Source organism: Melissospora conviva (genome assembly GCF_049523535.1).
Taxonomy (GTDB): Bacteria; Actinomycetota; Actinomycetes; order Mycobacteriales; family Micromonosporaceae; genus Melissospora; species Melissospora conviva.
On record NZ_JBLLDT010000003.1, the window covers coordinates 294,862 to 350,522 of the forward strand.

Sequence of the window (55,661 nt, forward strand, 5' to 3'; positions counted from 1 at the left end):
GGTAGCCCTTACGCTCCAGCTCCTTCAGCTGGTAGGCGACGCTGGAGGGGGAGACGAGCCCGACCGCCTCGCCGATCTCCCGCACGCTCGGCGGGTAGCCGTACTGCTGCACCCAGTCCCGGATGAACTCCAGGATCCGGCGCTGCCGGGCGGTGAGGTCGGTGACGGTCGGCGGGTCGGGGAAGCTGCTCACCACCGGGGTGACGGCGCGCAGGGTCGCCGAGCCGGCACGGCGGGGGGTGCGGCGTTTGCCGGCGGCGGGGGTCACCTGGCTGGCCTTGGCCGGCTCGTGCTGCCGGCTCGTCCGGTCGTTGGTCGACACGTCCGTCCTCCCTGGTCGGCTGCGAGCCCGGTGGCCCGGGTTGCGGCGTGCGTCGTGCGTCATTACGCGGTTGTCAACGCCGTACGCGTCGCGTTCACGCGCGCGGCACTGTCAAGAACCGTATAGGTGGGATGCGTCTTTTTCAAACATCTGTACGACGGTGTGCGGCGTGTCGCTTGACCGGGCGCTCATCCGTACACCTGTACTATTCTCATGTTACGTCGGTGCTCCGCCGACTGCGCTCTGTCGCCGCCGGCGCGGGCGAGTGTCGCGATGTTCTCACCTGACGCGCCGGCGCCGTTTCGACTTGACCGCGACCCGTGGGCGGCCTACCGTCGACCCCTAGATGTAGTAGTGACAAGGGTGTAAGTCGACCACAGGTTGGGGCGCAGCCCTCCAAGAACAACTTCGGCCCGGATTCAGCGCACTGCCGTCAACCGGTGGTGACGCCGGCTTCGGCATGCCCGCCAGACGGGCGCCGGCCTGACGTGAGGAGAAACGGCGATGCGGTGTCCGTACTGCCGCCACCCGGATTCGCGGGTGGTCGACTCGCGGGAGGCCGATGACGGTCAGCTCATCCGGCGGCGCCGGTCCTGCCCCGAATGCGGCAAGCGGTTCACCACGCACGAGGAGGCCGTCCTCGCGGTGGTCAAGCGCAGCGGGGTGACCGAACCCTTCAGCCGCACCAAGATCATTGGCGGGGTCCGCAAGGCCTGCCAGGGGCGGCCGGTGGACGAGGACTCCATCGCCCTGCTCGCGCAGCGGGTGGAGGAGACCGTCCGGGCCAAGGGCGCGGCCGAGCTCCCCAGCCACGATGTGGGGCTGGCGATCCTGGGCCCGCTGCGCGAACTCGACGAGGTGGCATACCTCCGTTTCGCCAGCGTCTACCGATCGTTCGACTCGCTGGCGGACTTCGAACGCGAGATCGAGGAACTGCGGGCCGCGGCCCGTGACCGGCAGCGGCCGGCGGCGCAGGAGCCTTCGGGCGCCCAGCCCGCCGACGGCCGCAGCGGTTGATCCACGACCGCCGGGCGCAGCGGCAGCGCCGCGACGCCGGCGGGTGCAGCGCCGGACGGTGAGCAGCCGGACCGGCCGTACGACCTGAGTTTTTGTTCTGAAATGTGTTGGATGCGCGGCGGGTGGCGCGCGCGGCGAGGGGGATGAAATGGCGGATGGCCTGACAGCGAGCAAGGGCCGTTCCCGGTCGGTGCAGACCGGGATCAAGGTCGAGCGGGTCTGGACCACCGAGGGGGTGCACCCCTACGACGAGGTGACCTGGGAGCGCCGGGACGTCGTGATGACGAACTGGCGGGACGGCTCGATCAACTTCGAGCAGCGCGGCGTGGAGTTCCCGGAGTCCTGGAGCGTCAACGCGGCGAACATCGTCACCACCAAGTACTTCCGCGGCGCCGTCGGCACCGACGATCGCGAGTGGTCGCTCAAGCAGCTCATCGACCGGGTGGTCAGCACCTACCGCGCCGCCGGCGAGCAGCACGGCTACTTCGCCGGCACCAAGGACGCCGACGTCTTCGCCGATGAGCTGACCTGGATGCTGCTGCACCAGGTGTTCAGCTTCAACTCCCCGGTCTGGTTCAACGTCGGCACCCCGTCGCCTCAGCAGGTCAGCGCCTGCTTCATCCTCTCGGTCGACGACTCGATGGACTCCATCCTGGACTGGTACAAGGAGGAGGGGCTGATCTTCAAGGGCGGCTCCGGCTCCGGCGTCAACCTCTCCCGCATCCGCTCCTCCCGTGAGCTGCTCTCCTCCGGCGGCAACGCCTCCGGCCCGGTCAGCTTCATGCGCGGCGCGGACGCCTCCGCCGGCACCATCAAGTCCGGCGGCGCCACCCGGCGCGCGGCGAAGATGGTCATCCTCGACGTCGACCACCCGGACATCCAGGAGTTCGTGGTCACCAAGGCGCGCGAGGAGGACAAGATCCGCGCCCTGCGCGACGCCGGGTTCGACATGGACCTGGGCGGCGCCGACATCGTCAGCGTCCAGTACCAGAACGCCAACAACTCGGTCCGCGTCTCCGACGAGTTCATGAGCGCGGTGGAGAACGGCGGCGGCTTCGACCTGCGCGGCCGCCTCGACGGCTCGGTGATCGAGACCGTCGACGCCAAGAACCTGTTCCGCACCATCGCCCAGGCTGCCTGGGAGTGCGCCGACCCCGGCCTGCAGTACGACGACACCATCAACGACTGGCACACCTGCCCGGAGACCGGCCGCATCACCGCCTCCAACCCGTGCTCGGAGTACCTGCACCTGGACAACTCCTCCTGCAACCTCGCCTCGCTGAACCTGATGAAGTTCCTGCGGGCCGACGGCGGCTTCGAGGTGGAGAAGTTCGTCAAGTCGGTGGAGTTCGTCATCACCGCGATGGACATCTCCATCTGCTTCGCCGACTTCCCGACCGAGCGCATCGGCGAGACCACCCGCGCCTACCGCCAGCTCGGCATCGGGTACGCCAACCTCGGCGCCCTGCTGATGGCCTCGGGCCTGCCGTACGACTCGGTCGAGGGCCGCTCGCTCGCCGCGGGCATCACCTCGCTGATGACCGGTACGGCGTACCGCCGCTCGGCCGAGCTGGCCGGAGTGGTCGGCGCGTACGAGGGTTACGCCCGCAACGCCGAGCCGCACAAGCGGGTCATGCGCAAGCACGCCGCCGCCAACGACGAGATCAAGCCGGTCACCCCGGTCGCCACCGCGATCGTGCGCGAGGCCACCCAGCAGTGGACCCTCGGCAACAAGATCGGTGAGAAGAACGGCTGGCGCAACTCGCAGGCCGCCGTGCTCGCCCCGACCGGCACCATCGGCCTGATGATGGACTGCGACACCACCGGCGTGGAGCCGGACCTGGCGCTGGTCAAGTTCAAGAAGCTCGTCGGGGGCGGCTCGATGCAGATCGTCAACCAGACGGTCCCGCGCGCGCTGCGCAGCCTCGGCTACCCCGAGGAGCAGGTCGAGGCGATCATCGAGTTCATCGCCGAGAACGGCCACGTCGTGGACGCCCCGGGTCTCAAGCCCGAGCACTACCCCGTCTTCGACTGCGCCATGGGCGAGCGCTCCATCGCGCCGATGGGGCACGTGCGGATGATGGCGGCCGTGCAGCCGTTCATCTCCGGCGCCATCTCCAAGACGGTCAACATGCCGGAGCAGGCGACCGTCGAGGACGTCGAGAAGATCTACTTCGAGGGCTGGAAGCTCGGCCTCAAGGCGCTGGCGATCTACCGCGACAACTGCAAGGTCGGCCAGCCCCTCTCGGTGGCGAAGAAGCCCGAGGCCAAGGCCGTCGTGCAGGCCGAGCCGGAGAAGGTCGTTGAGAAGGTTGTCGAGTACCGCCCGGTGCGCAAGCGCCTGCCGAAGAAGCGCCAGTCGCAGACCGTCTCGTTCTCCGTCGGCGGGGCCGAGGGTTACCTCATCGCCTCGTCGCACGCCGACGACGGCCTCGGCGAGGTCTTCCTCAAGATGAGCAAGCAGGGCTCCACCCTGGCCGGGGTGATGGACGCCTTCTCGGTGGCCATCTCCATCGGCCTGCAGTACGGCGTGCCGCTGGAGACGTACGTCTCGAAGTTCACGAACATGCGCTTCGAGCCGGCCGGTATGACCGACGACCCGGACGTGCGGATGGCCGCCTCGGTCATGGACTACGTCTTCCGTCGTCTGGCGCTGGACTTCCTACCGTACGAGCGCCGGGCCGAACTGGGAATCTTCACCGCACAGGAGCGGGCGGCGCAGCTGCGCGCCGAGGCGGAAGCGGAGAACGGCGTGGACCTCGCCGAGATGGCCGCCTCCGCCCCGGTCCCGACCCGCACGGAGCAGGCGGCTGCGGCCGCTGCCCCGGCCGCGGTGGAGAAGCCGGCCAGCCAGGTCGGCTCCTCCACCGAGCTGCTGGAGGCCGTGCTGGGCAAGGCGGCCGACGCGCCGCTCTGCTTCACCTGCGGCACCAAGATGCGCCCGGCCGGCAGCTGCTACGTCTGCGAGGGCTGCGGCTCCACCAGCGGCTGCAGCTAGAAAGCACCACCGTTGCATCCGATGCAACTGGGCCAGGCGGGAAGTAAGCGCTGAAGGGCCTGCTCAAGAGGCGGCCGCGAGTCATTCGCGGCCGCCTCTTGCTGCATCCGGCAATGAGCTGTCGAGCCTCGGCGGTGGCGGCGGGCGTCAGCGCCGCAGCGGGTGGCGGCAGCCTCTGACCGTCCACAAAGTATTGTCTTTCATGATCGACATCGGCCTCGGAACCTGGTCTCCGTCCCTGGTGCGGAGAAAACGACGATTGACCAGGCCAGGGAGTCCGGCTGCCAGCGGGCGGTGGTCGAGCAGACGTCCGCTGGAGCACGCGTGTTCATGGGAGAAATGGAAACTCAGGGTGAGCAAAGCCTCGTCGCAGCCGGTCAACATGGCCGGCAAGACCGTGCTGGTCACTGGCGCGAGCTCCGGCATCGGGATGGCCGCCGCGGTCCGTTTGGCCTCCATGGGGGCCCGGGTCCTGCCCGTAGGGCGGTCCCTGTCCCGGACCGCTGAGGTGTCCGGGATCGTCGGCAGCGAACCCCTGGTGGCCGACTTCGCCTCGCTGGCACAGGTCGAGCACCTCGCCGACCGGGTGCTGGCGAGCTGCGATCAACTGGACGTCCTGGTGCTCAACGCGGGTGCCGCCTTTCCCCGGCGGGAGCTGACCGAGGACGGGTATGAGGCCACCTTCCAGGTCAACCACCTGGCCCCGTTCCTGCTCGCCATGCGGCTTCGAGAGCTGCTGGAAAGCACGGCTCGGACCAGCCCGGTGCGCGTCATCGTGACCTCTGCCCTCGGCCACAAGGTGGCCCGGCTGCGGATGGATGACCTGGAGTGGGAGAAGCGACCCTGGCTTGCCGGCTGGTTTCAGTACAACACCACCAAACTGATGAACCTGCTCTTCACCCGGGAGCTGGCGCGACGGTGGCCCGTGGGCATCGAGCCCAACTGCTTCCACCCCGGCGTGGTCGACACCCGATTCGGGATGCGGTCCCGCGCATGGCGGGCATCGCACGCCCTGCTTCGCGGATGGAAACTGCGACCCGAGCAGGGTGCCGCCCCGCTGGTGCACCTGGCCGCACATGCCGAGGTGGCCGGGATGAGAGGCGCGTACTTCAGCCAGATGGAGGCCAACGCCAAGGTGCACCCGCTCGCTGACGACCTCCGGGTCGCCGCGGACCTCTGGGAGCATTCCGCGAAGCTGCTCGGGGTGCCGGCCGGGCACGGCGAGGTGCGGTAAGCCCTGGCAGCTGACGACGCTCTGCTCCCTGCACCCGGAGTCAAGTGATCATCTTCGTGGTCACATGTGCGGCCCCCGCAGCCACGGCGCCAGGATCGGCAGGACGATGTCTGCCTGCATGGCGCGCATGTGGTCTGGGCCGTCGACCAGCACCACCTGCCAGCCTCCCGCGGTGAGCTCGTCGCGGTGTGCGGTGAACGCGTCGGCGATGCGTACCTGCACGTCACCCCATTTCGGGCCGTAGCTGATGGTGTCGTCGGCACCGGCGAAGGCGAGCCGCGGAACCGACAGGCGGCCGAGCGCACCGCGTTCGTCGAAGTCCTGCAGGGACTCGTAAAGCGTGACGTACTGCTGGGTGAAGTCCGGTGACTGGGTGACTTCGATGCTGTCCCAGTCACCGGCGGTGACCTCCGGGGGTGCGGTCTGCCGCTGATGGTTGGCCACGGCCATCCGGTGCGTGGCCCGGGTGACGGCGAGCATCTCCTGATACGGGCCGCCGAGCGGCGGGAACCCGCCCATGGCGAGGGCGCTCAGCCGGTCGGTACGGATGGCGAACTGGAGACCGGCGAGTGCCAGCCAGGAGTAGCCGTAGTAGGCGAAGCGGGCGGCGCCGGCGGCGTCGGCGACGGCGAGCAGGTCGGCGGCGGCGCCGGCGGCCGTGAGCGTGCCGGGCTTGGGGTGCTGGGCGAGGTGCCGCTCGTAGTCCGCGGCGATCACCCGGAACCCGGCGTCGGCGAGCCCGGTGGCGAGCGTGTGCCCGAGGTGAGGGTCGGCGCCCCAGGCGCGCATCTGCTCGGCAGTCGCGTCGTCGGACCTGGCCAGGCTCACGGGCAGGAGGACGGCGGACCCTCACCGACGGTCTGTACCTCGATCGTGGTGCCGTCGTGCAGGCGCGCGATCCGCATGCCGTCCCCCTTCGCGACTCGATAGCCAAAACAACTTACACTGTAAGCACTATGGAGACGGGTAGCAATGACCGCATCGACGCGCACGTCCGCCGCCTCTGGCGGCATCGCGGCACCACGCTGCCGGTGCCGCGGCGTGGGCCGCGCCAGCAGCTGAGCCTGGACACGCTCCTGGACGCGGCGGTCACGCTCGCCGACGGCGAAGGACTGGCGGCCGTGTCCACCCGCAGCCTCGCCGCCGAGCTGGGGGTGAGCGCGATGGGCCTCTACCCGTACGTCGGCTCCAAGGAGCAGCTGGTCGCGCTGATGGCCGACCATGCGTACGCCGCGCCGGAGCGCCGCATCGTCGCTGACGAGGAACCCGGCCCGGCCTCTGACGTCGCTCCGGGTATCGATGCCGGGTGCCGGCTTCGGGCGGCGCTGGAGGAGTGGGTGACCGATCTCTTCGACCTCTACGTCGCGCATCCCTGGCTGACTGAGATCAGCTGGGCCACGGCCTCCGGGGGCCCGAACGAACAGGACTGGCTCGAACGACTCCTGTCGATCCTGGATGAAGGTGGCACGCCGGTCGTCGCCCGAGCCGCCGTGGTCACCACCCTCTACGCCGTCGTCCGCTCCACCGCGCAGACCGCCGCCGCGTACGGCGGCTTGGACGCCGACACCGCGTCGCAGTGGCTGAACCAGACCGCGGCCACCCGGCGGCTCATCGGCGACTTCGACGCCCGGTACCCCCGGTCGGTGGCGCTGGAGCAGCCGGCGGCAGGTCAGTGGCGCGACCTGCCGCGGGCCTCCCTCCGGCAGGTGGTCGCGCTCATCTGCGCCGGGATGCAAGCGGAGAGCGAGACAACCGCCGACAACCTGACCGCCGAAGGATGAAGTGCCAAGGACGCCGCTGAGCGGTTTCCGGCGAGCACCAAGATGCGCCCGGCCGGCAGCTGCTACGTCTGCGAGGGCTGCGGCTCCACCAGCGGCTGCAGGTGACGATCGGAATCGCATCGGTCGCGGTCGTTCGCCTGACCGGATGATTTGCAGAGCAGAAGGGGAGTCGGCCGTTGGGCCGGCTCCCCTTCTGGGTCCTGCTGACCAGACCGTGGCGGGCCCAGTTCGCTACCGTTCGATGCAGAACTCGTTGCCCTCCGGATCGCGCATGGTCACCCAGCCGCGACCCTCGGGACCGCGGTGGTCCTCGTGGATGGTGGCGCCGAGGCCGAGTGCCCGCTCGACTTCCTCGTCACGGGACCGCCCGTCGGGCTTCCAGTCGAGGTGGACCCGGTTCTTTCCCGGGCGCGGTTCGGGGACGCGGATGAAGAGCAGACCCGGCACCGGGTCCGGCGCTTCGACGAGCACCTCGTCGTCGCCGGGCTGATCGAGTTCCGATACCGGCCAGCCGATCAGCCGGCTCCAGAACGTGGCCAGCTCGTACGGGTCCGCGCAGTCGACAGTCACGTGACGCAGTCTCATCGGCAGCACCGTAGGCCGTAATCAGGACGCCATCAAACGCATTTCACATCAGGCCATCAGCGGCTGTCGCCGGCAGGGATGAGGAGCAGCGCGCGAACCCCGTGGTTGCGGAGTGGGCCGGTACTAGGTGAGGCCTGGTACCAAGCAGTTCGGACCCGGGAGCACCCGCCTTCAGGAGTTCCGTACCCGGCTGAGGCCGTGGGACGATGCCACCGTCGTTGCTGACCTTGACGAGCGATTGGGTGCGTTGACCGCATGACCGTCCAGACCTCTTCCCCGCGGCGAATCCGCGCTGTCTACTTCGACGTGGGCGAGACGCTGATCAACGAGTCCACCGAGTACGGCACCTGGGCGGACTGGCTCGGCGTTCCCCGGCACACGTTCTCTGCAGTGTTCGGGCAGGTCATCGCGCAGGGGCGGGACTACCGCGAGGTCTTCCAGCACTTTCAGCCTGGATTCGACCTCGCACTGGAACGGCAGCGCCGGGCAGAAGCCGGATTGGCGGAGCACTTCAACGGCCGCGACCTCTACCCTGATGTCCGGGACTGCCTCGCCGCGCTGAAGGCCGACGGCTATTTTGTCGGTGTGGCGGGTAACCAGACCGCTCGCGCCGGCCGGCTGCTACATGAGCTGAACCTGGGTGTGGACCTGATTGCGACGTCGGACGACTGGGGCGCGGAGAAGCCGACCCCTGTGTTCTTCGTCAAGCTGGTCGAGTCGGCGGGGTGCTCGCCGGAGGAGATCGCATACGTGGGCGACCGCCTCGACAACGACATTCTCCCCGCGCTGGCCGCCGGCCTGACGACCGTGTTCATCCGGCGTGGGCCGTGGGGTTACTTCTACGCCACTCGTCCGGAGGTAGAACGAGCGCACGTCCGTATCGACAACCTTCGGGAGCTTCCGGGGAGGCTGCGAGCCTTTCAGCTTCAGTGACTCCCGGTGGACCTCGTGGCGCTTCGCCCGATCGACAACTCGGCGGGGCATTCGCCCGTATCGGGGTGGTACCGCCGGCACGCATCGAGGCCGTTGGTCCTGCCGCCTGGCGGTGTCATCACCAACTGAACTGGATGCGCCGTGCTGCCGGTCAGTAGCGGGTGCCGACCGGTTTCGGGGCGTTGTCCAGCTCCGTCAGGTCCGCCTTGGTCAGGTCGAGGTCGGCGGCGCCGATGTTGTCGACCAGGTGGCGCAGGCGGCGCGTACCGGGGATGGGGATGACGTGGGGTCCCTGGGCCAGCGTCCAGGCGATCGCGACCTGGGCGGGGGTGGCGCCATGCCGGTCGGCGACGGCGCGGACCGCGTCGACGATGCGGGCGTTGGCGGCGCGGGCCTCCGGGGTGAAGCGGGGGTTGCCGGCGCGCAGGTCGGTGGACTCCAGTTCGGTGGTCGCGTCGATGGCGCCGGTGAGGAATCCCCTGCCCAGCGGTGAGAAGGGCACGAACGCCGCGCCGTTGGCCGCGCACCAGCCGACCACGTCACCGGATTCGGGCGCCCCGCCGATCGACATGGTGGTCACCACCGGCTCACTGCCGGCCGCCCCGCTGGAATGGCCGAGCGCGTCGCGGGTCCAGAGCGAGAGCTCCGACTGTACGGCGGTCACCGGGTGCACGGCCGCGGCGGCGGTGCACTGGGCGACGGTCACCTCCGACAGTCCCAGGTAGCGGACCTTGCCGGCCTGCACCGCCTCGGCCATCGCGCCCCACGACTCCACCAGCGGCACCTGGTCGTCGATCCGGTGCAGGTACCACAGGTCGATGTGGTCGGTGCCGAGCCGCTTCAGTGAGGCGTCGATCGCGGCCCGCAGGTGCTCGGGCGAGCCGTTCCGGGCGATCGCCCGGGTCTGCATGTCCGTCACCACGAGGCCCGCCTTGGTGGCGAGGAAGATCTCGTCACGCCGGCCGGCGAGCGCCTCGCCGAGCAGGATCTCGTTGTGCCCGGCCCCGTAGACGTCGGAGGTGTCCAGGAAGGTGACGCCTGCGTCCACCGCCTGCCGCAGCACCTCGGCCGACTCGGCGTCGTCGCGGGAACTCTGCGCGTACGCCCAGCTCATGCCCATGCAGCCGAGGCCGACCGCCCCGACCTGGTGTCCCGTCGTCCCGACCTCGCGTGTACGCATGTTCCCGTCCGTCCTCGGTGATTCGTGATGACCTACGCCGGTGGCGTGCTCGCCGTTGCCGGTCTACTGCGCGATCCCGCCGCAGGCCTGCTGCCCGGTCCCGGTGCAGCGGTCCTACTGCGGGGCGCGGGCGACCCGGGCGAGCTGGCGGGCCTGCGCGACCAGCCGGCCTGTGCTGTCCCAGATGCGGCAGTCCTCGTCGACCCAGCCGTCCCTGACCTCGCCGCCCCGGGTCTCCACCAGGCACCAGCCGGGGGCGGGCAGGTCGCGGACCAGCACCTGGATCTGTACGGTCGGCGCCCAGCCCATGCGGCCGAGCGCGAATCCGGTCGGGGGCAGCACGTCGGCGAAGAGGACCAGCGCGAGCGGGTCGGGATCCCGGCCGTCGGCGAAGCGCACCCAGGCGCGGTGCACCGGCTCGTCGGCGGGCTTGCCGAAGACCCAGCCGGCCGTCACCGGATCCAGCCGCGTCTCCACCTGCCGCATCAGGCCGGGGAAGGGAACACCCGGCATGCTCCGCGCCCCCTCCTCGGTGAGGGGGAGGCACTTCTCGACCGGGGTGGCATCGGGCCGCGAGCCGGCGGCCTCGACGGCGGTCAGGGTGGCGGTGGTGACCTGCGCGCTGATGAGCGTTCCGGTGGAGTCGGCGAGGCCGACAGTGGCGTGGGCGGTGGTCCGTCCCGGCGGCGCCGTGCTCACGTGCAGGGTGGCCCGGTCCGCGCGGGCGGGCCGCAGAAAGCCGGCGGCGAGCGCCACCGGATGCTCGTGCGGGGAGTCGAGCACGGCGGCCCGGCCGACGACCGAGAGCAGATAGCCGCCGTTGAGGATGCCGGTGCCGAGGTCCCAGTCGGGCGCCAGATCGGCGCGCCACACCCCGTCGCCGTCACGGCTGACCCCGGTGGCCGTGTCGAAAGCAGAGCCCGGGGACTCGGCGCGAGCGCCGGCGGGCGCCGGTGACTCGGCGGCCGGGACGGAGCCGGGTACGGCGGATCTCGTCATGCTCTCGACGCTATCCGCCCGCGCCGCGATGATCAATGAGTCTGGTGGACCGCACCGGACCCGGCGTGACCGGCGACGCGGGGCCGGCCTCCGCGACGGCCGAGGTCCGGCGCGCCGCCTAGACTCGCGGCGATGTCACGCCCTCGCCTGCCCCTGGCTGCCCGGCCGCTGGAGTGCCCGCACCCGTCCCGGCTGGCGCCGGGGCATCCGCACCGGGAAGAGATCCTGGCCCTGCACGCGGCGGCGCTCGCCACCGGCCGGCCCGCCTACCGGGACCCGGCCACCGGCTACCAGGTGCTCACCGCCGCCTTCCTCGCCGGCCGCCCCTGTTGCGGTCACGGCTGCCGGCACTGCCCGTACGTCGACGACTGAACCGGATAGAGGGCCGCCGAGGCCCTCGCGCAGCCGTCAGCCGATGAGCAGTGAGGCTGCGACGACCCACATGATGACCGCGACGGCGCCGTCGAGCGCCCGCCAGGCGGCCGGGCGGCGCAGCACTCCCGCAAGTCGCTGTGCGGTGAAGCCCAGCGCGGTGAACCAGACCGCGCTGGCGATCATCGCGCCGGCCCCGAAGATCCAGACGTGCGCCTGGCGTTGGGCGATGCTGCCGATCAGCAGCACCGTGTCCAGATAGACGTGCGGGTTGAGGTAGGTCAGCGCCAGGCAGGTGAGGACCGCCGCGCGCAGGCTGGTCGCCGGCCGGTCGGTGGGGAGCAGGGCGCCGTCCGGGCGCAGCGCCCGCCGGGCCGCCATCGCCCCGTACCCGAGCAGGAAAGCGGCCCCGCCCCAGGTGGCGGCGGTCAGCAGGAGCGGCCGGTCGGTCACCAGGGCGCCAAGCCCGCCGATCCCGGCGGCGATCAGCAGCGCGTCGGAGACCGCGCAGATCACCACCAGCGGTACGACGTGCTCGCGGCGCAGCCCCTGCCGTAGCAGGAACGCGTTCTGCGCGCCGATGGCGACGATCAGGGTGAGCGACACCGAGAAGCCGGTGAGGCCGGAAGTGACCATTGCTGACTGCATGCGGTCGACGCTACGGTCCTGCCGACCATCACTCCAGCTAATGTTTCTGCATGCTGATTAGGAAAGCTTCATAGTGCTGGACTCGGTGCAGCTGGAGACCTTCGCCGCGGTGATCCGGGCCGGCAGCTTCGAGGGCGCGGCGGCCGCACTACGGGTCACTCCCTCGGCGGTCAGCCAGCGGATCAAGGCGCTGGAGCAGTCCGTCGGCCAGGTGCTGATCCGTCGCGGCAAGCCCTGCCGGGCGACCGTCGCCGCCGAACCGCTGCTGCGGCTGGCCGGTCAGATCGCCCTGCTGGAGCAGGAGGCACTGCACGCCGCCCGCGGCGGTCCGGCCGCCGGACGTACCCGGGTGGCGGTGGTGGTCAACTCCGACTCGCTGGCGACCTGGTTCCTGCCGGCGCTGACCCGGCTGCCGGCGGAGTTCGCGCTCGACTTCGACCTGCACGAGGAGGACCAGGACCACACCGCCGACCTGCTGCGCGACGGCACGGTGATGGCGGCGGTGACCGCCCAGCACGAAGCGGTCCGCGGTTGCCGGGTCGAGCGGCTCGGCGTGATGCGCTACCTCGCGGTCGCCGCACCCGCTTTTGCCCGCCGGTACTTCCCGGCCGGCTTCCCGGCAGACGCCTTCGCCGTCGCGCCGATGCTGGCCTTCAACCGCAAGGACAGCCTGCAGCACCGCTTCGTCCGTACGCTCACCCGGCGGCAGCCGACCGGCCCGCTGCACTACGTCCCGTCGGTGGCCGGCTTCAACGAAGCGATCCGGCTGGGCCTGGCCTGGGGTCTGCTGCCCGAGTCGCACGCGCACGCCGAACTCGACGCGGGACGCTGCGTGCAACCCGCCCCCGGCGCGTTCCTGGACGTGCCGCTCTACTGGCAGCACTGGCGGGTCGACTCGACCGTGCTGGCGGCCCTGACCGTCGCGGTGCGTGAAACCGCCGGCGAGGCGCTGCGCCCGGCGGCGTGACCCGAGGCGGCCCCCGCCGCTGCCCCGCCGGGGATGTTCGTCGCCGATTGTCCGGTACCGCCGCCAGTTCGGCCGACTTTCGCCCGGGCCGGGGAAGCCGTACGGTGTCCGACGGGCTGCCGACCGGCGGCCCGGACTTGGGGGTGAATGTGCGGGCGCGGCTGTTGTTGGCAGCGGCGGCACTCGTGTCGCTGAGCGGGTGCGGTGCCGAACGGGACGCGCAGCCACCGGTCGACGGGAGCGGCGCCAACGCCCCGGAGATCATTGTTCCCGCGGCCTCGGCCGGGGGCGCCTGCCGCTGGCTGGACTTCGACGTCATCGAGCAGGCCACCGGGACGCGCTTCACCATCGCCGCCGCGCAGGAACAGCGCCGGACCAGCACCTGCGTGGTACGTACCGCGGACGCGACCCACCCCGACCTGGCGTTCTCGGTCACCCGGGCCGGCCTCGACGTGGAGACGTTCCAGGCCGACATCGTGCCCGCGGGGGCCGGTGCGGTGAAGGGGCTCGGCCAGGCCGGATACAAGCTGGTCCGCGACGGCGACCGGCGGCAGGGCGCCACCAGCGAGGTCGGCTGGCTCGACGCCAAGGGGCAGCTGCGCACCCTGCGCTACACCCTGCCGGTCGAGGCGACCGCCCAGGTGGCGAAGCAGCACACCGCCGGGCTGATCACCCTCGCCCAGCAGGTGGAAACCGCCACCGGCTGACCCGCCCCCGCGAGGGAGAGGGGCGGCTCAGCCGGCGACGAAGACCGGTGGCTCAGCTGGCGACGAAGACCCGCGAGGCGACCTCGCGGGGCAGCCGGACCGCGCCGCCGTCCCGGTTGATCGTCACGCCGTCGCGCTCCTGGGAGACGGTGACCGTCGCACCCGGATCCACCCCGGCGGCGTGCAGCTGCCGCAGCACCTCCGAGTCGGTCTGCACGCTCTCGCAGATGCGCCGCACCACGACAGCGCCGGAGATCCCGGGGAAGGCGAGGTTGCGCTCACCGTCGCCGGCGTGCGGTTCGGGATCGGTGCTGCCGAAGGCGGCCAACCCCGGAATCGGGTTGCCGTACGGCGACCGGCTGGGGCGGTTGAGCAGCTCGTAGACCTTTTTCTCCACGGCGTCGCTCATCACGTGCTCCCACCGGCAGGCCTCCTCGTGGGCCTCCTCGTAGGGCATGCCGATGACATTGACCAGCAGAAGCTCGGCCAGGCGGTGCTTGCGCATCACCGACACCGCGTGCTCCCGGCCCGTCTCGGTCAGCGTCAGGTGACGGTCGCCCTCCACGGTGAGCAGGCCGTCGCGCTCCATTCGCGCCACCGTCTGACTCACGGTCGGCCCGCTCTGTTGCAGACGCTCGGCGATCCGGGCACGCAACGGTGGGACCCCCTCCTCTTCCAGTTCGAGGATGGTCCGCAGGTACATCTCGGTGGTGTCGACCAGATCTTTCTTTTCGTGCTTCACGGCTGGTGGCCTCCCGCTGGGAAGTTTACCCTGCCCTACCCCCGAGATCCGTCAGCCGCGAGCCGTCCAGGGGCGCAGGACCCTGGACGGTGCCGGGGGCCGATGGTATTGACTGGCCGCATGTCCGCCTCCCCTGCGCTTCTCGTCGAACCCGCCGCGCTCGCCGCCGAGATCGCGGCAGCCGACCCGCCCACACTGCTCGACGTACGGTGGCGCCTCGCCGGACCGCCCGGACGCGAGGACTATGACGACGGTCACCTGCCGGGCGCGGTCTTCGTGGACCTCGACGCCGACCTCTGTGGCCCGCCCGGTGCGGGCGGGCGGCACCCGCTGCCCGACCCGGCGGCGCTTCAGCAGGTGCTGCGCGCCGCCGGGGTGCGCGCCGGGCATCCGGTCGTCGTCTACGACGGCGGTGACTCGATGGCGGCGGCCCGCGCCTGGTGGACGCTGCGATGGGCCGGGCACCAGCAGGTACGCGTGCTGCACGGCGGCTACCCGGCCTGGGTGGCGCAGCACCTGCCGGTGGTCACCGGCACGCCGTGCCCTGTCCCCGGTGACATCACCGTCGCACCCGGCGGACTGCCGGTGCTCGACGCGGACGCGGCCGCCGAGCTGGTCGCCGCCGGTGGCACCCTGCTCGACGTGCGCGCCGCCGCCCGCTACCGGGGCGAGACCGAACCCGTCGACCCGGTCGCCGGTCACATCCCCGGGGCCCGCAACGTCCCCGCCGCCCGCTACGCCGGGCCCGACGGACGGTTCGCCGCCCCGCCGGCGCTGCGGCAGATCTTCGACGAAGCCCCCACCGGTACGCCCGTCGGCGCGTACTGCGGTTCGGGGGTGACCGCCGCGCAGGCGGTGCTCGCCCTGCACCTGGCCGGACGCGCCGACGCCGCCCTCTACGTCGGCTCCTGGAGCGACTGGATCACCGATCCGGCCCGCCCGGTCGCCACCGGCGAGGAGACGTCCACCGGCTGAACCGTGCAGCCCGGCATCGGCGTACGCGTGCGACGATGACGCCATGGTCGCGGAGACGATGGTGGTGTGGGACGAGTCACTGCTCGGCTACGACCTCGGCGAGCATCCGCTTGACCCGGTGCGCGTCGAGTTGACCATGGCGCTCGCCCGTGAACTGGGCGTGCTGAACCGCCCCGGCGTACGGCTGGTGGTGCCGCCGCCGGCCGACGACGCGGCGCTGACCCGGGTGCACCGCGCCGACTACCTCGACGCGGTGCGCGCCGCCCCGTACGACCCGTTCTTCAGTGGCTACGGCATCGGCACCGCCGACAATCCCGCCTTCGAGCGGATGCACGAGGCGAGCGCCCTGATCGCCGGCGCCACCCTGACCGCCGCGGAGGCCGTCTGGCGGGGGGAGGTGCGCCGGGCCGTCAACATCGCCGGCGGGCTGCACCACGCGATGCCCGGGCGGGCCGCCGGGTTCTGCGTCTACAACGATCCGGCGGTGGCGATCGCCCGGCTGCTGGACCTCGGGGCCGAGCGGGTCGCCTACGTCGACATCGACGTGCACCACGGCGACGGCGTCCAGGAGATCTTCTACGACGATCCGCGGGTGCTGACGGTCAGCATCCACGAGACCCCGCTGGCGCTCTTCCCGGGCACCGGCTTCCCGGATGAGACCGGCGGACCCGGCGCGCCCGGCAGCGCGGTGAACCTGCCCCTGCCGCCCGGTGTCGAGGACTCGGCCTGGCTGCGCGCCTTCCACGCCGTCGTCCCCTCGGTGCTGCGCGCCTTCCGGCCGCAGATCCTGATCACCCAGTGCGGCGCCGACAGTCACCGCAGCGACCCGCTGGCCGATCTGCGGCTGAGCGTCGACGGCCAGCGCGCCGCCCACATCGCGCTGCGCGACCTGGCCGAGGAGCTCTGCGACGGGCGCTGGGTCGCCACCGGCGGTGGCGGGTACGCCCTCGTCGAGGTGGTGCCGCGGGCCTGGACGCACCTGCTGGCCACCGTCACCGGGCAGCCGCTGGACCCGGCGACGGCGACGCCGAACGCCTGGCGCAAGCTGGCGCGCAAGCGCCGCCCCGGTGACGAGGTGCCGCTGCGGATGACCGACGGGTGTGATGTGGCCTACCGGCCCTGGCAACCGGAGGGAGAACCGGGCAGCGTGGACAGGGCGGTCCTGGCGACCCGAATGGCGGCCTTCCCGCTCTTCGGCCTCGATCCGCACGATCCGCGCGACTGAGGCAGGCCGGAGGCGATAGCGGTGAAGACGATGGATGCCCCGATCGATGTGCTGCTCACCGACGGCACGACCGTCCAGCTGCGACCGATCTGCCCCGAGGACGCCGACGCGATCCTCGCCATGCACTCGCGCTTCTCCGAACGCACCCGCTATCTGCGCTACTTCTCGCCGTACCCGCGGATCCCCGCCCGGGACCTGCGGCGCTTCGTCAACGTCGACCACCGCGACCGGGAGGCGTTCGTGGTGCTGTCGGGGGAGCGGATCGTGGCGGTCGGCCGCTACGACCGGCTCGGGCCGGACGCCCCCGACGCCGAGGTGGCGTTCGTGGTGGAGGATTCGTTCCAGGGACGCGGGATCGGCCCGGTGCTGCTGGAGTACCTCGCCGAGGCGGGCCGACAGGTCGGGCTGACCCGGTTCGTGGCCGAGGTGCTGCCCGCCAACGGGGCGATGCTGCGGGTCTTCGCCGACTTCGGCTACCACGTCGAGCGCCAGTACGCCGACGGCGTGGTGCACCTGACCTTCCCGATCGCTCCCACCGAGCAGACCCTGCAGGTGCAGCACGGCCGTGAGCTGCGCACCGAGGCGCGTTCCATCGCCCGGCTGCTCACCCCGCGGGGCGTGGTCGTCTACGGCGCGAGCGCCAGCGGCCAGGGCGTCGGGGCGGCGCTGCTGGCGCACCTGCGTGACGGCGGCTACACCGGGGCGATCGTGCCGGTGCACCCGAGCGCCGAGACCGTCGCCGGACTGCCCGCCTACCGGCACGCCGCCGACGCCGGTGTCCCCGTCGACCTGGCGGTGGTGGCGGTGGCCACCGACGCCGTACCCGGAGTGCTGGCCGACGCCGCCGCGGCCGGGGCGTACGGCCTGGTGGTGATCAGCGCCGGCTTCGCCGAGGCCGGACCGGCCGGTGTGGAAGCCCAGCGCGACCTGGTGCGCCGGGCGCACGCCGCCGGGATGCGGGTGGTCGGGCCGAACTGCCTGGGTATCGCCAACACCGACGAGCGGTTCCGGCTCAACGCCACCCTCGCGCCGCGGCTGCCCGCGGCCGGCCGGGTCGGCTTCTTCAGCCAGTCCGGTGCGTTCGGCGTGGCGCTGCTGGCCGAGGCCGACCGGCGCGGCCTGGGGCTGTCCAGCTTCGTCTCGGCCGGCAACCGGGCCGACGTCTCCGGCAACGACCTGATCCAGTACTGGCAGGAGGATCCGGGCACCGACGTGATCCTGCTGCACCTGGAGACCTTCGGGAACCCGCGCAAGTTCGCCCGGCTTGCCCGGCGCATCGGCCGCAGCAAACCGGTGGTGGCGCTCGCCTCACCGGCGCGTCCGCCCGGCGTCGGCGACTCCCCGGGGCCGGACGCGGCGGCCGTGACCGCCCTCTTCGCCCGCTCCGGCGTGATCCGGGTCGACACCGTCCAGGAGCTCTTCGACGTCGGTGTGCTCCTTGCCAACCAGCCGCTGCCCACCGGACGACGGGTGGGGATCGTCGGCAACTCCACGGCGCTGGCCGGGCTGGCCGCCACCGCCTGCCGGGCGCAGGGGCTGGAGGTCGCCGCCGGCTACCCGGTGGAGGTCGGGCCGCAGGCCGGCGCGGACGAGTTCGCCGACGTGCTCGCCGACGCCGCCGTCGACGACCGGGTGGACGCCCTGGTCGTCACCTTCGCGCCGCCGCTGCCCGGTCAGCTCAGCGGCACCGACGCCGACTTCACCGCCGCGGTCGCCAGCGTCGCGCTGGCGGGGGAGAAGCCGACCGTGGCGACGTTCCTCGTCGGCGACCTGCCGGCGGCGGTGCCGTCGTACCCGACGGTCGAGGAGGCGGTGCGGGCACTGGCCCGGGTCAGCGAGTACGCCGACTGGCTGCGCCAGCCCGCCGGCGTCTTCCCCGAACTGCCCGGGGTGGACACCGCCGCCGCCGGCGCGCTGCTCGACTCCGGCGCTCCGGACGCCACCCGCCGGCTGCTCGCCGCGTACGGCATCGAGGTCGCCGAGTCGATGCCGGTCACCTCGGCAGAGGAGGCGGTCGCCACCGCCGCCCGCCTGGGCTACCCGGTCGCCCTCAAGTCCGCCGGCGCCGGACTGCGGCACCGCCTCGACCTGGGCGCCGTACGGCTGGACCTGCAGGACGCGCACGCGGTGCGGCAGGCGTACCGGGAGATGGCAGCGCTCTTCGGGGCGGAGACGCTCGTGCAGCACATGGTGCCGCCGGGGGTCTCCTGTGTGGTCGAGCTGGTGGAGGATCCCGCGTTCGGGCCGGTCGTCGGCTTCGGACTGGGCGGGGTCGCCACCGAACTGCTCGGTGACCGGGCCTGGCGGGCGGCGCCGTTGACCGACCGGGACGCGATCGCGTTGGTCGACGAGCCGCGGGCGGCGCCGCTGCTGCGCGGCTACCGGGGTGCGCAGGCGGTGGACCGGGAGGCGCTGGCCGATCTGCTGCTGCGGGTGGGACGGCTCGCCGACGAGCAGCCCCGGGTGCGGGCGCTCACCCTCAATCCGGTGCTGGCCCGTCCCGACGGGCTGTCGGTGCTGCACGCCGTCGTGCACGTCGGCGCCCCCGGCAACCGGCCGGACAAGGGCCCCCGACACCTGTGACGGCCCCGCCGGCAGGGTGCCGGATCGGGGCCGTCGGATGTGCTCTCGTCAGGTCAGCCGGCCTGCGCCACCGACGCGTACGCCGCCAGCCGCTCGACCCGGTCCGGCTCCCGCAGCTTCAGCAGGGTCACCTTCTCGATCTGGCGGATCCGCTCCCGGGAGAGGCCGAACTCCTGGCCCACCTCGTCGAGGGTGCGCTGCCGGCCGTCGTCGAGGCCGAAGCGCAGCCGGATGACCTGCTGCTCGCGCTCGGAGAGGGTCGCCAGCACGATCCGCACCTCGTTGCGCAGCCGGCCCTGTCCCGGGTCCTCCGTGGAGAGACCCGGGCCTGCGGCGACGAAGTCACCCAGGGCGCTCTCGCCGTCCTCGCCGACGGTCTGGTCCAGGCTGACCGGCTCCCGGTCGTAGGAGATCAGCTCGATGATCTGGTACTCCGGCACGCCCAGTTCGGCGGCGACCTCGGCGACGTTCGGCTCGCGGCCGAGCCGGACGCTGAGCTCACGCCGGGCCCGGACCATCCGGTTGACCTGCTCCACCATGTGCACCGGGATGCGGATGGTGCGGGCCTGGTCGGCCATGGCGCGGGTGATGGCCTGGCGGATCCACCAGGTGGCGTACGTGGAGAACTTGTAGCCCTTGGCGTAGTCGAACTTCTCGACCGCGCGGATGAGACCGAGGTTGCCCTCCTGGATCAGGTCCAGGAACGCCATGCCGCGACCGGTGTAGCGCTTGGCGATGCTCACCACCAGCCGCAGGTTCGCCTCCAGCAGGTGGTCCTTGGCGGCGCGCCCCTCGGCGACGACCGTCTCCAGGTCGCGGCGGAACTCGGCCGAGACCGGCACGCAGGTGGCGAGCTTCTCCTCGGCGAAGAGGCCGGCCTCGACCCGCTTGGCGAGGTCGACCTCCTGGGCGGCGGTCAGAAGTTTGGTACGGCCGATGCCGTTGAGGTACGCCCGCACGAGGTCGGCGCTGACCCCGCGCTCGTCGGTGGCGTCGAGGTCGACGGGGGTGGTCACGGCGTCGTGCGCCGTAGCCGTTGCCTGCACCCGCTGCTCGCTCATCTTGAGAACCATCTGTGCCTCCCCGCGTCAAACTTCCGGCGCTACGCCGGCGGCTCGTGGCGTCGGCGTGAGGACAAGTGTGGCGAGGAGGGCGTGAAACGGGAGTGAGGTGACGGCAATCCGGTATCCGATCCTGGTGTCTTCTCCCCGACACCGGGTATGCGGCCTGCTCTTGTGCCCGGTGACCGCCCGCCCTGTCCCGGTGGGACGGATCCACTTCGGGCGGTGGAGGTCGTCAGATGGTCCGAAAGAGCCTGCTGGACGTGACCGGCCGGCACATCGCCGCCCTGGAGACCGTGCTGGATCAGGCGCGGTGCCGCCCCGGCGAGGAGCTGCACGGCCGGGTGCTGGTCACCGCCGGGGAGGAGCCGGTCGCCGCCGACGGCGTACGGATGGCGCTGGTCGCCTGCGTCGCGGTCATCGACGGCGGCGGCGAGTACGGCACCGGCCAGGAATTCCACCGCACGCAGGTGGCCGGCGCGACCCGGCTCGACCCGGGGCAGCGCCGCGAACTGCCGTTCCGGTACCCGGTGCCCTGGCAGAGCCCGCTGACCCGGCTCTACGACCAGCCGCTGGTCGGGCTCTCGGTCGGCCTGCACACCGAACTCGCCGTCGACTGGGCGCCGGACCCGGGGGAGCTGGACCCGGTGCAGGTGGCGCCGACGCCCGCACAGGAGCAGATCCTGGCGGCGCTCGCCCGGCTCGGTTTCCGGCCGGTCGGCGCCCAGATCCAGCGCGGCCACCTCTACGGGGTAGGCCAGCAGGTGCCCTTCCACCAGGTGCTGGAGTTCGCGGCGCCGCCGGGCTGGGCCGGCCGGCTGGACCGCTTCGAGCTGGTTTTCCTCGCCGACGAGAGGCAGTCCCAGGTGCTGCTGGAGGTCGACAAGCCGGGCGGTTTCCTCGGCCTCGGCAGGACCGCGTACGAGCGCCTGACCGTCGCCAACGACGATGCGGGCGAGACCGACTGCGCGGACCGGATCGAGGCGTGGCTGCGCCGCGCCGTGCCCGCCTAGCACGGCGGGCCGCGCGGTGCCCGTCTGAAGCGCGGCGGGCCGCGCGGTGCCCGCCTAGAGCTCCAGGAGCATCGTACGGGGGCCGACGTTGACGCTCTCGACGAGCATCTGCGCCCGGAACCGGCCGGTCTGCACCGGCGCGCCCCGTTCCCGCAGCGCCTCGACGAACTCGGTGACCAGCGGCTCCGCGACCGCCGCCGGCGCGGCTGCCGTCCAGGACGGCCGCCGTCCCTTGCGGGCGTCGCCGTAGAGGGTGAACTGGCTGACCACCAGCACCGCCGCGCCGGTCTGGGCCGCCGAGCGCTCATCGTCGAGAATGCGCAGCTCGTGCACCTTGCGCGCCATCGTCCGCGCGGTCTCTGAGCTGTCGTCGTGGGTCACGCCGAGCAGCACCAGCAGCCCTTCGCCGATCGCGCCCACCACCTCGCCGTCGACCGTGACACTGGCCCGGCTGACCGTCTGCACCACCGCCCGCATCGCGTCAGCCCGCCACCGGCTCGACAAAGCCCCGCTCGACCAGGTGCGCCACGATCGGACCGGCCGCCTGCGCCAGCTCGGCGGGCGCCGCCCCGTGCGCCATCGCCAGCAGTTCGAGCTGCTCACCCAGGGGTAGCTGCCCGTTCGCGCCGCCGACCAGCGCCAGCAGCAGCGGATCGACCTCCTCGCTCCAGCGCAGCCCGCCGGTGGTGGCCAGCACCTGCCGGCCGACCTCCCAGCCGTCGGCGCCCAGGCTCGCCTCCTGCTCCAGCCGCAGCCCGTCGACAGCGCGGTACCGGGCGGCCAGCAGCGCGTCGAGGTCGCGTTCGTGCAGCCAGTCCTGCCGGTCGAACCAGGCGGTGACCTGCGCGCCGAGCGGCGCCTCCACCTGCTGGCGCAGCTCCTCCACGCGTACCACCGGGTCGTCGTGGCCGCCGCGGCGCAGGCTCACCAGGCCGAAGCCGATCGACTCCACCCGCTGCGCGTCGAACCAGTCCAGCCAGGCGGCGATCCGCTCCGGATCGACGGCCTCCCCGGCATCGGACATCCACAGGTCGATGTACGACCGCGGGTCGGCGACCTCCCGCTGGATCACCCAGGCGTCCAGACCGGTGCCGGCGAACCAGCCGGCCACCCGGTCGGCCCAGTCCTCGCCGGCGACGTGCAGCCAGTTCGCCAGATACTGCATCGTGCCGCCCTCGGTGAGCAGCCCCGGCGCGGCGGCGGCGAGTTCGGCGCCGACGGCGTCGCCGGCCCGGCCCGAGTCGCGGTAGACGTGGGTGGTGGTGCCCGGCCCGACGACGAAGGGCGGGTTGCTCACCACCAGGTCGAAGCGGCGCCCGGCGACCGGGGCGGTCAGGTCGCCGCGGAGCAGCTCCCAGTCCTGCCCGTTGAGGGCGGCGTTGGTGGCCGCGAAGCGCAGTGCCCGCGCCGAGAGGTCGGTGGCGGTGACCCGCGCCGCGTGCGTCGACAGGTGCAGCGCCTGCACGCCGCAGCCGGTGCCGAGGTCCAGTGCGGTGCCGACCGGCCGGCGTACCGTCGCCCCGATCAGGGTGTTGGTGGCCCCGCCGATGCCCAGCACGTGCTCGGCCCGCAGCGGCTGCCCCGGACGGGCGCCCAGCGGCACGTCGGCCAGGACCCACCACCGGTCGCCGTACGCCTCCAGGTCCACCCCGGCGCGCAACCCGTCGTCGACGCGTTCGACCAGGCCGGCGGCGAGCGCCTCGTCCAGGCTCAGCGGCGCGAGAGCCGAGGCCACCGCCGACTCCGGTTCGACCTGTTCGCAGACGTACAGGCGGATGAGGGTGTCCAGGGCGTCGCGCTCGCCGGTCACGCGCAGCGCCGCCCGGAAGTCGTTGCGGGCGACCGCGGCGGTGATCTCCGGGCCGAGCCGGGCGGCGATCCCGGCGGCCGTGTAGCCGGCGCCGGTCAGGGCGGCGCGGAGCCGGTCGACACCGGCAGGGCTGAGCAGCATCTCGGGTTGGTCCACGCCTGCCATCCTGCCTGCCGCCGAGCCTCCGCCTGCTACCGACCGTCGTCCACCGGCTTGGCCGGCCCCGGACCGCCGGCCGCCGCCGCGGTGCCACCGCCGCCGGGAGAAGCCGCCGGGTATGGCACCGGCCCGCCCTGCGGCCCCGGCCACGGCCCGCCCGCATCCTGCGCACCCGGCCACGCCTGACCCGGGTACGGCACCGCCTGGCCGGGGTAGGGGACGGCCTGGCCGGGGTACGGCGCCGGCTGCCCGGGATACGGGACTGTCTGGCCCGGGTACGGACTGCGCGGAGCCGGCCAGATGCCCGGGTGGCCCGGGTACGGGGCGGCCACCGGCATGACCGGGGCGGGAACCTCGGGGCTGAGGTTCGGCAGGCCCCGGCGGCGCGCCAGCCGGTCCAGGACCAGCGCGTACCCGGTGATCACCACGATGTCGACCACCGCGAGCTGCCAGGGGGCGTTCGCCATCGTCTCGTCGGAGTCGAGGGTGCCGTAGGCGGCGGCGAGGCCGACGCCGACCAGGTTGTTCACCACGTGCAGGGCGACGGCGGCCTCCAGTCCGCCGGTCCGCAGCGCGAGCCAGCCGCAACCCACCCCCATCGCGGTGAGCGAGAGGAAACCGGGCAGTCCGCCCCAGCCGTGTGCGATGGCGAAGAGCGGGGCCTGCACGGCGATGCCGATCCAGGGCGAGCGCACGTACGCGCCCACCAGCTGCGCCAGCCAGCCGCGGAAGGCGTACTCCTCGGCGGCGGCCTGGAACGGCACCACCGCCAGCCCGACCAGCAGCGCCCACGCCACCGCGGTCCAGTCCGGACCGGGGGCGACCAGGCCCGCGTCCCCGGCGCCACCGGTGAGGGCGACGAGCACCTCGCTGCCGACGATCAGCAACAGTACGGCCGGCACGGCCACCAGCAGGCAGAGACCGAGCCAGCGCCAGCGCACCCGCCCCTGCACGGAGGAGAGGGTGCCGGCGGGCCGGCGCTGCACCCAGCGGGCCGCCAGCATCGTCACCGGCAGGAGCAGGGCGATCAGCGCCATGTCCAGCGCGAGACCGCCCAGGGCGCCGAAGTCCCGCAGCCCGTCCTCGTCGACCGGCAGGCCGATCAGCCCACCCGCCACGTCCGTGACACCGACCATCGCGCAGATGGCGAAGAAGGCGACGGCGATCACGAAGAGGGTGCCGAGCGGCGGACGCCACCAGCGGTGGGCGGCGGTGCGGGCGAGCCGGTGGTACGGGGTTCCGGCCGGCGGGGAGATCATCACCGGCCCAATCCTAGGACCGCGCCGGCAAACCCGGCGGCGATGACCTGCGGTGCAGCGAGCGGGGTCGCTGGATCCGGCGGGAGCGGGGACGGCAGGATGGAACGCATGACGCTCTCCCTGCCGATCGACGACGAGGCCAACGCCCTGCTCAACGCCAGCCCGCTGGCGCTGCTGATCGGGATGGTCCTCGATCAGCAGATTCCCCTGGAGCGGGCCTTCGCGGCGCCGTACGACCTGGCGCAGCGGCTGGGGCACGAGCCGGACGCGTACGAGCTGGCGAGCTTCGACCCGGACGAGCTGACCGAGATCTTCGGCCGCAAGCCGGCGCTGCACCGCTTCCCGAAGGCGATGGCGGCCCGGGTGCAGGAGGTCTGCCGGGTGCTGGTCGAGCGCTACGACGGGGACGCGGCGCGGCTCTGGTCGGAGGCGGCCGACGGCCGGGAACTGCTCAAGCGGGTCGCCGACCTGCCCGGCTTCGGCAAGCAGAAGTCGCAGATCTTCGTGGCGCTGCTCGGCAAGCGCTACGGCGTGCAGCCCGACGGCTGGCGCGAGGCCGCCGGCGGCTACGGCGAGGCGGACAGCCACCGGTCGGTCGCCGACATCGTCGACGGCGAGTCGCTGCGCCGGGTACGCGAGTACAAGACCGCGATGAAGGCCCAGGCGAAGGCCGCCAAGGGCTGAGTACGCGGCGTGTGCCGGTGAGTCCGGTCTGCTACCGCCGGGGCTGCGGCGAGTGGGAGGATGGGCAGGCAGCCTGAGGAGGCCTCGTGAAGCGTCCGGCCTATGAACCGATACTGATCACCGACGCCCGGCGCAGTCAGCACGACGAACTGCACGGCCGGATGGTGCGGTACGTGGTGATGATGGGCATCCGCACGGTCTGCCTGGTCGTCGGCGCGATCCTGGTCACCGTCGACGCCCCGCTGCTCTGGCTCTGGCTGCCGCTCTGCGCCGTCGGCGCGATCCTGCTGCCCTGGCTGGCGGTGCTGCTCGCCAACGACGGGCCGCCGAAGGAAGAGAACCGGCTGCGCGTCAAGCTCGGCATCGGCCGCCGTAAGCTCGCCGCGCAGCCGCCGCCACGCACCCTCGCCACCGAGGAGGAGCCCCGGGTCATCGACCTGGAGCCGTAGCCCGCACGGGGCGGTCGTCACCGGACCGGCCGGCCGCCTGTCACCGTTACCGCCTCCGCGCCGTAGCGGATGCCCGCCGCCAGCGCCGTCGCCGGATCGGCGCCGCGCACCCAGGCCGCCAGCAACCCGGCGGCGAACGCGTCGCCGGCCCCGGTCGTGTCGAGGGCGCGGACCTCCGCGGCGGGCAGCGACACCGGCGGGGTGTCCCGTCCGGCGAGGACCGCCCCGGCGGCGCCCAGCTTGACCACCGCGTACCGGGCGGTGGCGGTCAGTGCGCGGGCCTGGTCGGCCCCGGGCGCCGCGGCCACCAGCGCCGCCGCCTCGTCGCCGTTGGCCAGCAGCAGGTCGACGCCGCGTACCCAGCTCAGGAAGGCCGCCGGGCCGACAGCCCGCAGCGGCGCCGCGGAGGCCGCGTCGACGCTGGTGGTGAGGCCCCGCTCGCGGGCGGACGCCAGCGCCGCCAGGCCGGCGGGGCGTGAGACCGGATCCAGCAGCGTGTACGCCGACAGGTGCAGATGCCGTGCCCCCGGCGCAGCGGCCAGCGCCGCTGTCACGTCCGCGCCGGTCAGCAGCAGGTTCGCCCCCCGCTCGGTGACCATGGTGCGTTCGGCGGCGGTGGTCAGCACGATCACCGTGCCGGTCGGCGCGGCCGGGTCCTGGCGGATCGCACAGTCGACGCCGGCCCGGCGCAGCTCCTCGATGCGGGCGGTGGCATCCGGATCCGTGCCGACCACTCCGACGAGCGTCACCGGCGTCGCGGCGGCGGCGATCCAGGCGGCGGTGTTCGCGGCCTGTCCGCCGCCGGTGACGCGGATCCGGGCCGGGGTGTCCGAGCCGGTGGCCAGCGGCGTGTGCAGCGTCGCCACCACGTCGGTGATGACGTCCCCGACGACGACGATCCGCGGCGCCTCGGAGCCCGGCGCGGCGGTCACGGAGTGGTACGCGCGGCGGCTGCCACCGCGATCTGCGCCGCCAGGCCGGCGTTGCGCAGGATGATGCGCACGTTCACCGCGAGGCTCGCGCCCTCGGTGGCCGAGTGGAAGTGGCCGAGCAGGAACGGCGTCACCGCCTTGCCGGTGATCCCGTCGCGGGCCAGCATCGCCAGGCCGTCGGCGAGGGTGCGGTCGTGCAGCTGCGGGTCGAGCTGCTCCTCCACCGGGAGCGGGTTGGCCACGAGCAGCGCACCGCGGTGCAGCGCATGGTCGTCGCGGGCCGCCATCACCGCCGCCACCTGGGCAGGCGAGTCCACCGACCAGTCCAGGTCGAAGCCGCCGTCGGTGATGAAGAAGCCGGGGAAGCGCCGGGTGCGGTAGCCGACCAGGCTCACCCCGAGGGTCTCCAGCCGCTCCAGGGTCGCGCCCACGTCGAGGATCGACTTGACCCCGGCGCAGACGACGGTGATCGGCGTACGCGCCAGCGTCACCAGGTCGGCGGACTCGTCGAAGGTCTGGGCCGCCTCCCGGTGCACGCCACCGAGCCCGCCGGTGGCGAAGACGTCGATCCCGGCCGCGGCGGCGACAGCGCTGGTGGCGGCGACGGTGGTGGCGCCGTCGACACCGGCCGCGGCAGCCGGGGCCAGGTCGCGCACCGAGAGCTTGGCGGCGGAGTCACTGCCGGCCAGCCGGACCAGCTGCGCGTCGTCGAGACCGACCCGCAGCTCGCCGCCGATCATGCCGATGGTCGCCGGTACGGCGCCCGCCTCGCGTACTGTCTGCTCGATCTCCCGGGCGACCCGCAGGTTGTCCGGCCGGGGCAGGCCGTGCGAGATGATCGTGCTTTCCAGGGCGACAACCGGACGGCCCTCGCTCAGCGCGGCGGAAACTTCGTCATTGAAGTGGATTCGGTAATCGGTCACGACCGCTACCGTACGTCGGGCTGCGGGTGTGACCTCTGGTGGACCGCCCCGAGGAGACCTGCCAGACTTGACGCCGTTGGAGGTGCAACCGTGAGCACAGAGATTCTCGAGCGTCCGGAACTGAAGGACGCCGACACCGGGCCGGAGATGTTCCACTACGTCAAAAAGGAGAAGATCGCCGAAAGTGCCGTCATGGGCACCTTCGTCGTGGCGCTCTGTGGCGAGACCTTCCCGGTCACCAAGGCGGCCAAGCCGGGTTCCCCGGTCTGCCCGAAATGCAAGGAGATCTACGACTCGATGTGACCGCCGGGCGCGGCCCGGCCGCGCCCGCGCGCGTACCCTGCGCCGGTGAGCACCTCCACCGCGCTGCTGATCGCCGACCTGACCGGAGTGGCCGTCTTCGCCGCTTCCGGCGCGTCGGCCGCGGTGGCGAAGCGGCTCGACCTCTTCGGAGTGGTCTTCGTCGGCTTCCTCGCCGCCCTCGGCGGTGGGATCTTCCGGGATCTGGTGATCGACGAGCCGGTGCCGCTCGCCTTCGCCGACTGGCGCTACGCCGCCACCGCGATCCTGACCGCCACCGTGGTCTTCTGGTTCCATCCCCATTTCGCGCGGCTGCGCACCACAGTGCTGGTCCTCGACGCGGCCGGGCTCGGCCTCTTCGCCGTTGCCGGCACCCTCAAGGCGCTCGACGCCGACGTCTCCGCCCTCGGCGCGGTCATGATCGGCATGCTCACCGGCATCGGCGGAGGTCTCGCCCGCGACCTGCTCACCGGGGAGATCCCGGTGGTGCTGCTGCGCGAGATCTACGCCCTCGCCGCGCTGCTCGGCGCCACCGCGGTGGTGCTGCTCGATCTGATCGACGCCACCGGGGCGGTGCCGCTCGGTGGCGCGGTGCTGCTCGTCTTCGTGGTCCGGGTGCTGGCGCTGCGTCGTCGCTGGTCGGCGCCGGTAGCCGCGGACCGGCCGTCGCGGCTGGTGCGTTCCGGACGTTCGTGACCGGGCCGGTGGTGCACTCGGGTCGTTCGTGACCCGGGCCGGTTCTGCGCCCGGGTCGTTCGTGACCCGCCCAACCCCCGGCGGTGTTGCCGGGCCGACCCGCGGCCGCCTGGTTATGCTGGGGCCGCCTTCGCGAGCGCCGAGTGTCGCGGGGGCGTTTTCGTGCACGGCCGAGAGGAGCGATACGCGTGGGTGTCCGGTTGCCGGCGATCGACACCTTCCCGCCGCTGCGGGGCTGGCAGCGCAAGGCGCTCTTCGAGTACCTGCGCCGGCGTAGCCCCGACTTCACCGCGGTCGCCACCCCGGGCGCCGGCAAGACGACCTTCGCGCTGCGTATCGCCGCGGAGCTGCTGAACGACGGCACCGTCGACGCGGTGACCGTGGTCGCCCCGACCGAACACCTCAAGACGCAGTGGGCGAGCGCCGCCGCCCGGGTCGGCATCGAACTCGACGCCGCCTTCCGCAACGCCGACCTGCACTCCTCGGCCGACTTCCACGGCGCTGTCGTCACCTACGCCCAGGTCGGCATGGCCCCGCAGGTGCACCGCCGCCGGACCATGACCCGCCGGACCCTGGTGATCCTCGACGAGATCCACCACGCCGGTGACTCGCGCAGCTGGGGCGACGGCGTCAAAGCCGCCTTCGAGCCGGCCGTACGACGGTTGATGCTCACCGGTACGCCCTTCCGCTCCGACGACAACCCCATTCCGTTCGTGGTCTACGAGAAGGGCGGGGACGGTCTGCCCCGGTCGAAGGCGGACTCCGTCTACGGCTACGCCGACGCCCTGCGCGACGGCGTCGTCCGGCCGGTGCTCTTCCTCGCCTACTCGGGTGAGACCCGTTGGCGTACCAGCGCCGGCGACGAGCTGGCCGCCCGCCTCGGCGAGCCGATGACCCAGGACCTGGTGGCGCAGGCGTGGCGTACGGCGCTGGACCCGGCGGGGGACTGGATGCCGCAGGTGCTGCGGGCCGCCGACGCCCGGCTCAGCGTGCTGCGCCGGGAGGGCATGCCCGACGCCGGCGGCCTGGTCATCGCCAGCGACCAGCAGTCCGCCCGGGCGTACGCGCGGCTGCTGGAGCGGGGCACGGGGGAGAAGCCCGTGGTGGTCCTCTCCGACGATGTCGGCGCCTCCGGCCGGATCGCCGACTTCGCCGCCTCCGACCAGCGCTGGCTGGTGGCTGTCCGGATGGTCTCCGAGGGTGTCGACATTCCCCGGCTCGCCGTCGGCGTCTACGCCACCAGCGCCTCCACGCCGCTCTACTTCGCCCAGGCGATCGGCCGTTTCGTCCGCGCCCGGCGCCCCGGTGAGACCGCCTCGGTCTTCGTGCCGAGCGTCCCGCACCTGTTGAGCCTGGCCAGCGAGATGGAGGCCGACCGGGACCACGTCCTTGGCGCGCCGAAACGGCGCGAGGGCTTCGACGACGACCTGCTGGAACGGGCGCAGCGCAGCGAGCAGGCCAGCGGGGAGCTGGAGAAGCGCTTCGAGGCGCTCTCGGCCACCGCGGAGCTCGACCAGGTGATCTTCGACGGCGCCTCCTTCGGCACCGCCGCGCAGGCCGGTACGCCCGAGGAGCAGGAGTATCTCGGCCTGCCCGGGCTGCTCAGCCCCGAACAGGTCTCGGTGCTGCTCAACAAGCGGCAGGCCGAGCAGCTGGCCGCCCAGCGGCGGCGGCGTGCCGACACGGCGGTCGATACGGCACCGAAGCCGGCGCAGCTGACCGCGGGAGAGCGGCGAATCGCGCTGCGCCGCCAGCTGAACGCGCTGGTGGCGGCCCGGCACCACAGCACCGGCCAGCCGCACGGCAAGATCCATGCGGAGCTGCGGCGGATCTGCGGCGGCCCGCCGAGCGCCCAGGCGACGATCGAACAGCTCGAGGAGCGCATCGCCACCGTCCAGACCCTCTAGCCTGCCCCGGCTCGGTCGTGCCCCGGCTCGGTCGTGCCCCGGCTCGGTCGTGCCCCGGCTCGGTCGTGCCTCGGCTCGGTCGTGCCTCGGCTCGGTCGTGCCTCGGTTCGGCTCGGTCCGGGACGGTTTTGATCATTAGTCGGAAATCAGCGCTCCCAGGCCCCTTCAGCACTGCTTTTCAGCTAAGGATCATGAGTGTCGGGCGCCAGAGCGCCAGGGACGTGGTGCCCCCAGGAGTGGCGCGCTGGGGGACGTGGCGGGCCAGGGACGCGGAGCGCTAGGGGCACGGGGTGCCGCGGGGTGGCAGGGCGGGGGTGTCAGGGCGCGGGGTGGCGGGGCGGGGGTGCCAGGGCGCGGGGTGGCAGGGCGCGGGGTGCCAGAGCACCACCGCACGGGTTTCCAGGGACGCGGCAGGGGTGTGGGGATGGTGGGTGCCGGAGCGCCAGGCGTGCGCGGTGTGGGGTGCCGGGAGTGGGAGACGGTAAACGGACACCAAAAGACCGGCAGGGCCCGAAAGGGCCCTGCCGGTCTCTTGCCTGGTTGACAGGTCAGTTCGCCATCAGATCGGCGCCCCGCCAGCTGAACTCCGGGTCCGCCGTGAACCGCACCGTGATCTTGGCGAGGTCCTCGGCGTACTTGTTCGCGTGATGTCCGCAGAACACCAGGTCGCTCCCGCCCGCAAGGGTGATGCGGAGCTTGCCGGCGGCGTTGCAGCGGTCGCACCGTTCATCGGCGGCCGGGGGAGCCACCGTCGCGGGCGGCGGCGTGAGGGTTGGGGTCATCGCCTTCCTCCTCGGGTTGTCACCGATGAACATTCTCTTCGGTCATTGGTCACCTATCGTCCAACACCCTCGGTGGGTGAGGTCTTCCCTGTCTGCCCGTCGGGGATCGAGGTCACACCTGGTTGCGACAGTGTGACGTGTCCCCCGGGTGCCACGTCAACGTCCGACCTCGCACCGGCAGCCGCAGCGCCGACGAAGGTTTGCGTTCCGTGACCGTTTCGACACGTTTTCGTGATCAGCTCCGTCAGTCGAGGTAGTCCCGCAGGACCTGCGAGCGTGACGGGTGCCGAAGCTTCGACATGGTCTTGGACTCGATCTGCCGGATCCGTTCCCGGGTCACCCCGTAGACCTGGCCGATCTCGTCAAGCGTACGCGGCTGGCCGTCGGTGAGGCCAAAACGCAGCCGGACCACACCGGCCTCCCGCTCGGAGAGCGTCTGGAGCACCTGCTGGAGCTGGTCCTGCAGGAGCGAGAAGGAGACCGCGTCGACCGCGACGACCGCCTCGGAGTCCTCGATGAAGTCGCCGAGCTGGCTGTCGCCCTCGTCGCCGATGGTCTGGTCCAGCGAGATCGGCTCCCGGGCGTACTGCTGGATCTCCAGCACCTTCTCCGGGGTGATGTCCATCTCCTTGGCCAGCTCCTCGGGCGTGGGCTCGCGGCCCAGGTCCTGGAGCAGCTCACGCTGTATGCGGCCGAGCTTGTTGATCACTTCCACCATGTGCACCGGGATGCGGATGGTGCGGGCCTGGTCGGCCATGGCGCGGGTGATGGCCTGGCGGATCCACCAGGTGGCGTACGTGGAGAACTTGTAGCCCTTGGTGTAGTCGAACTTCTCGACCGCGCGGATGAGACCGAGGTTGCCCTCCTGGATCAGGTCCAGGAACGCCATGCCGCGACCGGTGTAGCGCTTGGCCAGCGAGACGACCAGTCGCAGGTTCGCCTCGAGCAGGTGGTTCTTGGCCCGTTCGCCGTCGCGGGTGATCCAGGTCAGGTCCCGGGTCATGTCCCGGGTGAACTTCTCCGCGCCCTCGTCGGCCAGACGCAGCCGCTCCGTGGCGTAGAGGCCGGCCTCGATCCGCTTGGCGAGCTCGACCTCCTGCTCGGCGTTGAGCAGCGGAACCTTGCCGATCTGCTTCAGGTACGCCCGCACCGAGTCGGCTGATGCGGTCAGCTCCGCGTCCCGGCGGGCCTGCTTGAGGGCCTCGGACTCCTCGTCGTCCCACTCGAAGTCGCCGTCGGTGGCCGACTTGGCGGCGTCGGACTCGGCGGCGCGGGTCAGCTCGACGGGCTCGTCGACGACGACGTCCTCGATCACGGCCGCCAGCTCCTCCGGGTCCACCTCCTCCGCGGCGTCCTTGCCCTTGCCCTTGGCGGCTGCCTTGGTGGCCTTGGCGGGCTTGGCGGCTGCCTTGGTCGCCTTCGTCGCCTTGGCGGGCTTCGCAGCGGCGCCCTCGGCGGTGGCAGCGGCCTTGCGGGGGCTCGCCTTGCGCGCGGCGGTGGCGGCGACCGGTGCGGCCGTCTCCTCGTCCGCGGCGGCGGCCTGCTTGGGGGCGGGGGCGGCCTTCTTGGTCACCTTGGCGGTCGTGGCCTTGGCGGTCGTCGCCCGGGACGCGGGCGTCGCCGAGCGCGCGGCGGCGACGCGGCGGCGGGTGCTCGCCGAACCGTCGACCACCACGGTCACGCCCGCTTCGGAGAGCGCACGCAGGAGCTTCTTGGCCTGGGCCGGATTCACCTCAGCGGACTCGACGGCACGCGCGAGCTGCGCCGACGTGAGCTGCCCGCCGGCGTTCTGTGCCTCGGCGATCAGGGTGTCGGTGAGCGAGCGGACGTCGGCGCCGGTGTGGCGGGGTTCTGTCACGAATGACCTTCCGGAGGCGATGAGCGAGCACGGCCGGATCGACCAGCGCAGCGCGAAGCGTCGTGCCGGGCCGATGGGTTGTTGGAGCACCCCCGTGACGCGGACCGGACGGCTGCCGGTGATCCGTGGCAAGTGGGTAGGCGTGAATTGTAACGCCGTCTGCGGGGATCATCCTGCGGCGCACGGACCAACAGCGGCCGGGGGCCGCCGATTTGGCACGGATGTGGACTTTCTAGAGATGATACTCGCGCTCTGCCGGTCGGTTGGCGATGCGGGCGGGAAGGGGAAACGGAATGCAGCACTCGGTACCGGATCCACGCGAACTGCTCGAGATCGCCGTCCGGGTGGCCCGCCCGGCGGCGCAGACCGCCGCACGGATGCGGGCCGAGGGCGTGGCCGTGGCGGCCACCAAGAGCACGGCCACCGATGTGGTGACCGCCGCGGACCGGGCCGTCGAGCGGCAGGTTGTCGAGGCGCTGCGGGTGTTGCGCCCCGACGACGCGGTGCTCGGTGAGGAGTACGGCGACGGCGGTGTCGACACCGCCCGGGTGCGCTGGATCCTCGATCCGATCGACGGGACCGTGAACTACCTCTACGGCATCGACTATTACGCCGTCTCGCTCGCCGCGGAGGTCGACGGCGAGGTGGTGGCCGGCGTGGTCCGCGACGCCGCCCGCGGCGACGAGTGGACCGCGACCCGCGGTGGTGGCGCGTTCCGGGCGGGCCGGCGGCTCACCGGGTCGACCGAGACCGACCTGGGCAGGGCGCTGGTCGCCACCGGGTTCGGCTACGACCGCGACCGGCGGGCGCACCAGGGCCGGGTGCTGGCCGGAATGATCTCCCACGTGCGTGACATCCGGCGCACCGGTTCGGCGGCGCTGGACCTGTGCCGGGTCGCCGAAGGGGTCATGGACGCGTACTACGAGAAAGGGCTGGCCGCCTGGGACCTGGCCGCCGGCGGTCTGGTCGCGCAGGAGGCCGGGTTGCTGGTGAGCGGGCTCAACGGCGCGCCGGCCGGACCCGATCTGGTGATCGCGGCGCCGCCGGCGCTGTACCGGCCGCTGCACGACCGCCTCGCCGACCTGGACGCCGCCGGCGGCCCGTGACGGCCGGACCCTCCACCTGACGGCCAGACCGGCTGCGTGACGGCCTGGCGGCCCACCTGACGGTCGGGTCGGCTGCGTGACGGCCTGGCCGGCTCAGTCCTTGGCGTTCGGGTCGGGGCAGGTGTTCGGAGGCAGCTGGGCCGACCCGATGTCGGTCAACGACTGGTTGACCTCGGTGGTGGTGGCGAGCTGCTGGAACGAGTTCCCGATCACCACGTCGACGACGTCGTCGGTACGCGTCGGGTCGAACTCCGCCGTCGCGTCGTTCAGGAAGTACGCCTTCAGCAGGTGCGCCCCGCCGACGGCCCGCGGGCCGTAACGCAGCACCGCGATGCCGTCGATGCTCTTCTTCAGCGGATCGTTGCCGGCCTTTTCGACCTGGAACTTCCGGTTGCGGAAGTCGTCGGCGACGGAGCTGGCGAGTCTCGGCTTGGCGGTCGCGTTGTAAACGTTGATCTTCACCTTGTCCGGCTCGCGCAGCGTCAGGTCGGCCAGTGGCCAGCCCGCGGGGCATTCCTCCGCGGTGACGCCGCCGCGCTGTGAGTCGCGTGCCACCGCCACCGTGATGAAGACCAGGGCGAAGAGCACCAGTACGCCGACGACGACGAGTGCTCGCACTCGCGCAAAGCTCATCTGGAACTCCCGTGCGGTGTGGCGACGGAGCGAATCCGGGCGCCGGTTGGGCGGTTACGCCCGCTGAGGGTAGCGGTTGTGGAGCAGCCGTGTGGAAACAGTCGGAGGTCCGGCGTGCCGACTGCGAACCGGGTAGGAATACCCCTATCTTCGTGTCGCCTCAGTCACATCGGGAAGAAGTTCCCGTGCTACGCCGTACATCCGAGCCGTCAGGGCGGTATACATGCCACGCCGGGAGGGGGTAAGGTACCGCGCCCGTCCGGCCTACTGCTGACGGCAGGGCCGGGGACGACGGTCTGGATGGTCGGGAGACCGACACAACGAGGCCGGTTAGTGGAACAAAAGGCGTCGTCCGGCGTTATCCCGGAAGCAAACGTATCGACATAGGAGAGTGGAACCCATGGCCACCGACTACGACGCCCCACGGCGCGACGAGGTCGACCTCGGCGAGGACAGCCTGGAAGAGCTCAAGGCACGGCGGGTCGACTCGCAGTCGGGCGCCGTGGACGTTGACGAGGCCGAGGTCGCCGAGAGCTTCGAGCTGCCCGGCGCGGATCTCGCCGACGAGGAATTGACCGTCAAGGTGCTGCCGATGCAGCAGGACGAGTTCCGCTGCGCGCGGTGCTTCCTGGTGCATCACCGCAGCCAGTTGGCGACCGAACGCAACGGTGAGCTGATCTGTCGGGAATGCGCCTGATCAGCTCCATTACCGGTCAGCGGCGACCTCAATAGTCGAGGTCGCCGCACCTGCCCCCGCCGAAGGCGGCCGTGTCCGGCCGTTCGGCGCCGGGGGCGCGGTGCCCGTGCGCTCAGCGTGCCGAGCCCGCCGACGCGTCGCGTTCGGCGAGGATCGCCTCGGCCAGGCGCACCGGATGCCGGGTGCTGACCACCCAGTACGGCGTGGGGTCGGCCGGGTCGTCCAGCACGATCTGCACGGCCCCCGCGATCCAGGGGCGCTGCACCACGAAGGCGAGGGGGTGGGCGCCCACGCTGAGCACCTCACGCCGCCCTTCGAGGTCGAGCGCGACCACGTCGGCCACGAAACGCACCGGCAGCCGGGCGTCGTCGACCAGGAACTCGCCGTCGCGGACCGCGACGCGTACCCGTCCGAGCCACCAGAGCAGGCCGGCCACGACGGGCACCACGAGCCCGAAAGCGACCCAGCCCCGTGCGCCGGGCACCCCCATCCAGATCTCGGCGGCGAAGATCAGCCCGCCGAGCAGGGCGATCAGCAGCGCCCACCAGGGCAGTTTCAGCCGCTCCGCGTACCGGGCCGGGGCGCGGTCGTCGGTCGGTGACGTGGCGGACGATTGCGACATGCTCACGCTACGAGGGTACGGCGCGCCACAGTCGCCGGACCGGGCAGGATGTCAGGCAAGTCCCTCGTCGCCTGGAGGCGCAAGATCGTGAACGACATGGTGCCGGTGCCGGTACGACTGCTCGATCCGCGGATCCCGTTGCCCGCGTACGCGCATCCCGGTGACGCCGGGGCGGACCTGGTGGCCGCCGCGGACGTGGAGCTGCCTCCCGGCGGGCGGGCCCTGGTGCCGACGGGGGTGGCGATCGCGCTCCCGGAGGGGTACGTCGGCCTGGTGCACCCCCGTTCCGGACTTGCCGCCAGATTGGGCGTGACCGTGCTGAACGCGCCCGGTACGGTCGACGCCGGCTACCGCGGGGAGATCCTGGTCAACCTGATCAACCACGATCGGGACAACCCGGCGAAGATCGCTAGGGGCGACCGGATCGCCCAGCTCGTGATCCAGCGGGTCGAGCGGGCCGGGTTCCGGCCGGTGGACGAGCTGCCGGACTCGGTGCGGGGCGCGGGCGGTCACGGCTCCACCGGTGGCCACCTGAGCCTGGGAGAGGCGACCGGCGGTCCGGCGGCGAAGGTGGCAGAGTGAGCGCGACCAGTGGAGGGCTAGAAAAATGATCTTCTCGCGAGGGCGACAGAGCGGACGGCACGCCGCCAAGGCCGCGGAGCAGGCGACCGAGACCGTCGAGGTCGAGGTTCCGCCGGTGGGCCCGTACGACATCTCGGACGCGCCGGCGGGCGTGGAGCGGCTCGACCTGGGCAGCCTGCAGATCCCGGCGGTGCCCGGCATCGAGGTGCGGGTGCAGGCCAACCCGGACGGCGCGATCCAGCAGGTCGTGCTGGTCAGCGGTGATAGCGCGCTGCAGCTCGGTGTCTTCGCCGCGCCGCGCACCGAGGGGATCTGGGACGAGGTGCGTGCCGAGATTCGCGAGTCGCTGCGGGCCGACGGCGCGGTCGTCGACGAGACCCAGGGCGAGTACGGCGGCGAGCTCGTCGCCCAGGCGAAGAGCGCCGACGGTGGCGTGACCCGGCTGCGTTTCGTCGGCGTGGACGGCCCGCGCTGGATGATCCGGGCCGTCTACCAGGGGCCGGCGGCGGTCGAGCCCGACCAGGGCGAAGCACTGACCGAGTGCCTGCACGGACTGGTCGTTGACCGTGGCAGCGAGGCACGTCCGGTGCGCGAGCCGCTGTCGCTGCGGCTGCCCAAGGACGCCACCCCCGCCGCAGACGCCGCGACCGACGCCGGGGCCTGAGGGCAGCCGGCGCTGCCGTCCGGCGCAGGGCCAGTGTCGGCGGGCCCTGGCCGGGGCTGTGTGCCCGCGGGTAAGGCTCCGGCGCCGGGTCCGGCCCCCGGACCCGGATAGTCGGCGCCCGGTCGGCGAGACGTGCACCGTGGCGGGCGCGCGGGCGTACGCTGGCAGCGCTCGGGGGTTGCCGCCGGCGGGGAATGGCGGCCGCTCGGGGATTGCTGTCGGTGGTGAACGCCGCCCGCTCGGGGTTGCCGTCGGTGGTGAACGCCGCCCAGGCGGGCGACCCTCCTGTTCGGCGAAGGGGTGACGCGCGAGGATGACGACCGACGAGGGTCGGATGTCGCTGCGCCGCATGCTGCGCCGGTGGACCTCCAGCGAGGCCGAGATCGAGGCGGGGGAGCTGCGCCGGCTCAGCGCGCTCGCCGGTGGCCGCGCCGCCCGGTACTGCCTGCCGGGCGAGGTGGTGCGAATCTCCGGCCGGCTGCGTACGGTCGTCTACAACCCGCGCAGCAACCGGCCGACGCTGGAGGCGGACCTCTACGACGGCAGCGACGTGGTGACGTTGATCTGGCTCGGCCGTCGGCGCATCGCCGGCATCGAGCCGGGACGGCAGATCACTGCTCGCGGCCGCCTGGCCCTGCTCGACGACCGTAAAGTCATCTACAACCCGTACTACGAGCTGCAGCTCACCTGAGGGCGGCAGCCGCCCCTCGACCGCGAACGGAAGACGTCTACAGATGACGACCGGACAGCACCCGAACACCCGGCCGGCGGCGGCCCCGGACGGCGAGGAGCCGCTGCCCAGCTTCACCGAGCAGATGGCCGACCAGCTCGGCGGCGTGCGCGGGATGACCGAATCGAGCATCCCGGTCGTCGTCTTCGTGCTCTGCAACATCCTCTTCGAGCTACGGCCGGCGGTGATCGCCTCGGTGGCCGTGACGCTGGCCATCGCCGCGCTGCGGCTGAGCCAGCGCCGTCCGATCCGGTACGCGGTCAACGGGCTCTTCGGCATCGCCGTCGGCGCCTGGCTGGCCTGGAACTCCGGCGACGAGCGCGACTTCTATCTGCCCGGCATCCTCTACGGCATCGGCTACGGGGTGGTGCTGCTCGGTTCGGCGGTGGTCCGGCAGCCGCTGGTCGGCTGGATCTGGTCGATCCTGGCCGGCGGCGGCAAGTCCGAGTGGCGCCGGGACGAGCGGATGGTGCGGACCTTCACCTGGCTGACCGTGCTCTGGGGCGTTGTCTGGCTGATCAAGGTGGGGGTGCAGGGGGCGCTCTACCTCGCCGAGATGGGGACCGCGCTGGGCATCGCCCGCCTCGCGCTGGGCTATCCGCCGTACCTGGCGCTGCTGGCCATCACCTTCTGGGTGGTGCGCCGGATGAACCGCACCGCCGCGCCGGTGGCCGCCGACTAGCCGGTCCCCGCCACCCCCGGCGGCTCACCCGGGCGCGCCTGGAGGGCTCACCCCGGCGCGCCCGACCGGAGGCTCACCCCGGCCCGTGGCCGTTTACTCCGGGGCTTCCGGATCGATGGTCGCCGGGGTGCCCAGGACCGCCTCCTGCACCCGGTCCTCCACGTCCGCGGTGCAGACGAAGATCAGCTCATCGCCGGCCTCCAGCGAGTCGTCCGTGCCGGGGGCGAGCACCCGGGCGCCGCGCAGGATCGCCACCAGGGCGGCGTCGCGCGGCAACGGCAACGAGCGGACCGGCTCCCCGACGTACGGCGCACCGACCGGCAGGGTGATCTCGACCAGGCTCGCCTGACCCCGTCGGAACGTCATCAGGCGGACCAGTTCGCCCACCGTGACGGCCTCCTCGACCAGCGCCGCCATCACCCGGGGCTTGCTCACCGCCACGTCGACGCCCCACTGGTCGGTGAAGAGCCACTCGTTCTCGGCCCGGTTCACCCGGGCGACCGTACGGCCGACGGCGAACTCCGTCTTGGCCAGCAGCGACACCACCAGGTTGACCTTGTCGTCGCCGGTGGCGGCGACCATCACGTCGTAGCCGGCCAGGCCGGCGTCCTCCAGGCTGATCAGCTCGCAGGCGTCGGCGAGCACCCACTGGGCCTGCGGGATCCGGTCCGGCTTGACCATTCGGCTCTGCCGGTCGATGAGCATGACCTCGTGGCCGTTCTCGATCAGCTCGCGGGCGATGGAACGACCGACGTTGCCGGCCCCGGCGATGGCGATGCGCATGTCACTGCCCCCTCTCCGGTGGCGCCTCGGCCACCGACGTGACATCAGCGATGAGGTCGTCGGTCACGAGCATGAAGACCTGGTCGCCCTCTTGCACGACGGTGGAGGCGGTCGGCAGGGTGCCGATGCCGAACCGGTTCAGGTACGCCACCCGGGCCCCGGTGGCCTCCTCCAGCGTGCGCAGCGGGCGTCCGATCCAGTCGTGGTGCACCGGCACCTCGATGATCGACACGGTGCTGGTCGGGTCGCGGAAGATCTCCACGTCCCCCTCCGGCACCAGCAGCTGCATCACCCGGTCGGCGGTCCACCGCACGGTGGCGACGGTCGGGATGCCGAGCCGTTCGAAGACCTCGGCGCGCCGGGGGTCGAAGATCCGGGCGGCGACCCGCGCCACGCCGAAGTTCTCCCGGGCCAGCCGGGTGGAGATGATGTTGGAGTTGTCGCCGCTGGAGACCGCGGCGAACGAGTCGGCCCGCTCGATGCCGGCGCTGCGCAGCACCTCCTGGTCGAAGCCCTCGCCGGTCACCGTCATGCCCCGGAAGTCCGGCCCGAGCCGGCGGAACGCCTCGGCGTCGTGGTCGATGACGGCAATCGAGTGACCTCGGGCCTCGAGGTTGTGGGCGAGGGTCGAGCCCACCCGCCCACACCCCATGATCACGATGTGCACGGTCCCTCCTGTCTGGTCCGCGAGCCGGTTCGCCGGCCCTCCGGTGGGACCGTGCTTCGAGCCTTTCACGCCGGTCGCGGCGGCGTGCGCCGACGCTACCCCCAGCGGCTCTGCGCCGCTGCCGTGCCGCCCTCGGCGGTGGACGACGGCTGGTCGTACCCTTGGCGCTTGTGGCCCGTCCCACCTCGCTGCTGAAGCGAATCCTCGTCGGTCGGCCGTTCCGGTCCGACCGCCTCCAGCACACCCTGCTCCCCAAGCGGGTGGCGCTGCCCGTCTTCGCCTCCGATGCGCTCTCCAGCGTGGCCTACGCGCCGGACGAGATCCTGCTGACCCTCTCCCTGGCCGGCGCCGGCGCCTACCTCTACTCGCCCTGGGTCGCCCTGGCGGTCGTGGTGGTGATGCTGACCGTGGTGGCCAGCTACCGGCAGAACGTCCACGCCTACCCCTCCGGGGGTGGGGACTACGAGGTTGCCAGCGCCAACCTGGGGCCGAAGTTCGGCGTCGGGGTGGCGAGCGCCCTGCTCGTCGACTACGTGCTCACCGTCGCCGTCTCGGTCTCCTCCGGGGTGGCGAACCTCGGCTCGGTGGTGCCGTTCGTCGCCACCCACAAGGTGCTCGTCGCGGTGGTGGCGGTGGTGGCGCTCACCGCGCTCAACCTGCGCGGGCTGCGGGAGTCGGGCAGCGCGCTGGCCGTGCCGATCTACGGATTCATCATCGTCATGGTCGGCATGATCGCCACCGGCCTGATCCGTGTCTTCGTCCTCGGCCACGACCTGCAGGCCCCCAGCGCCAACCTGCTGATCGAGGCGGAGTGGCACGATCCGACCGCCGCCGCGATGATCTTCCTGCTGCTGCGCACCTTCTCCTCCGGCTGCGCCGCGCTCACCGGTGTCGAGGCGATCTCCAACGGCGTGCCCGCCTTCAAGGAGCCCAAGAGCCGCAACGCCGCCACCACGCTGCTGCTGCTGGGCGGCCTCGCCGTCACCATGCTGGTCGGCATCGTCTGGCTGGCCCGGATCACCGGGCTGCAGTTCGTCGAGGACCCGGCCGCGCAGATCGTCGGGGCGCCCGCCGGGTACGTCCAGAAGACCGTCGTAGCCCAGCTCGGCGAGACCGTCTTCGGTTCGGGCTCGGTTCTGCTCTACCTGGTGGTGGTGGTCACCGCGCTGATCCTCTTCCTGGCGGCCAACACCGCCTTCAACGGCTTCCCGGTGCTCGGCTCGATCCTCGCCCAGGACCGCTTCCTGCCCCGGCAGCTGCACACTCGCGGCGACCGGCTGGCCTTCTCCAACGGCATCATCTTCCTGGCGGTCTTCGCGATCGTGCTGATCGTCGGCTTCCAGGCCGAGGTGACCCGGCTGATCCAGCTCTACATCGTCGGAGTCTTCGTCTCCTTCACGCTCTCGCAGGCGGGGATGATCCGGCACTGGAACCGGCTGCTGCGGGTGGAGCGCGACCCGGTGGTGCGCCGCCGGATGATGCGCTCCCGGGCGATCAACGGCTTCGGCATGGCGCTCACCGGCGCGGTGCTGATCATCGTGCTGATCACCAAGTTCCTGCTCGGCGCCTGGATCGCCATCGCCGCGATGGGCGGCATCTACCTGACGATGCTCGCCATCCGGCGGCACTACGACCGGGTCGCCGAGGAGCTGACCCCGGACGAGGGCCGTCAGATGCTGCCCGCCCGCAACCACGCGATCATCCTGGTCAGCAAGGTGCACCGCCCCACCCTGCGGGCAGTGGCGTACGCGCTGGCGACCCGGCCGGACACGCTCACCGCGCTGACTGTCAACGTCGACGACGCCGACACCCGGGCGCTGCAACAGGAGTGGGAGAACCGGGACATCCCGGTGCCGCTGACCATCATCGACTCGCCGTACCGGGAGATCACCCGGCCGATCCTGGACTTCGTCTCGGGCATCCGGCGGCAGTCGCCACGGGACGTGGTGACCGTCTTCGTCCCCGAGTACGTCCTGGGCAAGTGGTGGGAGAACCTGCTGCACAACCAGAGCGCGCTGCGGATCAAGACCCGGCTGCTCTTCGAACCGGGGGTGATGGTCACCAGCGTCCCCTGGCAGCTCGAGTCCTCGGCCGCGCGCGACCTCAACCGCCTCGACGCCACCCTGGTCCGGGGGCCCGTGCGCGGCCCGCGAGGCGGCGAGCGAGAGGATGAGCGCAGCAGATCCGACGCCGCCGCGGCGACGGTGGCCGAGGGAGGAGACACATGAACGTCGAGGAGGCCGAACAGGTCGAGCTGACCGTCGGCGCGGTCGCGCCCGGTGGCCACTGCGTGGCCCGGCACAACGGCCAGGTGATCTTTGTTCGGCACGCGCTGCCGGGTGAGCGGGTGCTTGCCGAGATCACCGAGGTGCACACCGGCTTCCTGCGCGCCGACGCGGTGCGAGTGATCGAGGCCTCGCCCGACCGGGTCGAACCGCCCTGCCCGTACGCCCGTCCGGGGCTCTGCGGCGGCTGCGACCTGCAGCACGTGGCGCCCGAGGCCCAGCTGCGCTGGAAGGCCGATGTGGTCCGCGAGCAGCTCGTGCGGCTGGCCCGCCTGCCCGAGCCGGAGATCGACGCGCTCGGTGTCCGGGTGGAGGCGCTGCCCGGCGGGACCCTGGGCTGGCGCTCGCGGGTGCGCTACGCGGTGGACGCCGCCGACCGGGCCGGGCTGCTCAAGCACCGCTCGCACGAGGTGGTGCCGGTGCAGCGCTGCCTGATCGCCCACCCCGCCATCCAGGAGCTGCCGGTGCTCAGCGGCAGCGGCGCGCGCTGGCCGCAGGCCGAGGCGGTCTCCACGGTTGCCTCCTCGACCGGCGAGGTGACCGTCAGCGCCCTCGCCGATGGGACCGCCACCGTCGTACGGGGCCAGGACGAGGTGCACGAGGAGGCGGCGGGACGGCGCTGGCAGGTCCCCGCCGAGGCGTTCTGGCAGGTGCATCCGGCGGCCGCGGACACGCTGACCGAGACGGTCCTGACGATGCTCGCGCCCGTCGAGGGGGAGCGGGCCTGGGATCTCTACGGCGGCGCCGGGCTCTTCGCCGGCGCGCTGGCCGACCGGGTGGGGCCGACCGGCAGGGTGACCCTGGTGGAGTCCTCGGAGCAGGGCGTGACGGCCGCCCGGGAGAACCTCGGCGACACCCCCGGGGTGGAGATCGTCGCCGCCCGGGTGGAGACGGCTCTGGCCCGGCGGCGCATCACCGGCCCGGTGGACCTGGTGGTGCTGGACCCGCCGCGCACCGGGGCGGGGGCGGCCGTGGTGCGGGCCGTCACGGGGGCCGGGCCGCGGGCGGTGGCCTATGTGGCGTGCGACCCGGCGGCCTTCGCCCGCGACGTGCGCACCTTCGGCGAGCAGGGCTGGCGGCTGGCGGCGCTGCGGGGCTTCGACCTCTTCCCGATGACCCAGCACGTGGAGCTGGTTGGCCTGCTCACCCCGGCCTGACCCGCTGTGGCTGCGTTCTGACCGGTCACTCCGGCCTGACCCGCTGCGGTTGCGCTCTGGCCGGTCAGCCCGGCCTGAGCCGGTCGCGCAGCCGGATCCAGCCGATCAGAAGTAACAGCAGCGGCAGCAGGGGCAGGGCGAGGAGCCCGACCAGGAGCAGCGCGAGAAGCTGGCCGGCGGCGCGCTGCCCGCTCGGCCCCGCGACTGCCGGAGCCGGCCCGGGACCGGGCGGGCCGGCGCGGCCGGCCGGGGTGCGCGGGGTCGTCATGACGGGCGCCTGTCTGGAGGGCGGGGCGGTCGGGGGACTCGGAGTAACAGGGTAGTTGCATTTCGCTGTGACGTAGCTTGCTCTTCGCGGTGAAGATCGCCGGCCGCCTGCGGGCACGGCCGTACCGGCCCCGGTCGTTCCCGCTGCTCACCACGGCGCGTCCCGGGGGTACGCGGCCGGTCCGCTGGGAGGGCTCCGGGCGTTGTTACACGGTGAGCACAGGTCGCCGATCGGGTGGCACAGGGCAAATTGATCTCCGATACCGCTCCGGCCTCGTGCCGGACCGATAGACTCTTCGGTCATGAGTGTTGACGACGGTTCGGCCGAGCACGGTCGGATGCTGACCAGGGTGCAGGGACCACAGGACGTCAAGCGGATGTCGGACGAGGAGCTGACGCTGCTCGCGGCGGAAATCCGGGACTTCCTGGTCGCGAAGGTCTCCCGCACCGGCGGACACCTCGGCCCGAACCTCGGCGTGGTCGAGCTGACCCTCGCCATGCACCGGGTCTTCGACTCCCCGCGTGACCGGTTCCTCTTCGACACCGGCCACCAGTCGTACGTGCACAAGATCCTGACCGGCCGGCAGGAGGGCTTCGACCAGCTCCGGCAGCGCGACGGCCTCTCCGGCTACCCCAGCCAGGCCGAGAGCGAGCACGACCTGATCGAGAACTCGCACGCCTCCACCGCCCTGTCGTACGCCGACGGGCTGGCCAAGGCCTACGCGCTCCGCGGTGAGCAGCGCAGCGTGGTCGCCGTGGTCGGCGACGGCGCGCTCACCGGCGGCATGTGCTGGGAGGCGCTGAACAACATCGCCACCTCCGGCAACCCGCTGGTGATCGTGGTCAACGACAACGGCCGCTCCTACGACCCGACGATCGGCGGTCTCGCCGAGCACCTGTCGACGCTGCGGCTCAACCCCGGCTACGAGAAGATCCTCGACACCGTCAAGGACGCCCTCGGTTCGACCCCGCTGGTCGGCAAGCCGATGTACGAGGTGCTGCACGCGGTCAAGAAGGGCGTCAAGGACGCGGTCGCCCCGCAGGCGATGTTCGAGGACCTCGGCATCAAGTACGTCGGCGCGGTCGACGGCCACGACCGGGATGCGGTGGAGGTCGCGCTGCGGGCGGCGAAGAACTTCGGCGCCCCGGTGATCGTGCACGTCGTCACCCGCAAGGGCTACGGCTACCGGCCGGCCGAGGAGGACAAGGCCGACTGCCTGCACGGCCCGGGCAGCGCCTTCGACGTCGAGACCGGCAAGCTGCTGGCCGCGCCGTCGGTGAAGTGGACGCACATCTTCGCCGACGAGCTGGTCAAGATCGCCGACGAGCGGCCCGACGTCGTCGGCATCACCGCGGCGATGGCGGAGCCGACCGGGATCGCCAAGCTCGCGGCCAAGTACCCCAAACGCGTCTACGACGTCGGCATCGCCGAGCAGCACGCCGCGACCTCCGCGGCCGGGCTCGCGCTCGGCGGGCTGCACCCCGTCGTCGCCGTCTACGCGACCTTCCTCAACCGTGCCTTCGACCAGGTCCTGCTGGACGTGGCGATGCACAAGCTGCCGGTGACCTTCGTCCTGGACCGGGCCGGCATCACCGGGCCCGACGGGCCGAGCCACTACGGCATGTGGGACATGTCGGTCTTCGGTGTCGTGCCGGGGTTGCGGCTGGCCGCACCCCGCGACGCGACCACGCTCCGCGAGGAGCTGCGCGAGGCGGTCGCCGTCGACGACGCCCCGACGATCGTGCGCTTCCCGACCGGTTCGGTCGCCGCGGACCTGCCGGCGCTGCGCCGGACCGGCCCGGTCGACGTGCTCGCCGAGTCCGAGCGCAAGGACGTCCTCCTCGTCGGGATCGGCTCCTTCGTCCCGCTGGCGATGGACGTCGCCGCCCGGGTCGCCGAGCACGGCTACGGCGTCACCGTCGTCGACCCGCGCTGGGTGCGCCCGGTCCCGGCCGAGCTGGTCGACCTGGCCGCCGAGCACCGCCTGGTCGTCTCCCTGGAGGACGGCGTCGTCAACGGCGGCGTGGGTACCGCGATCGCCCAGGCGATGCGCGACGCCGACCTCGACGTGCCGGTGCGCAACCTGGGCATCCCCGCGCAGTTCCACCCGCACGGCACCCGGGCGCAGATCCTCGCGGACCTGGGCCTGACCGGCCAGCAGGTGGCGCGTGACGTCACCGGCTGGGTCTCCGGCCTCAACGAGCGCTCCCTCGCCCCGGTGCGGCTGCCGCTGGGCAACAACGGCGACCGGGCGCAGCCGGCCCGGCAGAACTGACCGCAGACGATCCACAAGAAGGGGGCGGCCGCAGCAGCGGCCGCCCCCTTCCTTGGTCGTTCGTGGGCTGAGGTCTCAGTTCTTGTTGTCGCCGACCGACCGGTAGTGGGTGGTGTCCTCGGTGGCGAGGCCGTAGGTCTTGTCCTTGCCCGTCGGCGCCGGCACCACCAGCAGCCCGTCCCGCTCCAGCAGCCGCTCGGTCTCCGTCGGCGTGGAGACCGAAGCCTGCTTCTCCTCCTCCGGCTGCCAGGCAAGCGCGACGAGCTTGCGCCCACCGAGGGTGATCTCGTAGAGCTGCAGCGGGGCGGCGCGATCGGGGGTCGAGACCACCGCGGCGGTGTCGTCCGCCGGGCGGTACACCAGGGCGGTCACGGTCCCGGTGGCGGTCTCCCAGTAGAGCTGCTCGAACCGGCCGGCCGCCACACCGTCGAGCGTCACCGTGCCGAGCGGGAGGTGACGGATCTCCTCCATCGGCCAGGACGCCGCCACGGCCTGCGGGGCGCTCCGCCCACCGACCCGTCGGGCGATGGCGCCGAAGGCGCCGTCGCCGGCGGCGAGCGCGCAGGTGTCGAGTCCACTGAGCGCCTTCGCGCCCGCCCCGGAAGCGTCGCCGACCAGCGGATACGCCGGATCGGAGATTCCGGTCCCGAAATCCAGGAGCCGGTCGGCCTTGCGCCCCTGCGGGAGCGACTCGGTCTCCCGCAGCGTCACCGTCAGCGTCGCCGCCCGGCACGATTCGACCGGCACCGCCCCGGTCAGCCCGTCGCGCAGCGGCACGTCCGCGCCGTCCGGGCCGGTCAGCCGCTGCACCCGGGCCGAGGCCAGGTAGTGCCGGGTATCGCCCAGCTGCACCGGCAGCAGGTCGGCGTAGACCAGGTAACCCGGATCGGTGTACTCCACGGCCCGCCCCACCGCGTAACCGGAACTGCCGGGCTCCCAGCTCAGCTGCAGCAGCCAGGAGGCGCTCTCACCGGGCACCTCAGCGGCGACCAGCGCCAGCGGTGTCCCCTCGACCCGTCCCGACCAGAGGATGCCGGAGGAGGGCAGGTAGACGCGGTCGTCGATCGGCGAGCGCCAGTCGCGTACGGCGGCGGTGACCGCATTTGTGGTGGCGGCGTCGCCGGCCAGCTCACCCCGGGCCGGCCAGACGGTCATGGAACCGTCAAGGGTGTCGAAGCCGGTACGCAGGGTGGCGGTGCGCGGGTCGGCGACGGAGTTGCATCCGGCGGCCGACAGCAGCAGCGCGAGCAGAGCCACGCCTGTCGCGACTGGTCGAGCCGATCTCCGACGACGGGTCGAACCCACCACGCGTCCCCCGATCCCTCACCCAGAGCGTGAGCCACATCCTACGAGACAGCTCCGGTGCTCCGGGACGGGACCGGGAAGAGACAGCCGTATCGTGTGGACCTTCGTCGGTGACGGGCTGTATCGACCGGCGGATGCGCGTACCCGCGGGATTCCGCCGCTTTTTCTCCGGTAGATTTACCGACCGTGACGCCTGCCGCGCCCAGCCTCGAACCCGGCTCAGAGTCGGAATCGGTGTCCACCGATGGTGCCGTGATGGAGGCGGCGTCGGCCGCACCCGGACCGGTCCGCACCTCGGGGAGCACCGCCACCGTCAACGGCACCGCCGCCACCGCCGACAGCACGGTCACCGGTGACGCCGCCGGTACGGGCTCCGCGGTCGCGACCGCCCCGGCGGCGGGAAGCGCCGCCTCCGACGGTGGCCGCCCCGCACGTCGCCTGAACCGGCGGGACCTCCTCGTCTTCGGGGCTTTCCTGCTCGGCGCCATCTGGGTCACCAGCCCGATCTGGATGGACCCACAGGGGCGTGTCGCCTCCCTCTACAAGAGCGACCCGGCGCAGGTGCAGTTCTTCCTCGCCCACTCGGTGCGGGTGGTGCTGCACGGCGAGTTCCCGTTCTACACCGACTTCCTGAACTATCCCGACGGCGTCAACCTGATGGCGAACACGTCCATCCTGGCCCTGGGTATTCCGATGGTGCCGGTGACGCTGCTCTTCGGGCCCGCGGTCTCCTTCGTCGTCCTGGTGACGCTCGGCCTGGCCGGCACCGCCTCGGCCTGGTACTACATGCTCTCCCGCCACATCGTCTCCACCCCGGCCGCGGCGATCGTCGGCGGCTGGCTCTGCGGTTTCTCCCCGGCGATGCTGTCGCACGCCAGCTGGCACCCGAACATCATCAGCCAGTTCCTGCTGCCCTTCATCGTCTGGCGGGTGCTGGTGCTGACCCGCTCCCGGCGGCCGATCCGCGACGGGCTGATCCTCGCGGCGCTGGTCGTCTACCAGATGTTCATCAACGAGGAGATCCTGCTCTTCACCGCGATGGCCTGCGGGATCTTCCTGCTCGCGGTCCTGGCCCAGCGGCCCGGCGCCTGGTCCGCGGCGTGGCGACCGCTGGGCATCGGCGTCGCCACCTGCGCCGTCGTCGCGGGCGCCCTGCTGGCGTACCCGCTCTACATCCAGTTCGCCGGGCCGATGGCGTACCACGGGCTCAGCGACGCGGTGCGCGACTACGGCAACGACCTGATGGGCTTCTTCAACCCCGGGTCGCCGACCATCGGCGGCAGCCGGCGCTCCAACGTCGAGCTGGCGCCCAACTACTCCGAGGAGAACGCCTTCTTCGGCTGGGGCCTGCTGCTCGTCGCCGTCGGCGCGGTGCTCTGGATGCGGCGCGACCTGATCGTGCGCGCACTCGCCTTCACCGGCGTCTTCTACGCCGTGCTCTCCCTCGGCGAAGTTGTCTCCTACTGGGGACGGGATCTCTTCCCCGGCCCGTGGGAGCTGCTGGTGCGGCTGCCGCTGCTCAACGCGGTGGTGCCGACCCGCTTCGGCATGATCACCAGCGTGGTGATCGCGATCGTGGTGGCCCTGGCGGTGGACCGGGCGGCGCGGCTGCGGCAGCCGGACCGGTCCACCGTCCGCGCCGTCACCGCGTTCGCCCTGGTGGTCGCCCTGCTGCCGATCGCGCCGATGCCACTGCGGATGGTCAGCCGCCCGGAGGTGCCGGACTTCATCACCTCCGGAGCCTGGCAGGAGTACGTCGCCGCCGACCAGGCCCTGGTGCCGATCCCGGTGCCGAGCATGGGCCACACCGACGGCATGCGCTGGGCGGCGTCGACGAACCTCGGTTTCCGGATCCCCGGCGGCTACTTCCTCGCACCCCGCAACGCCAACAGCGGCGACCCGGGCCGGTTCGGCGGCCGGCGCAGCGGCTTCGGCGCGATGCTGGACGAGGTCGCCGCGACCGGCCGCAGCGTCACCTACGACGACCGGGAACGCCGCCGCGGCCTGGACGAACTCCGCCACTGGAACGCCGCCATCCTGGTGCTCCCCGTCGATCAGGGCAACGCCGAACCGCTGCGGCTCGCCGTCGAGCAGTTCGCCGGTCCCGCCCAGCGCGTACAGGACGTCTGGATCTGGGACGTACGGGCACTGACGAGCCGGCAAGGCTAGTGCCGCAGCTCGCGCCGGAGCGAGGCAGGACGGCGACGCCGTCCGGGCGGTCGCTGCCCCGGCGCGGGCGCGAGGCGGTGCTGATCGCCGGCTATCTGCTGCTGGCGGCCGGACTCACCACCGCGCAGTGGGGACGCTCCGATCGGCTCTTCCACCAGTACAGCGATCAGGTGCTCTTCGAGTGGATGCTGGCCCGGACGGCCCGGGCACTGGTCGCGGGGGAGAACCCGCTGCACAGCGACGCCGTGGGTTTCCCCGACGGGGTCAACCTGATGGCGAACACCTCCGTACTCGGTTTGGGTGTGCCGCTGACCCCGGTGACGCTGCTCTTCGGCTCGCAGGTCGCCTTCCTCGTCGCGGTGGCCGGCTGCCTGGCCGGCACTGCGGCCGCCTGGTACTTCCTGCTCTCCCGCACGCTGGTGCGTTCCCGCGCCGCCGCTGCCGTCGGCGGGCTCTTCTGCGGCTTCGCGCCCGGGATGATCGCGCAGGCCGGCGCGCACCTGCACATGGCGGCGCAGTTCCTGGTGCCGGTGATCCTCTGGCTCGTCTTCGACCCGCGCCCCGGCCGTACGGTGCGCCGCGGGACCGCCCTCGGCCTGACCGTGACGTACCAGGTCTTCCTCGGCGAGGAGACGCTGGTCTTCCTGGTGCTGGCCTGCGGGCTGTTCGCCCTCGCGTACGCAGTCTGCGACCCGGCCACGGCACGGCGGCGGGCCCCGGAGCTGCTGGGGCGGCTCGGTGTGGGGACGCTGACCGCGCTGCCGCTGCTGGTGTACCCGCTCTGGTGGCAGTTCTTCGGGCCGCAGCACTACCGCGGCATGCCGTTCGACGTGGACGCCTACGCCCTGGACCTGCTCTCCTTCGGCAGCTGGGCGACCCAGACGGTCGCCGGCGGCGCCACCTCCGCCGCCGGTCTGGCGCCGAACGCCACCGAGGAGAACTCGTTCTTCGGCGTGCCGCTGCTGCTGTTGAGCGTCGTCGCGGTGATCCGGCTGCGGCGCCGGCCGCTGGTGCGGGCGCTCGCCGCCTGCGGCCTGGTCTTCGCCCTGCTCGCCCTCGGCTCGTCGGTCGGCGTCGGCGGCACCGACACCGGCCTGCCCGGGCCGTACCGGCTGCTGCGCGAGGTGCCGCTGCTGGACCTCGCGGTGCCGGCCCGGTTCCCGCTGATTGTCGTGCCGGTGATCGCGATCCTGCTGGCGCTCCTGCTCGACGACGTGTGGCAGCGCGACGGGCGCATCGCCGGACGGATCCCGGCGCGGGGAGTCTGGGCCGTCGCGGTGGCGGCAGCCCTGCTGCCGTTGACCCCCACCCCGATCCGGACCGTGCCGTTCGCGCCGGTGCCGGACTTCATCAGCTCCGGGCAGTGGCGCGGGTACGTGCCGGACGGGCGCACCCTGGTCGCCGTACCGCCGGTGGGCGGCGGCGAGGCCACCAGCGGAATGCTCTGGTCGGCCCGCACCGGCGTCGCCTTCGCCGCCCCGGGCGGCTTCTACATCGGGCCGTCCGGCCCCGGCGACCCGCAGGCCCACTGGGGCGCCCCGGACCGGCCGACCTCCGTCCTGCTGCGCCACGTTGCCCGCAGCGGGCAGGTGCCGGTGGTGACCGACGCCGACCGGGCGCAGGCCGTGGCGGATCTGCGGCACTGGCGCGCCGCCGTGGTGGTGCTGGGCGAGCTGCGCCACGGCGACGCGGTCCGCCAGACCGTGGAGCTGCTGCTCGGGCCGGGCACCCGCGCGGACGACGTGTGGATCTGGGACGTCCGCGACCAGGCTGCCTGAGCTGCGGCGTCAGCCGAACTGCTGACGCCGCCCGCGGCGTCGGGCCGACTTGCCGACGCCGCCCGTAACGTCAGCCGACCTGCTGACGGACGTCCCAGAGCCAGACGTCGTCGACCCGGACGGCCGGGCCGAGCAGCTCGGTCATCAGCTCCAGCAGCAACTCATCCTGCTCGTGCGCGCCGAGCACCACCACCGCCGCGTTCCAGAACCGCAGGTCCTCGAGCGCCTGCCGGCGCTGCTCGGCGTCGATCTGCGGCACCTCGGCCGCGCTCATGGTCTGGTACATCAGCATCGTGGTGGGGCGCGGCGGCGCGCCGAAAATGCCATCCCCTGCGGCGTTCGGGCCGATGAAGTAGCCGCCCGGGACGGCGAACTCGTGCTGCGTCAGCGCGCTCCAGCGCAGCGTGGCCAGGCCGTGCACGTTGCTGGGGACCGGCACCGGCACCAGCGTGCGGTCGGCGTCGACGTACTCGCGCCAGGCGCCCGAGGTGATGAAGGCCGGCGGGGACTCCACGTGCCGGGTCGGCAGCGGGGTGGGGAAGAGGGGCAGCAGCGCCAGGGCAACCGCCGCGTACCCGAACTTGCGGGCGACCGCGGCCGACGGTGCGCTACCGAGGTCGGCGCGGGCGACGCTCTCCCAGGCGAGTGCGATCAGCACCCCGACCGCGGCGGTGACCACCAGCGCCAGCCGGGTCGGCATCATCATCTCCACCAGCGGCAGCTCGTCGGAGATGAAGTGCCACGGCCCGTACAGCTCGGTCTCGGTGCCGTTGAAACGGATCCGCGGGCCCAGCGAGGCGATGGTGAACACCGCGATCACCACGCCCGCGATGCGGGCGGCGCCGCTGCGGCGCCAGAGCAGCGCCAGGGTCAGCACGGCCAGCGCCACCAGCGGCCAGCCGAACCAGCTGTTCTGCTCGGTGAGGCCGATGGTCTGCTCCACCGCGGCGTTGCCGGCGATGGTGTCGCGGGAGAACGTCACGTAGGCGGCGAGGTCCTCGCCCCAGGAGTGGAAGACCCCGTCCTGCAGGCCGCGGGAGGACTGCGGGCCGTTGAACTGGTACCAGATCGGGTAGGCGGTCAGCAGCAGGGCCAGCCCGCCGCCGACGCCGAGCGCCGACACGAAACTGCGCCACTTCGCGCGGGCCTGCTCCCGGCGGGCGATCGCGTAGCCGACCACGACGACCAGGCAGGCCAGCGCCGTCAGCAGCAGCATCTCCTCGTTGATGAAGATCTGGTACGCCACCAGCAGGCCCAGCACGATGCCGTTGCGCAGCCAGCGGCCCGGCTCACCCAGCCGCAGCACCCGCACCACGATGATCGGCAGCAGGAAGTGGGAGACGAAGTTCGGCTGCCCGTTGGCGTGGTGGATGACGCCCGGGGCGAAGCCGAGGAACGCGCCGCCGGCGAAGGCCGCGGCCCGGGAGCTGACCAGGTACCGGGAGAGCATCCAGTACGAGGTGGCGGCCGTGGCCGCGAGCGCACCGCCGAGGTACAGGACGTAGGTCACCTGTGGACCGAGTAGCCAGGTCACCGGAGCCAGCGGCAGCGTCACGCCGAGGATCGAGGTGTTGGCCATCATGTTCACCCCGTCGGGGGCGTTCTGCTGGGCGGAGAAGAGCGGGTTCTCCAGGTGGCGCACCGAGTACGCGCCGTGCGAGAAGAGCCACTCGAACCAGCTGTGGTCGCTCGGCAGGTGCGACGAGATCCGGTTCGACACGTCGAGCCAGTGCTCAAGGCAGACGAAGACGCCGAGCATCACGTACGCCCCGATGGCGGCGAGGTCGGCCCGCCGGACCCGGCGGCGCTTCGGTGTCGCCTCTGCACTGGCCGGTGTCCCAGCCGCTACGGCCGACTCGGCGGTGCCGTCGGAGGCAGTATCGGAAGCTGATTCGGAACTCAATACCGGGGTGGCCACGACGAGCCATCGTACAGGTGGGTCGGTGTCGGGTTTGTTGCCAGTGGCCCGAATCCCTGTTACGGGACGTCCCGGCGCAAGGGCCGCGCCCGGCGCGGTGATCGATCCGGGAGGCGAGGCGCGGCCGCGAGGTTCTGTTCTGGCGAGGGGCACGATAGGTTGACCGTGACGAATGCCTGGAGCGGGCCTGCGAGGAAAGCGGGGCGGGACCGGTGACGATCGAACTCGGCCGGACCAGCGAGACGGTCCCGTCCTCGCAGCCGCCGACACCGCGACTGCCGGGCCGTGGCCCGCGCCTCGCCCTCCTGCTGGTGCTCCTGCTCCCGTTCGTCGGTGGCGAGCAGCCGGTGACCGCCGGTGTCCCGCAGGCGGTCCTGCCGTCCGGGGTCGGTCCAGAGGGCATCGTCGTCGCCGCTTCCGGCGGCGTGAGCGGCCACCTCCTGCTCGGGGTCGAGCCGCCCGGGCAGTCGGGTGCGTTCCTGACCGCCCGCCGGTTGCCCGGAGGGGACGGTCTGTGGCGCGTGCCGTCGCCGTTCGACGCCGAGCGGTACGCGCTGCACGTCACCCCCGCCGCCGATGTGCTCGTAGCGCAGGGGCAGCAGCGGTACGGTCAGCCGGAGGCGGTCGGCGCACCCGTCGAGACCGTCGCTTTCGCCCGGGCGGACGGCACGATCCGGTGGCGGTACCCGGGTGCCGTGCGGGCGGTCACCCGGGCCGGGCCGGTGCTGCTGCACGACGACCAGGCGACGCCGGCCACCGTTTCCAGTATCGATCCCGGCTCCGGTCGGGTGCGCTGGTCGTCGCCCCTGGCCGAGGGCGGTTGGCCCCTCGTGCACGAACCCGATGCGGCCACGCCGGGCCACTGGATTCTGATCGATCCCGCCGGGCGGCTGGAGGTACGCGACCTCGACGCCAACCGGCTGCTGGGCTCCCGCGACGGTGTCTCCACCGCGCAGTGGACACAGTTCCGGCCGGTCGGGGACATCCTCCTGCTCGGCGATGAGCAGGGCGCGACGGCGTACGGATTGCCGGACCTGCGGCCCCGATGGGAGCTTGGCTGGCGGCTCGACGAGGAGACCATCGAGGTCACGGTCGGCGGGTGCGGCGCGACGGCGTGCCTGGTCGGCGACGCGGACGGTCTGCGCGCGCTGGATCCCCGCACCGGAGAGGTGCGCTGGTCGTCGCCGCGTCCGCGAACGGCCTGGCCGGCGGGGGAGTCCGTACTGGTGATCGAGTCGTCGCCCGCGCCGTTGTCGATGCACGCCCGGCTCCTCATCGCCGACGCCGACAGCGGCAGGCAGCTCCGGGACCTCGGCACCTGGACGCTCGCCGGCTTGCAGCACTGGGGGAGCCCGCCGCTGGTCGTCACCCGGCAGGTCTCGGGTCACCGGCTCATGGTCGCGGTCCTGCGCCCCGGCCGGGCCGAGCCCGAGGTGCTCGGCATCGTCGACGGTTCCTCCGGCGGCTGCGCCGTGCGGTTCGGTGCGATCACCTGCCGCCGCTTCGACCGTTCGGAGGTCGTGCTGATGGTGCCGGATGAGCATCGACCTCGGTGAGCTGGGCGCGTCGTCGCCCGTCAGCGCGCCGGGCCGCCCGCCCGCCGGCCTTCCCCGGCGCTCGCCGGCCGGCTTCGCCGCAGTGCTGCTGCTCGTCGCGCTCTTCGCCGTCGGCTCGGCGCCCCCGCCACGTGCGGTGCCGGAGGTGGTCGTGCCGGTCGTGGCGTGGCACCAGATCCATGTCGTCGGCGATCTCCTCGTGGTCGGCTCCGACGATCCACGCGACGGCGGTTCGAGTGAGCTCGCCGCCTACCGATGGCCCGGTGGTGATCCGTTGTGGCGGGTGCCGTCGCCGGTGTGGATCGACAGGATGGGCGTCGGCAGCTCCGCCGGCACCCTGTTGCTCGTCGGATTTCCGGCCGAGGCGACCGACACGGAGCCGCTGTCGGCGGTGACGATCGGGCTCGACCCGGCGCACGGCGGCGTCCGCTGGAGAGCCACCGGGCACCTCAGCGGTCTCACGGCCGCCGGCGCGGTGCTGGTCGACTCCGGAAACGAAGGGCGATGGGTACGCGCCGCTGTCGATCCCCGCTCCGGGGACCCGCTCTGGTCGTGGCCCTTGGACCCGGCGGCACAACACATCCACGAGTACGGGGACGGCCTGCGGGTGCACTCGTGGACGCTGGCCACCCCGGACGGCCGGGTCGAGGTGCGTGATCCCGAGACGGGCCGGCTGCTGCGCT

Annotated in this window: 52 protein-coding genes (2 of these 52 only partly in view); 30 read left to right on the plus strand and 22 right to left on the minus strand. The window is 72.3% G+C overall.

All coding sequences use genetic code 11. The annotated features are described in order from the left end of the window. On the minus strand, positions 1 to 322 hold the 5' portion of the coding sequence (gene lexA / locus ACK8GG_RS10785; protein WP_440350077.1) for a transcriptional repressor LexA. 464 nt of this gene lie to the left of the window's left edge; 322 of the gene's 786 nt are visible here — the first part of the coding sequence; its start codon is at positions 320 to 322; its stop codon lies off the left edge, out of view. A gap of 504 nt (positions 323 to 826) precedes the next feature. Here lexA and nrdR point away from each other — a divergent pair. From nrdR to ACK8GG_RS10800, 3 genes are all read left to right on the plus strand, one after another. Further along, positions 827 to 1,339 carry a transcriptional regulator NrdR gene (gene nrdR, locus ACK8GG_RS10790; protein ID WP_440350078.1) on the plus strand — a complete coding sequence of 171 codons (513 nt, stop codon included), beginning with the start codon at positions 827 to 829 and terminating at the stop codon, positions 1,337 to 1,339. Between the two features lie 148 nt (positions 1,340 to 1,487). After that, positions 1,488 to 4,337, plus strand: coding sequence for a vitamin B12-dependent ribonucleotide reductase (locus ACK8GG_RS10795; RefSeq protein WP_440356201.1), 2,850 nt, complete (start codon positions 1,488 to 1,490; stop codon positions 4,335 to 4,337). Between the two features lie 352 nt (positions 4,338 to 4,689). After that, on the plus strand, positions 4,690 to 5,571 hold the full coding sequence (locus tag ACK8GG_RS10800; RefSeq protein WP_440356202.1) for an SDR family NAD(P)-dependent oxidoreductase: 882 nt from the start codon (positions 4,690 to 4,692) through the stop codon (positions 5,569 to 5,571). Positions 5,572 to 5,631: 60 nt separating this feature from the next. Here ACK8GG_RS10800 and ACK8GG_RS10805 read toward each other — a convergent pair whose 3' ends face one another. Then, complete coding sequence (locus ACK8GG_RS10805) at positions 5,632 to 6,399, minus strand: alpha/beta hydrolase (protein ID WP_440356203.1); 768 nt, start codon at positions 6,397 to 6,399, stop codon at positions 5,632 to 5,634. A 128-nt stretch (positions 6,400 to 6,527) separates the two neighbouring features. Between ACK8GG_RS10805 and ACK8GG_RS10810 the strand changes: the two genes are divergently transcribed. Next, positions 6,528 to 7,352 carry a TetR/AcrR family transcriptional regulator gene (locus tag ACK8GG_RS10810; RefSeq protein WP_440356204.1) on the plus strand — a complete coding sequence of 275 codons (825 nt, stop codon included), beginning with the start codon at positions 6,528 to 6,530 and terminating at the stop codon, positions 7,350 to 7,352. Positions 7,353 to 7,583: 231 nt separating this feature from the next. Here ACK8GG_RS10810 and ACK8GG_RS10815 read toward each other — a convergent pair whose 3' ends face one another. After that, on the minus strand, positions 7,584 to 7,937 hold the full coding sequence (locus ACK8GG_RS10815; RefSeq protein WP_440356205.1) for a VOC family protein: 354 nt from the start codon (positions 7,935 to 7,937) through the stop codon (positions 7,584 to 7,586). A gap of 255 nt (positions 7,938 to 8,192) precedes the next feature. On the opposite strand from ACK8GG_RS10815, the gene ACK8GG_RS10820 reads away from it, so the two are divergent. Next, entirely contained in the window at positions 8,193 to 8,870 is a 678-nt protein-coding gene (locus tag ACK8GG_RS10820; protein WP_440356206.1) for an HAD family hydrolase, read from the plus strand. A gap of 151 nt (positions 8,871 to 9,021) precedes the next feature. Here the strand turns inward: ACK8GG_RS10820 and ACK8GG_RS10825 are convergent, their stop codons facing one another. Together ACK8GG_RS10825 and ACK8GG_RS10830 are read right to left on the minus strand one after the other, a co-directional pair. Further along, positions 9,022 to 10,050, minus strand: coding sequence for an aldo/keto reductase (locus ACK8GG_RS10825; protein ID WP_440356207.1), 1,029 nt, complete (start codon positions 10,048 to 10,050; stop codon positions 9,022 to 9,024). A 114-nt stretch (positions 10,051 to 10,164) separates the two neighbouring features. Continuing rightward, the gene (locus tag ACK8GG_RS10830; protein ID WP_440356208.1) at positions 10,165 to 11,049 is read right to left on the minus strand and encodes a thioesterase family protein; all 885 of its coding nucleotides are present in this window, start codon (positions 11,047 to 11,049) and stop codon (positions 10,165 to 10,167) included. A 132-nt stretch (positions 11,050 to 11,181) separates the two neighbouring features. Here ACK8GG_RS10830 and ACK8GG_RS10835 point away from each other — a divergent pair, with 132 nt between their 5' ends. Beyond that, positions 11,182 to 11,421, plus strand: coding sequence for a DUF5522 domain-containing protein (locus tag ACK8GG_RS10835; protein WP_440356209.1), 240 nt, complete (start codon positions 11,182 to 11,184; stop codon positions 11,419 to 11,421). Positions 11,422 to 11,457: 36 nt separating this feature from the next. Here ACK8GG_RS10835 and ACK8GG_RS10840 read toward each other — a convergent pair whose 3' ends face one another. Next, positions 11,458 to 12,057, minus strand: a complete 600-nt coding sequence (locus tag ACK8GG_RS10840; RefSeq protein ID WP_440350318.1) for a LysE/ArgO family amino acid transporter — start codon at positions 12,055 to 12,057, stop codon at positions 11,458 to 11,460. 85 nt (positions 12,058 to 12,142) lie between these two features. Here ACK8GG_RS10840 and ACK8GG_RS10845 point away from each other — a divergent pair, with 85 nt between their 5' ends. Together ACK8GG_RS10845 and ACK8GG_RS10850 are read left to right on the plus strand one after the other, a co-directional pair. After that, positions 12,143 to 13,036: a LysR family transcriptional regulator ArgP gene (locus tag ACK8GG_RS10845; RefSeq protein WP_440350094.1), complete on the plus strand. Its 894-nt coding sequence runs from the start codon at positions 12,143 to 12,145 to the stop codon at positions 13,034 to 13,036. Between the two features lie 104 nt (positions 13,037 to 13,140). Then, positions 13,141 to 13,743 carry a hypothetical protein gene (locus ACK8GG_RS10850; protein ID WP_440350095.1) on the plus strand — a complete coding sequence of 201 codons (603 nt, stop codon included), beginning with the start codon at positions 13,141 to 13,143 and terminating at the stop codon, positions 13,741 to 13,743. Between the two features lie 52 nt (positions 13,744 to 13,795). On the opposite strand, the gene ACK8GG_RS10855 is transcribed toward ACK8GG_RS10850, so the two are convergent. Further along, positions 13,796 to 14,485 carry an iron-dependent transcriptional repressor DtxR gene (locus tag ACK8GG_RS10855; RefSeq protein ID WP_440350096.1) on the minus strand — a complete coding sequence of 230 codons (690 nt, stop codon included), beginning with the start codon at positions 14,483 to 14,485 and terminating at the stop codon, positions 13,796 to 13,798. 120 nt (positions 14,486 to 14,605) lie between these two features. On the opposite strand from ACK8GG_RS10855, the gene ACK8GG_RS10860 reads away from it, so the two are divergent. The 3 genes from ACK8GG_RS10860 to ACK8GG_RS10870 are packed head-to-tail and all read left to right on the plus strand — an operon-like array spanning position 14,606 to position 19,268. Beyond that, a complete protein-coding gene (locus ACK8GG_RS10860; protein WP_440350097.1) occupies positions 14,606 to 15,460 on the plus strand; it encodes a sulfurtransferase in 855 nt (284 codons plus the stop codon). Positions 15,461 to 15,503: 43 nt separating this feature from the next. Continuing rightward, positions 15,504 to 16,685, plus strand: a complete 1,182-nt coding sequence (locus ACK8GG_RS10865) for an acetoin utilization protein AcuC (protein WP_440350098.1) — start codon at positions 15,504 to 15,506, stop codon at positions 16,683 to 16,685. Between the two features lie 30 nt (positions 16,686 to 16,715). After that, positions 16,716 to 19,268, plus strand: a complete 2,553-nt coding sequence (locus ACK8GG_RS10870; RefSeq protein ID WP_440350319.1) for a bifunctional acetate--CoA ligase family protein/GNAT family N-acetyltransferase — start codon at positions 16,716 to 16,718, stop codon at positions 19,266 to 19,268. Positions 19,269 to 19,321: 53 nt separating this feature from the next. On the opposite strand, the gene sigB is transcribed toward ACK8GG_RS10870, so the two are convergent. Next, positions 19,322 to 20,329 carry an RNA polymerase sigma factor SigB gene (sigB, locus tag ACK8GG_RS10875; RefSeq protein ID WP_440356268.1) on the minus strand — a complete coding sequence of 336 codons (1,008 nt, stop codon included), beginning with the start codon at positions 20,327 to 20,329 and terminating at the stop codon, positions 19,322 to 19,324. Positions 20,330 to 20,568: 239 nt separating this feature from the next. On the opposite strand from sigB, the gene ACK8GG_RS10880 reads away from it, so the two are divergent. Beyond that, entirely contained in the window at positions 20,569 to 21,342 is a 774-nt protein-coding gene (locus ACK8GG_RS10880; RefSeq protein ID WP_440353538.1) for a sporulation protein, read from the plus strand. 54 nt (positions 21,343 to 21,396) lie between these two features. Here ACK8GG_RS10880 and dtd read toward each other — a convergent pair whose 3' ends face one another. The 3 genes from dtd to ACK8GG_RS10895 are packed head-to-tail and all read right to left on the minus strand — an operon-like array spanning position 21,397 to position 24,570. After that, positions 21,397 to 21,819 carry a D-aminoacyl-tRNA deacylase gene (gene dtd, locus ACK8GG_RS10885; protein ID WP_440356210.1) on the minus strand — a complete coding sequence of 141 codons (423 nt, stop codon included), beginning with the start codon at positions 21,817 to 21,819 and terminating at the stop codon, positions 21,397 to 21,399. A gap of 4 nt (positions 21,820 to 21,823) precedes the next feature. Continuing rightward, positions 21,824 to 23,308, minus strand: a complete 1,485-nt coding sequence (locus ACK8GG_RS10890) for a DUF7782 domain-containing protein (protein ID WP_440356211.1) — start codon at positions 23,306 to 23,308, stop codon at positions 21,824 to 21,826. A gap of 35 nt (positions 23,309 to 23,343) precedes the next feature. Next, complete coding sequence (locus tag ACK8GG_RS10895; RefSeq protein ID WP_440356269.1) at positions 23,344 to 24,570, minus strand: CPBP family intramembrane glutamic endopeptidase; 1,227 nt, start codon at positions 24,568 to 24,570, stop codon at positions 23,344 to 23,346. A gap of 99 nt (positions 24,571 to 24,669) precedes the next feature. On the opposite strand from ACK8GG_RS10895, the gene ACK8GG_RS10900 reads away from it, so the two are divergent. Next, complete coding sequence (locus tag ACK8GG_RS10900; protein WP_440356212.1) at positions 24,670 to 25,254, plus strand: HhH-GPD-type base excision DNA repair protein; 585 nt, start codon at positions 24,670 to 24,672, stop codon at positions 25,252 to 25,254. Between the two features lie 86 nt (positions 25,255 to 25,340). Then, positions 25,341 to 25,703 (plus strand): DUF3099 domain-containing protein, encoded by a 363-nt coding sequence (locus tag ACK8GG_RS10905; protein WP_440350104.1) that lies wholly within the window; start codon positions 25,341 to 25,343, stop codon positions 25,701 to 25,703. Between the two features lie 17 nt (positions 25,704 to 25,720). On the opposite strand, the gene ACK8GG_RS10910 is transcribed toward ACK8GG_RS10905, so the two are convergent. Both ACK8GG_RS10910 and ACK8GG_RS10915 read right to left on the minus strand, forming a co-directional pair. Beyond that, positions 25,721 to 26,635, minus strand: coding sequence for a carbohydrate kinase family protein (locus ACK8GG_RS10910; RefSeq protein WP_440356213.1), 915 nt, complete (start codon positions 26,633 to 26,635; stop codon positions 25,721 to 25,723). Then, complete coding sequence (locus ACK8GG_RS10915; RefSeq protein ID WP_440350106.1) at positions 26,632 to 27,558, minus strand: pseudouridine-5'-phosphate glycosidase; 927 nt, start codon at positions 27,556 to 27,558, stop codon at positions 26,632 to 26,634. The genes ACK8GG_RS10910 and ACK8GG_RS10915 overlap by 4 nt, the downstream gene beginning before the upstream one ends. Before the next feature lie 90 nt (positions 27,559 to 27,648). Here ACK8GG_RS10915 and ACK8GG_RS10920 point away from each other — a divergent pair, with 90 nt between their 5' ends. The 3 genes from ACK8GG_RS10920 (at position 27,649) to ACK8GG_RS10930 (ending at position 30,461) form a co-directional block, all read left to right on the plus strand. Then, a complete protein-coding gene (locus ACK8GG_RS10920; RefSeq protein ID WP_440350107.1) occupies positions 27,649 to 27,861 on the plus strand; it encodes a DUF3039 domain-containing protein in 213 nt (70 codons plus the stop codon). A gap of 45 nt (positions 27,862 to 27,906) precedes the next feature. Further along, on the plus strand, positions 27,907 to 28,554 hold the full coding sequence (locus ACK8GG_RS10925; protein WP_440353543.1) for a trimeric intracellular cation channel family protein: 648 nt from the start codon (positions 27,907 to 27,909) through the stop codon (positions 28,552 to 28,554). A gap of 188 nt (positions 28,555 to 28,742) precedes the next feature. Continuing rightward, positions 28,743 to 30,461 (plus strand): DEAD/DEAH box helicase, encoded by a 1,719-nt coding sequence (locus tag ACK8GG_RS10930; RefSeq protein WP_440350109.1) that lies wholly within the window; start codon positions 28,743 to 28,745, stop codon positions 30,459 to 30,461. Between the two features lie 548 nt (positions 30,462 to 31,009). Here the strand turns inward: ACK8GG_RS10930 and ACK8GG_RS10935 are convergent. Further along, a complete protein-coding gene (locus ACK8GG_RS10935) occupies positions 31,010 to 31,243 on the minus strand; it encodes a DUF7455 domain-containing protein (RefSeq protein WP_440350110.1) in 234 nt (77 codons plus the stop codon). Between the two features lie 244 nt (positions 31,244 to 31,487). Next, positions 31,488 to 33,101 (minus strand): RNA polymerase sigma factor, encoded by a 1,614-nt coding sequence (locus ACK8GG_RS10940; protein WP_440350111.1) that lies wholly within the window; start codon positions 33,099 to 33,101, stop codon positions 31,488 to 31,490. Positions 33,102 to 33,394: 293 nt separating this feature from the next. On the opposite strand from ACK8GG_RS10940, the gene ACK8GG_RS10945 reads away from it, so the two are divergent. Continuing rightward, on the plus strand, positions 33,395 to 34,207 hold the full coding sequence (locus ACK8GG_RS10945; protein ID WP_440353544.1) for an inositol monophosphatase family protein: 813 nt from the start codon (positions 33,395 to 33,397) through the stop codon (positions 34,205 to 34,207). A 93-nt stretch (positions 34,208 to 34,300) separates the two neighbouring features. On the opposite strand, the gene ACK8GG_RS10950 is transcribed toward ACK8GG_RS10945, so the two are convergent. Continuing rightward, positions 34,301 to 34,825, minus strand: coding sequence for a LytR C-terminal domain-containing protein (locus ACK8GG_RS10950; RefSeq protein WP_440353887.1), 525 nt, complete (start codon positions 34,823 to 34,825; stop codon positions 34,301 to 34,303). Between the two features lie 415 nt (positions 34,826 to 35,240). On the opposite strand from ACK8GG_RS10950, the gene ACK8GG_RS10955 reads away from it, so the two are divergent. Then, the gene (locus ACK8GG_RS10955; protein ID WP_091553612.1) at positions 35,241 to 35,537 is read left to right on the plus strand and encodes a DUF4193 domain-containing protein; all 297 of its coding nucleotides are present in this window, start codon (positions 35,241 to 35,243) and stop codon (positions 35,535 to 35,537) included. 112 nt (positions 35,538 to 35,649) lie between these two features. Here the strand turns inward: ACK8GG_RS10955 and ACK8GG_RS10960 are convergent, their stop codons facing one another. Beyond that, a complete protein-coding gene (locus ACK8GG_RS10960) occupies positions 35,650 to 36,159 on the minus strand; it encodes a DUF3093 domain-containing protein (RefSeq protein WP_440356270.1) in 510 nt (169 codons plus the stop codon). A 96-nt stretch (positions 36,160 to 36,255) separates the two neighbouring features. On the opposite strand from ACK8GG_RS10960, the gene dut reads away from it, so the two are divergent. From dut to ACK8GG_RS10980, 4 genes are all read left to right on the plus strand, one after another. Then, positions 36,256 to 36,741 carry a dUTP diphosphatase gene (gene dut / locus ACK8GG_RS10965; protein ID WP_440353889.1) on the plus strand — a complete coding sequence of 162 codons (486 nt, stop codon included), beginning with the start codon at positions 36,256 to 36,258 and terminating at the stop codon, positions 36,739 to 36,741. A 25-nt stretch (positions 36,742 to 36,766) separates the two neighbouring features. Continuing rightward, positions 36,767 to 37,405: a DUF3710 domain-containing protein gene (locus ACK8GG_RS10970; RefSeq protein ID WP_440350113.1), complete on the plus strand. Its 639-nt coding sequence runs from the start codon at positions 36,767 to 36,769 to the stop codon at positions 37,403 to 37,405. 313 nt (positions 37,406 to 37,718) lie between these two features. Beyond that, positions 37,719 to 38,096, plus strand: a complete 378-nt coding sequence (locus ACK8GG_RS10975; protein WP_440356214.1) for an OB-fold nucleic acid binding domain-containing protein — start codon at positions 37,719 to 37,721, stop codon at positions 38,094 to 38,096. A 43-nt stretch (positions 38,097 to 38,139) separates the two neighbouring features. Further along, complete coding sequence (locus ACK8GG_RS10980; RefSeq protein ID WP_440350115.1) at positions 38,140 to 38,817, plus strand: DUF3159 domain-containing protein; 678 nt, start codon at positions 38,140 to 38,142, stop codon at positions 38,815 to 38,817. A 93-nt stretch (positions 38,818 to 38,910) separates the two neighbouring features. Here the strand turns inward: ACK8GG_RS10980 and ACK8GG_RS10985 are convergent, their stop codons facing one another. Together ACK8GG_RS10985 and ACK8GG_RS10990 are read right to left on the minus strand one after the other, a co-directional pair. Beyond that, positions 38,911 to 39,600, minus strand: a complete 690-nt coding sequence (locus ACK8GG_RS10985) for a potassium channel family protein (protein ID WP_440350116.1) — start codon at positions 39,598 to 39,600, stop codon at positions 38,911 to 38,913. A gap of 1 nt (position 39,601) precedes the next feature. Continuing rightward, a complete protein-coding gene (locus ACK8GG_RS10990; protein ID WP_440350117.1) occupies positions 39,602 to 40,267 on the minus strand; it encodes a potassium channel family protein in 666 nt (221 codons plus the stop codon). A 170-nt stretch (positions 40,268 to 40,437) separates the two neighbouring features. Between ACK8GG_RS10990 and ACK8GG_RS10995 the strand changes: the two genes are divergently transcribed. After that, positions 40,438 to 42,495 (plus strand): APC family permease, encoded by a 2,058-nt coding sequence (locus tag ACK8GG_RS10995; RefSeq protein ID WP_440350118.1) that lies wholly within the window; start codon positions 40,438 to 40,440, stop codon positions 42,493 to 42,495. Next, positions 42,492 to 43,709 (plus strand): class I SAM-dependent RNA methyltransferase, encoded by a 1,218-nt coding sequence (locus tag ACK8GG_RS11000; protein WP_440350119.1) that lies wholly within the window; start codon positions 42,492 to 42,494, stop codon positions 43,707 to 43,709. The genes ACK8GG_RS10995 and ACK8GG_RS11000 overlap by 4 nt, the downstream gene beginning before the upstream one ends. 64 nt (positions 43,710 to 43,773) lie before the next feature. Here the strand turns inward: ACK8GG_RS11000 and ACK8GG_RS11005 are convergent, their stop codons facing one another. Further along, a complete protein-coding gene (locus ACK8GG_RS11005) occupies positions 43,774 to 43,977 on the minus strand; it encodes a hypothetical protein (RefSeq protein WP_440356215.1) in 204 nt (67 codons plus the stop codon). A 301-nt stretch (positions 43,978 to 44,278) separates the two neighbouring features. On the opposite strand from ACK8GG_RS11005, the gene dxs reads away from it, so the two are divergent. Beyond that, positions 44,279 to 46,252, plus strand: a complete 1,974-nt coding sequence (gene dxs, locus ACK8GG_RS11010; protein ID WP_440353546.1) for a 1-deoxy-D-xylulose-5-phosphate synthase — start codon at positions 44,279 to 44,281, stop codon at positions 46,250 to 46,252. A gap of 75 nt (positions 46,253 to 46,327) precedes the next feature. Here dxs and ACK8GG_RS11015 read toward each other — a convergent pair whose 3' ends face one another. Beyond that, on the minus strand, positions 46,328 to 47,509 hold the full coding sequence (locus ACK8GG_RS11015; protein WP_440356216.1) for a hypothetical protein: 1,182 nt from the start codon (positions 47,507 to 47,509) through the stop codon (positions 46,328 to 46,330). Positions 47,510 to 47,812: 303 nt separating this feature from the next. Between ACK8GG_RS11015 and ACK8GG_RS11020 the strand changes: the two genes are divergently transcribed. Both ACK8GG_RS11020 and ACK8GG_RS11025 read left to right on the plus strand, forming a co-directional pair. Continuing rightward, complete coding sequence (locus ACK8GG_RS11020) at positions 47,813 to 49,726, plus strand: DUF6311 domain-containing protein (RefSeq protein WP_440356271.1); 1,914 nt, start codon at positions 47,813 to 47,815, stop codon at positions 49,724 to 49,726. After that, on the plus strand, positions 49,726 to 51,504 hold the full coding sequence (locus ACK8GG_RS11025; RefSeq protein WP_440356217.1) for a DUF6311 domain-containing protein: 1,779 nt from the start codon (positions 49,726 to 49,728) through the stop codon (positions 51,502 to 51,504). The genes ACK8GG_RS11020 and ACK8GG_RS11025 overlap by 1 nt, the downstream gene beginning before the upstream one ends. A 70-nt stretch (positions 51,505 to 51,574) precedes the next feature. On the opposite strand, the gene ACK8GG_RS11030 is transcribed toward ACK8GG_RS11025, so the two are convergent. Further along, the gene (locus tag ACK8GG_RS11030) at positions 51,575 to 53,422 is read right to left on the minus strand and encodes a DUF6311 domain-containing protein (protein ID WP_440356218.1); all 1,848 of its coding nucleotides are present in this window, start codon (positions 53,420 to 53,422) and stop codon (positions 51,575 to 51,577) included. A gap of 212 nt (positions 53,423 to 53,634) precedes the next feature. On the opposite strand from ACK8GG_RS11030, the gene ACK8GG_RS11035 reads away from it, so the two are divergent. Both ACK8GG_RS11035 and ACK8GG_RS11040 read left to right on the plus strand, forming a co-directional pair. After that, positions 53,635 to 54,978: a PQQ-binding-like beta-propeller repeat protein gene (locus tag ACK8GG_RS11035; RefSeq protein ID WP_440356219.1), complete on the plus strand. Its 1,344-nt coding sequence runs from the start codon at positions 53,635 to 53,637 to the stop codon at positions 54,976 to 54,978. Then, a protein-coding gene (locus ACK8GG_RS11040) for an outer membrane protein assembly factor BamB family protein (protein WP_440356220.1) crosses the window boundary here: on the plus strand, positions 54,959 to 55,661 show its 5' portion. Its footprint extends 611 nt past the window's final position; the window shows 703 of its 1,314 coding nt (coding positions 1–703); the start codon lies at positions 54,959 to 54,961; its stop codon lies off the right edge, out of view. Before ACK8GG_RS11035 ends, ACK8GG_RS11040 begins: the two co-directional genes overlap by 20 nt.

What these genes read in the sequence shown, in the direction of transcription:
- nrdR (WP_440350078.1), top strand. Translation starts at nt 827, where the DNA reads ATGCGGTGTCCGTACTGCCGCCACCCGGATTCGCGGGTGGTCGACTCG.
- ACK8GG_RS10795 (WP_440356201.1), top strand. Translation starts at nt 1,488, where the DNA reads ATGGCGGATGGCCTGACAGCGAGCAAGGGCCGTTCCCGGTCGGTGCAG.
- ACK8GG_RS10810 (WP_440356204.1), top strand. Translation starts at nt 6,528, where the DNA reads ATGGAGACGGGTAGCAATGACCGCATCGACGCGCACGTCCGCCGCCTC.
- ACK8GG_RS10815 (WP_440356205.1), bottom strand. Translation starts at nt 7,937, where the DNA reads ATGAGACTGCGTCACGTGACTGTCGACTGCGCGGACCCGTACGAGCTG.
- ACK8GG_RS10820 (WP_440356206.1), top strand. Translation starts at nt 8,193, where the DNA reads ATGACCGTCCAGACCTCTTCCCCGCGGCGAATCCGCGCTGTCTACTTC.
- ACK8GG_RS10825 (WP_440356207.1), bottom strand. Translation starts at nt 10,050, where the DNA reads ATGCGTACACGCGAGGTCGGGACGACGGGACACCAGGTCGGGGCGGTC.
- ACK8GG_RS10830 (WP_440356208.1), bottom strand. Translation starts at nt 11,049, where the DNA reads ATGACGAGATCCGCCGTACCCGGCTCCGTCCCGGCCGCCGAGTCACCG.
- ACK8GG_RS10835 (WP_440356209.1), top strand. Translation starts at nt 11,182, where the DNA reads ATGTCACGCCCTCGCCTGCCCCTGGCTGCCCGGCCGCTGGAGTGCCCG.
- ACK8GG_RS10840 (WP_440350318.1), bottom strand. Translation starts at nt 12,057, where the DNA reads ATGGTCACTTCCGGCCTCACCGGCTTCTCGGTGTCGCTCACCCTGATC.
- ACK8GG_RS10860 (WP_440350097.1), top strand. Translation starts at nt 14,606, where the DNA reads ATGTCCGCCTCCCCTGCGCTTCTCGTCGAACCCGCCGCGCTCGCCGCC.
- ACK8GG_RS10865 (WP_440350098.1), top strand. Translation starts at nt 15,504, where the DNA reads ATGGTCGCGGAGACGATGGTGGTGTGGGACGAGTCACTGCTCGGCTAC.
- ACK8GG_RS10870 (WP_440350319.1), top strand. Translation starts at nt 16,716, where the DNA reads ATGGATGCCCCGATCGATGTGCTGCTCACCGACGGCACGACCGTCCAG.
- sigB (WP_440356268.1), bottom strand. Translation starts at nt 20,329, where the DNA reads ATGAGCGAGCAGCGGGTGCAGGCAACGGCTACGGCGCACGACGCCGTG.
- ACK8GG_RS10880 (WP_440353538.1), top strand. Translation starts at nt 20,569, where the DNA reads ATGGTCCGAAAGAGCCTGCTGGACGTGACCGGCCGGCACATCGCCGCC.
- dtd (WP_440356210.1), bottom strand. Translation starts at nt 21,819, where the DNA reads ATGCGGGCGGTGGTGCAGACGGTCAGCCGGGCCAGTGTCACGGTCGAC.
- ACK8GG_RS10895 (WP_440356269.1), bottom strand. Translation starts at nt 24,570, where the DNA reads ATGATCTCCCCGCCGGCCGGAACCCCGTACCACCGGCTCGCCCGCACC.
- ACK8GG_RS10900 (WP_440356212.1), top strand. Translation starts at nt 24,670, where the DNA reads ATGGAACGCATGACGCTCTCCCTGCCGATCGACGACGAGGCCAACGCC.
- ACK8GG_RS10935 (WP_440350110.1), bottom strand. Translation starts at nt 31,243, where the DNA reads ATGACCCCAACCCTCACGCCGCCGCCCGCGACGGTGGCTCCCCCGGCC.
- ACK8GG_RS10945 (WP_440353544.1), top strand. Translation starts at nt 33,395, where the DNA reads ATGCAGCACTCGGTACCGGATCCACGCGAACTGCTCGAGATCGCCGTC.
- ACK8GG_RS10955 (WP_091553612.1), top strand. Translation starts at nt 35,241, where the DNA reads ATGGCCACCGACTACGACGCCCCACGGCGCGACGAGGTCGACCTCGGC.
- ACK8GG_RS10960 (WP_440356270.1), bottom strand. Translation starts at nt 36,159, where the DNA reads ATGTCGCAATCGTCCGCCACGTCACCGACCGACGACCGCGCCCCGGCC.
- dut (WP_440353889.1), top strand. Translation starts at nt 36,256, where the DNA reads ATGGTGCCGGTGCCGGTACGACTGCTCGATCCGCGGATCCCGTTGCCC.
- ACK8GG_RS10970 (WP_440350113.1), top strand. Translation starts at nt 36,767, where the DNA reads ATGATCTTCTCGCGAGGGCGACAGAGCGGACGGCACGCCGCCAAGGCC.
- ACK8GG_RS10975 (WP_440356214.1), top strand. Translation starts at nt 37,719, where the DNA reads ATGACGACCGACGAGGGTCGGATGTCGCTGCGCCGCATGCTGCGCCGG.
- ACK8GG_RS10980 (WP_440350115.1), top strand. Translation starts at nt 38,140, where the DNA reads ATGACGACCGGACAGCACCCGAACACCCGGCCGGCGGCGGCCCCGGAC.
- ACK8GG_RS10985 (WP_440350116.1), bottom strand. Translation starts at nt 39,600, where the DNA reads ATGCGCATCGCCATCGCCGGGGCCGGCAACGTCGGTCGTTCCATCGCC.
- ACK8GG_RS11000 (WP_440350119.1), top strand. Translation starts at nt 42,492, where the DNA reads ATGAACGTCGAGGAGGCCGAACAGGTCGAGCTGACCGTCGGCGCGGTC.
- ACK8GG_RS11005 (WP_440356215.1), bottom strand. Translation starts at nt 43,977, where the DNA reads ATGACGACCCCGCGCACCCCGGCCGGCCGCGCCGGCCCGCCCGGTCCC.
- dxs (WP_440353546.1), top strand. Translation starts at nt 44,279, where the DNA reads ATGAGTGTTGACGACGGTTCGGCCGAGCACGGTCGGATGCTGACCAGG.
- ACK8GG_RS11020 (WP_440356271.1), top strand. Translation starts at nt 47,813, where the DNA reads ATGGAGGCGGCGTCGGCCGCACCCGGACCGGTCCGCACCTCGGGGAGC.